Source organism: Vibrio sp. Y20_XG_PY13, from assembly GCF_024181925.1.
Classification (GTDB): domain Bacteria; phylum Pseudomonadota; class Gammaproteobacteria; order Enterobacterales; family Vibrionaceae; genus Vibrio; species Vibrio parahaemolyticus.
On sequence record NZ_JAMZAL010000015.1, the window covers coordinates 1 to 57671 of the forward strand.

Below are 57671 nucleotides of genomic sequence, written 5' to 3' on the forward strand. Positions count from 1 at the left end.
ATCGTAGAGCTGGGGCTAAAGTAAATTGGTCTCAATTAGACTCTGAATACATTAGCGCAAACCAACTCCGTTTTTTTGGATTTTCACTTGCAAAACGGGGCGTACCATACATTCTGTCCAGCTTCGAGCTGGCTACCTCTGGCTAGCTCAACTTTATTATCACGATGAGACGATGCTTTTATCGATATCAGACTGAAAAGCTTCTAACAATATCTTGATCTCCACGAGCGCTGCGGTAGATGTTAACTCCTTCCTTGCTATCTGTTCTTCTAACAACTCGATCTGACGTTTAGCAAGCTCAACACTTGTCTTCAGAGAAACAGCGTTGTAAACCTCTGTATAACCGTGTATATCTGCAAAAGCGAGGTCAATGTAAGTATCTAGAGAACGGAGCATTGTATGACCTGTCCACTGTTGAAGCTGCATTTTAAATGTTTGCGTATGAAGTAAATGCTTTCGGAAATCATCTTTATCATTCACTTCTTTAGTGGCAAGAATAAGCTCTTTAAGCTTATCTGTTATGAATGCATGTCTCCACAAGTGGGGATGCAATTCTCCCTCGATACCAAGCTCTTTTTTCCATAAGATCATGTATGTTGTCCATGAATCGGCGGATAAGCGATGACCTGTCTTTAAGCTAATAAAGAGATAGTCATGCTGAACTTTCTTCTTCCTCATTACCTTCTTTCGAACTTTGATGTAATCCGCAATCACTGATAATAAAAGGTGCGGTACAGGAATCTTTCGAGTGGTGTTATCGTCCTTTCGCTTCAGAGTGGTAAGAGTGAGCATACCTGTGCGTCTAGCTTCCTCGTAATCGGTCATTTTAATCAAATGAAGCTCAGACACACGACAGCCTAGTTGCTCCATTGCGGTGTATAACGCCATGTCCCTTCTGCGCTTATCTTTGTTTTTCTGAGTTTTTATAAACTCCCACACACGCAAGGCATCATCTTCCGAAACAGGGTGGCGTTTCTTGATCTCATCTTTAGTTGGTACGGCAGTGTGCGTAATTTTAGTGCCTTCAATGAACCCTTTGTGTCCTTCCTGCTTGCGCTTATAAGGTTTTTCAAGTATCTGAATTGAGTTAGCTTTATCCTTACCAATAAAAGAACTCAAATCATGAAAATCTTGGATAAACTGCAAAAAATCAAGACAGGTATGAGCAATCTTTATAACCGAATTATTACGGCGTTTTAGCTCACCGAGCGGTGTTTTCTCTGCTTGTAACGATTGAATAAAAAGGGTGAATGTTGCGTCTGTAAGCTGGCTAAATCGGCTCAATCGTGGCTGTTTTTCAATAAAGTGAACCAAGTGAATAATATCGTGTGCATATCCACGAATCGTGTCACTTTTTAAGTTTCTCACCATCAAACTATGGATGTAGGCATTGGCTTCATAGCAAGGCACATGGTTACTGTAGGTTACGAAAGGAATATCCAGTGGCTTACGAAAGACAAGCTTGCCATCAAACCCAAGATGACTCCATTGCTCAAAGTCTTTAAGCTTACGAACCGCCATCATACCTCTCCATGCAGACTGTAATTCATCTGCGCTTCAATCTTCCGATTGTGCTCTCGGTAAAGCTCCTGTCGCTCTTCTACTGTGCCCTCATGCTGCGCTATCCGCTTTAGTCTAGAGCGCAGCTCAGAGACCATAACGGTCAGTAAAGAATTGCTGCGCTGTGCTGCATCCAGCTCCGATTCAAGCTTAGAAACTTTGTGCTTTAGACCCACTACAGTTTGTTTGTTGCCTTTGGAAGCCTTCTCATTATGATGTGCAGCCTCTACCGCCAGTTTTGCATTAATACGAAGCTCATCTAAGGATAAGAAGCCTCTTTCCAGAAGTGCTTCTGAGATGCTTTTGACCGTGTTTAATGAGCATGATGTGATATTACGCTCTTGATTCTGATATTTAGCGATGCCAGATTGGGATTTGAGAGCCATCATCAGCTCCACATCATCTTTAAACTCAGCGGGAGATGTGATTATCTCTCTCAACAGCTTTTCTGTTTCAAGTACCTTGGTTTGGTTTTTCTCTAAAACTTTCATTAGCCGAATCCTTAATCAATGTCTTTGATTTTTAAAATAAGATTAAAGGTTTGAGTGGCATTGCCATCACTATCATCTATGATAAAAAACTCTGGTTCCAGTGTGATTTGCCCCTCTTCCAGAAGGTGAATAACCTCTGTTTCAATGTCCTGCTCTTTTTGAATTTGGCTAATATGAGGAACGGTTAGGTAAGACTCATCATCGTAATCTTCTACCGCTTCGCTCACTGACTCTATCGTAATCGGCGTTGAGCTATCACCTGTCAGTCGCTCTGCAATGATTTTGCGAACCTCTTCTATTCCGTCGAGCTTGGCAAGTTCAGAGGTGGAATCAACCACACCATGAACAATCACACTGGCTTTAGCCCCATTTAGTACCGCCCCAGTTTCCGATTCAGAGATATAGTGATACAGATGTTCCATGTCTGAATGTCCGAGCATCCAGCGCAGAGCATCCATGCCATCAAATCCTTTAGACCAGAAGAATGCCATTGCAAAGAAGCGGCGCAATTGATGCTGACGAACATAATTACGGCGATACTCACCGTTGTCGTACTCAACCAAGTCCGTTTCGACGTAATCACACAAAGCATCGAGGTGTGTATTGTAGGTATCGCTACTTACCTGACTTAACTGGCAATCTTTTGAGTTTAAATTATTAAATAGAGACAACTTTCCTTTGGCTAAATTTAACTCATTAGCTTTGATGTTAAATTGCTCCAGTTGCCAAATGAACCTTGCGATAGATAAGGGAATTGGTCTTTCTATTGTTGCGTTTACCCCTTTTGAGCCAGTTTTTTTTACCTTAAATATCAGGTTGTACTCTGCTTTTGCACCTTCTTTTGAAAAGGGATTTACATTAGGTGATAGATTACCATGTGACTTCAACTTGATTAATTCATCTTGTCTTCGAGCCATGATGGCACCCACCAAGACCTGTATTGCACCTTGCAGTACAGAGAACAAATCAAACAAGCTCTCATTAGCTCGAATCCGCTCAAAGCGATTTTCAACGTTTTCAGCAAAGCCTTGAACCTGTTTAATCCCTTTTCTCAAATATTCATCGCTCAGGCAATTGATGGCTTCCGTTTGAAACCAGTAACCTCGTTCCGTCCCAGACATCTCTCGATGCAACTCTTCATTCCAAGCTAGAGCGCATTGTTGCGGGCGGAGTGTGTTGGATTTTTTTGCAGCAGATTTGCTTCTTGCTTTAGACAACAGCGTTAACGTTTCGTCTAGTAAAGTAGTAGAGCCTTCCTCTGTAGGTAGATGCTCTTTGGCAAACTCATAGCACTGACGAATTAAATTAAACACAAAGGTAGGCGGCAAGGTGCGGGTACGTCCTACTCTTTTTAAGCTAACTAACTGGCTAATGTGACCTGCACTGACACGCTCGGACAAGATTGAAGGACTTGCCGCATCTTTACGCTCAAGGTTGGTATGAATCAATCGAATGGCTTCAATGTATGTCGAGATAGTCCGTTGATTCGTGCCTGTTGAGGTATCTCTATTCTCAACTGCACGATACTCTGAGTATTGGTTTGGCGCTTTGAGGTGTAGTTCTGCGTAGTTGGGGAGATTAATGTCGTGATAAAGCATCTTACCATCAAACAACAGTTTACCTAGCACAGCACTGCTGCCAGCGTATTTTATGCCTTCTCTAGCGTGATAATAACCTCGCTCAAAAAGCCAAGCGCACGCCTTCTCCCTCTCTGCTAAGGATAAGACACTTTCATCTTGCGCAATGTTTTGGGTAACGTAGGGAAACTTCTCTTTAAACGTTTGTGCATCTGCATCTGAAACACTCTGGGAAGCGTTATCAAGTAATACCTTGGTGCGCTTATCAATCTCATACACACCTTGAAAATTTCCGGGCTCAGCGTATTTCGTCAAGATGTTCAACCAGAAGTCATCATTCACATTCAGAAGGTGATATTTTGCCAGCTTCAACTCTTTCGAGTGCAGCAAGACGGCATTGATGAGAGCGATAACTTTGTTAACTTTATTATAAGCGGTTATTGGACTAATAATCTTCCCACCGTTTTCCAGCGGATTATCTGCCGCTGTGATCCAGTATTTAAAGCTGTTTAACAACTTTTGGTGTTTTTTATCCGTGAGTTTCTTACCATCATCTAAGCACACTGTATCCCAATGTATCGTTTTTGGGTGTTTGCCAAATGTCAGTACCCACTTGTTTTCAGAAAAGCTGGATTCTAACCATTCGGGCTGTCTGTCATCGTAACCGTAGATGCCAGTATGGATATTCGTGATGATATCTAATGCTCGATAGTCATCATTTGCTACTGAGAAATTGATAATATCTTCAAGAGTTTCGGCACTTAGACCATTCAAAAGCGAATGGTCTAGCACGATGCTTTCAATGAGGTTAGCAATTGAGGTATTGTCGATAGCAACACTTAACATAGCAGCGCTCCTTTAATAGTGTCAGCATTCAGTTTGTTATTGGTTGCAATATCAAGCATTCCCATCAAATCATCATCAGCACTATGCTTGCCTGAACTCAGGGTATCTAAAACAAACACTGCTGATTGATACCAGTGAGCCACAATATCTAAAAAAGATTCCTCATCATCACTACTCTCAACGACAAGGCGTATCGCCATCAAAAGCTGCAAAAGAGAGGTGGAAATAGTGTAGGTCAACTGGTCGAACGCTAAGGATTCAGATTTTTCATTATCAGTTGTGGTCTTTTGAACAAAACCGTGGTCGAAACGCTCTGGAATATTACTGATACCGTGATTGTTTAAGAGTTCCTCAATGTCCTCTGTACTCATATTCACAGCATCAAGTCGATGCACTGAATCTTTCATGGCTTCAAGTAAAATAGCGTTCTGAAACTGACGTACCCAACGTGCATTAAAGAAGTCCATGAGTGGTTTAGGAAGGTAAGAGGTCAGTAGGTTTGCATCCTTCTTTTCATGACCAAGCGCCTCGGCAACGGCATCCATTGAACGTGTTTCCAAGTAAATTTGAAAGCCTCTGTGTCGTCTGATTGAGCGTAATGAATGGATGTCAGAAATAGCTTGGGCATCTTTCAGGGTGACATCGCTGCTCTTATCAAAGAGTGTTTTATCCTGAAGCCAATCATAAAAATCATTTGCCGAAAAAAGAGTAGTATTGAGGTTGATTGGGCGCATCGCACTGGTAGTGGTTGCAGTCAAAATCATCTTTCGCCAACTCACATTCCCTTTTTGCCTCAGGTGTTCACGGCTCATGCGTGTATGCTGTATCAAGAACTCAACAACAGATTTGGAAAACTCATTAAGCACTACTTCTTGTTGCGCATTGGTAGACCCTTTGCGTGATTTGTAACTGACCGCAATGTGTTGATTACCAACTTTCTTATAGCCTACCATATTGCCATTAACATCAAATAAGTCCCACCTTGCTAACCAAGACGGTGTTATCAGAGGATGCTCCATCACAAGAAGCGTCAAAAGAACGTTCAGTGTTGAAGTGTTTGGTAAGTTTAACTCTGCGTTGAGTTGGCTAGCATTACCGTGAAACCCCAAAAATGATAGATAGTTGGTGTCTTTCGCAGCGATGCCATGTGCATAAAAGGTTGCTACGGTATTGTCTAACTTATCTGCACCGACAAAGTTTTTATATTGAGGATTATGGCTATTACTACTCAGTGGCTTGACGGAACCATTGTTCTGAAAAGCTTTATTTCTATCCTCTCGCTCTAAAAGCTCACCGAATTTCAAGAGACACACATGCTTGATATGCGCCATATCTCTTTCTACACGTTGCTGAATAATTGAAACAGCCTCTTCATCTTTAATTTTAAGTGGGATGTTAGCAAACCATCTAAGGTTTTCTGGCTGCGTAGCATTGCCGCCAATTGAAAAGGTAGGCGCTGCATCTTTTGGGTCTTTCCAGACTGGAACGATGAATGGTTTGTGAGGCTCAGCAAAAATACCCGTGTTGATAAAACACTCGGTATAATAGTTAATGGTATCTCGCCATTGAGCATGAAAATACTTTGGACAGTTCTGAGCTGCTTGGGAGCGCACAAATAGCACTTTAAACAGCTTGTGGAAAAATAGCTGCACATGATTACGACTGAGAAGGGTTTCTATTGATAGTCCGTCTCTTTCGTTATAAACAATGGAGAAACCCACAAATAGTTTTTTGAGGGTCGTCAATACGTTACCAAGAGTTGATGATTTTTGTGTAAAAGCATAGTTTTTTAGAGCGAAATGAACCTTGTTAGCAAATACTTCGCCAAAATTCACATAAAGCGTATCAAGATAAGCCTCATGTTCTTTACCTTCTTTTGATAGCACCGGCCAACCATTTAAGTAGTCAGCTTTGGCTTTATCTAACTTAAGCTTTCGGAACTGAGCTAGACAGCTCGAAACGTCTGTTGAGATTTTAGTGGACGAAAGCTTTACGTCATTGAGGTCAAGTTGCTTATCTTGCGCAATGTAGAGGAAAAGGACTTTGAGTAGATTACCGAAGGTATATCGGTGCTTGATAGTGATATCATCATTGCTATAAACAAATCCAATGAGCGACTGGAAGTGCGCATTAAGTGAACTTGAGTCATTCAGTATATCCAATACACTGTAGTTACCTTGTCCAACCAAGTAGCTGTAAGCTGCATAAACATTCAATACTGGCTGTATTTTTTTGGGGGGGATTGAGGATTCAGCAGCAAGAGTTAGGTAGTTAGAGTATTCGACTGACAATGCAGATTTTAATAATGAAAGCTCATTTAGTGTTTTTACATTCACAACCACATTCCATAGATTGACAACTCATAATAACATTAGTTGTCATAGTGATTAGTATCAATGTAAATTTAAGATATTAATTAGAATTTTAGTTATTAATATTCATCAATTTATTTAGATTTTGATAAGTTTTAATTATTGGGATTACTCGCATTTCATCAAGGAACAATAACCCATTGTGAGCCAAAGAGATCTCTCCCGGTCTTGGCACCGAGCCACCACCAACTAATGCCGCCATCGAACTGGAATGGTGCGGCGCACGAAACGGACGCGACTTCCAGTTGTGCTCATTAATCTCACTTTGCGTCAGTGATGCGACTGAAGCCGTTTCCATCGCTTCTTCGTCGCTCATCTCCGGCAGTAAGTCGCATAAACGCGACGCCAGCATGGTTTTTCCTGTACCAGGAGGACCAAGGAAAAGTAGGTTGTGGTTTCCAGCCGCCGCAATTTCTAGAGCACGCTTTCCTTGTTGCTGCCCAATGATGTCTTGTAGATCTCGACCATGTTTTTCAACCGTTTTTCGCTTCGGAGTTTGATAAAGATTGAGACGATGCTGACCACATAACTCTGCACACACCTCAAGTAAGGATTGCGCTGACTTATGTTGCTCTTTGCCCACCAGCGCCGCTTGATCGCCATTGACATGAGGCACCACCAAATGACGTCCTACTTTGCTTGCAGCCAACGCGGCAGGAAGCACACCTTTGACAGGTCTTAATCCTCCAGACAGGGCTAATTCGCCAACAAATTCGTAGTTTTTGAGCCTATCTGTCGCGATTTGCTCTGAAGCCGCCAAAATACCCAATGCGATAGGCAAATCAAAACGTCCGCCTTCTTTAGGTAAATCCGCCGGGGCCAAATTGACCGTAATGCGCTTGGCTGGAAACTGGAAATTTGAGTTGATGATCGCACTGCGTACACGATCTTTGGATTCCTTTACCGTAGTCTCCGGCAACCCAACGAGAGTAAAGCCGGGCATGCCATTACTGATATGCACTTCCACACTAACTGACGGCGCTTGCACCCCGACACTTGCCCGACTATGAATGATTGCCAGCCCCATAAACTCCCCAATCTATTGAACACTATATAAACAAATGTTTTATCTATGTGGTTATGTTATATACCGCGTCCAAATTGAGAGTTAATGTGAAAAAAGAATGACTTTTTGCTTGTCATGCAGCGGATTTGTGTGATACCACTAATGACGCAAACATTTTCGTAGAACATTACACAATACTATTTAACGAAAAAAGAACGACAGACAGATGAACCTATTCGCTCACATCAACACACTGCTAGCCCTGATTATCGTGGTCATTATTGGCACCGCGCGGGGGCTTGTGGGCGAAAGGTAACCACAAATTACAAAAAACCCCCGCGCTGAAAAGTCCGGGGGTTTTTTTACAACTACAAGTTGTCATCTGTCTAACCCTCGGACAGTTTAACGGGAAGAATGGGAGCGCACATGAAGTGCAACACACATGGCAATCGCTACGAGCCACAACGTAGCAAAGGAGGTTTACGATGACTGGTGCACAACTTGTCGTAGCCGCTTTAAGACAGCAAGGCATCAAGACGGTGTTTGGTTATCCCGGTGGAGCCATCATGCCAATCTATGATGCCTTGTATGACGGAGGTGTCGAGCACATCTTATGCCGTCATGAACAAGGGGCCGCTATGGCCGCCATCGGTATGGCTCGATCCACTCAAGATGTTGCCGTGTGCATGGCAACTTCCGGCCCTGGGGCCACCAACCTTGTTACCGGCCTAGCCGATGCTTTCCTTGATTCCGTTCCTTTGGTAGCCATCACAGGTCAGGTTGCCAGCTCTCATATCGGTACCGATGCGTTCCAAGAAATGGATGTGATTGGTATGTCTCTCGCCTGTACTAAGCACAGTTATCTCGTTACTGACATTGAAGATCTTGCGCCAACGCTAGCTGAAGCGTTTGAAGTGGCCAAAACGGGTCGTCCGGGCCCGGTCATTGTCGATATTGCGAAAGATGTTCAGCTTGCTCAAGCCCCAACAGAATTACTGCCACCTTACGTTGCACCTGAAATCGAAGACGTCAGCGCTGAAGACATCAAACGCGCGCAAGACGTACTGGCGGCGTCCACTCGCCCGGTATTGTATGTCGGCGGCGGTGTGCAGCTAGCGAAAGCAACAGATGCAGTGAGAGAGTTCTTACGTCTGAACCCGATGCCAGCGGTAAGCACTCTGAAAGGCTTAGGTACGATTGAACGACATGACCCTCACTACTTAGGCATGTTGGGTATGCACGGCACCAAAGCGGCCAACCTTGTGGTTCAAGAAGCGGATCTATTGATTGTCGTAGGTGCGCGTTTTGATGACCGTGTGACGGGCAAACTCGATACCTTTGCGCCGCACGCCAAAGTCATCCATATCGACATCGATGCGGCAGAAATCCATAAGCTTCGCCACGCAAACGCACCACTGCGAGGCGACATCAATACCATTCTTCCTCAATTGGAGTTGACTCAAGATATCTCATCGTGGGTTCACCATAGTGAAAGTCTGCGTAGCGGCTTTAAGTGGCGTTACGACCACCCTGGCGATCTTATCTACGCACCGCTGCTGCTTAAGCAGTTATCTGACATGATGCCAGACAGCGCCATCGTCTCGACTGACGTAGGCCAGCACCAAATGTGGGCAGCTCAGCACATTCAGCCACGCGATCCGCAAAACTTCATTACTTCCGCAGGCTTAGGCACCATGGGTTTTGGTTTGCCAGCAGCAATGGGCGCATCAGTCGCGCGTCCGGATGATCAGTCTATCCTTATTACAGGTGACGGTTCATTCATGATGAACGTACAGGAGCTAGGCACGCTAAAACGTCGCCAAATTCCAGTGAAGATTGTTCTCCTAAACAACCAACGTCTTGGCATGGTTCGCCAATGGCAATCACTGTTTTTCGACGGTCGCCACAGTGAAACCATTCTTGATGACAACCCAGATTTCGTGATGTTGGCAAAAGCCTTCGACATTCCGGGCAAAACCATCACCAAGAAAGAAGAAGTCGAACCAGCACTTAAAGAGATGCTAGCGAGCGAAACTTCTTACATGCTTCACGTTTTAATTGATGAAGAAGAAAACGTGTGGCCACTTGTACCACCTGGTGCATCAAACAGTGATATGTTGGAAAACACGTAGGAGACATCACATGGACAGATATTTACTCGACATCAAAGCCGACGACAAACCGGTACTGTTAGAGCGCGTTCTACGTGTGATTCGTCACCGAGGCTTTGTGATCAAACAGGTGGCCGCTACTCAAAACCACGAAAGTAAAGTAGCCAGCGTCGAGATCATCGTCGACAGCGATCGACCAATCTCGTTTTTGATCAATCAAATTGAGAAGTTGTGGGACGTTCGTAAAGTTGAGGTGCTGAAAATCCGCAACGATGAACTGCCAAATCACAACTTACAACAACACGTAAGTGCATAAGGAAGGCAACAAATGGCAACGAAAACTGCAAATTTCATTTGGTTTAATGGTGAGATGGTTCCATGGGCAGAGGCGAACGTGCATGTTCTCACTCACGCCATGCATTACGGAACCTCAGTATTTGAAGGGGTACGCTGCTACAACACACCAAAAGGCCCAATTGTCTTCCGTCACCGTGAACATGCACAGCGTTTAAAAGATTCCGCCAAAATTTACCGCTTCCCTATTCCATACTCTGTTGAAGAAATCATGGAAGCAACGCGTGAAACTCTGCGTCAAAACAAACTCGACAGCGCATACATTCGTCCATTGGGATTTGTGGGCAATGTCGGTTTAGGTGTGTGTCCTCCAGTAGGCACCGAAATGGAGCTGATCATCGCGGCGTTCCCATGGGGCTCGTACCTTGGTGAAGAAGCACTAGAAAAAGGCGTGGATGCGATGATTTCAAGCTGGAATCGCGCGGCACCTAACACCATCCCTACCGCTGCAAAAGCGGGTGGTAACTACCTTTCTTCACTACTCGTTGGTGGTGAAGCACGTCGTCATGGTTACGACGAAGGTATCGCACTGAGTGTTGACGGTTACTTGTCAGAAGGCGCGGGCGAGAACATCTTTGTCATCAAAGATCGCGTGATCACCACACCACCAGCAACCAGCGCTATCCTACCGGGCATCACTCGTGACTCGATCATGACCATTGCTCGCGGTAAAGGTTACGAAGTCCGTGAAGCTAACATTGCCCGCGAAGCGCTATACCTTGCGGATGAAGTATTCATGACCGGTACCGCAGCAGAAGTTGTGCCTGTGGCAACCATCGACAAAATTGAAGTGGGCAGCGGTAAACGCGGTCCGATTACCAAAGAATTGCAAGAAGCCTACTTTGGCCTATTTAACGGCACCACGGAGGATAAGTGGGGCTGGTTAGACTATGTGTACCCAGAGCAGCAGTAAGAAGGATTTAAGAAATGCCAAAATATAGATCAGCAACCACCACACATGGTCGTAACATGGCGGGAGCTCGTGCGCTCTGGCGTGCAACCGGTGTAAAAGACGAAGATTTCGGTAAGCCAATCATCGCCGTGGTGAACTCATTCACTCAGTTCGTACCAGGCCACGTACACCTTAAAGATTTGGGCCAACTTGTTGCTCAAGAGATTGAAGCGGCAGGCGGCATCGCAAAAGAATTCAATACCATCGCCGTCGATGATGGCATTGCAATGGGTCACGGCGGCATGCTTTACTCGCTGCCATCACGTGAATTGATTGCCGACTCAGTCGAATACATGGTTAATGCGCACTGTGCGGATGCCATGGTGTGTATCTCTAACTGTGACAAAATCACTCCAGGGATGCTGATGGCGTCAATGCGTCTCAACATTCCAGTTATCTTCGTATCTGGCGGCCCAATGGAAGCGGGCAAAACCAAGCTTTCAGATCAGATCATCAAGCTAGACCTTGTCGATGCCATGATCCAAGGTGCCGATCCAAAAGTGTCTGACGAACAAAGCGAACAGATCGAACGCAGTGCATGCCCAACGTGTGGATCGTGTTCAGGCATGTTCACCGCAAACTCAATGAACTGTCTGACAGAAGCTCTGGGTCTGTCTCAGCCAGGCAACGGCTCGCTGTTGGCAACGCATGCCGATCGTAAAGAGCTGTTTATCAATGCAGGTAAACGCATCGTTGAACTCACCAAACGCTACTACGAGCAAGATGACGAAACGGCTCTACCACGCAATATCGCGACCAAAGCCGCATTTGAAAACGCGATGGCACTCGACATCGCAATGGGCGGTTCGACCAATACGGTGTTACACCTTTTAGCTGCAGCGCAAGAAGGTGAAGTCGATTTTGATATGACGGACATCGACCGCATGTCTCGCCAAGTACCACACCTTTGTAAAGTGGCTCCTTCAACGCAGAAATACCACATGGAAGATGTACACCGTGCGGGTGGTGTTGTCGGTATCCTTGGTGAACTGAACCGTGCAGGTCTGCTGCACAATCAGTCTAAGACAGTCCTAGGACTGACTTGGGAAGAACAGCTAGCCAAATACGACATCATGCTGACCGATTCAGAAGAAGTGAAATCATTCTACCGTGCTGGCCCTGCGGGTATCCGCACCACACAAGCGTTCTCGCAAGATTGTCGCTGGGATACCCTCGATAATGACCGTGCGGAAGGCTGTATCCGCACCAAAGAAAACGCGTTTAGCCAAGATGGTGGCCTTGCCGTTCTGAAAGGCAACATCGCGCTGGATGGTTGTATCGTGAAGACTGCTGGTGTAGACGAAAGCATCCTGAAATTTACTGGCCCTGCGGTAGTGTTTGAAAGCCAGGAAGATGCGGTAGACGGCATCCTTGGCGGCAAAGTGAAAGCGGGCGATGTAGTTGTGATTCGCTACGAAGGTCCAAAAGGTGGCCCGGGCATGCAAGAAATGCTCTACCCAACCACTTATCTAAAATCGATGGGCTTAGGTAAAGAGTGTGCGTTATTAACTGACGGCCGCTTCTCTGGTGGTACCTCTGGTCTGTCTATCGGCCATGCTTCTCCAGAAGCGGCCAATGGCGGTGCGATCGGCTTGGTTCAAGACGGCGATTTGATTGCGATTGATATTCCAAATCGCAGCATCTCTCTTGAGATCTCTGAACAGGAACTTGCAGAGCGCCGCGTAAAACAAGACGAACTGGGTTGGAAACCAGCAAATCGTCAACGTGAAGTGTCTTTCGCCCTAAAAGCGTACGCCAGCATGGCAACCAGTGCTGACAAAGGTGCAGTACGAGATAAATCGAAGCTAGAGGGCTAGCCATGATGGAATCTCAACCCGAAAAAAAAGTGAATCAATCTGGCGCTGACTATCTGCGCCAAATCCTTCGCGCACCTGTTTATGAAGTCGCAACAGTAACGCCGCTGCAAGAAATGCCTCGTTTATCTGCACGTATCGGGAATAACGTGCAGCTCAAGCGTGAAGACCGCCAACCCGTACACTCGTTCAAACTGCGCGGTGCCTACAACATGGTGGCAAGCCTAACTGAAGCACAGAAAGCCGCAGGCGTGATTGCAGCATCAGCTGGTAACCACGCTCAAGGCATGGCACTGTCTGGCACCAAGCTAGGTATCAAAACCACGATTGTTATGCCAAAGACAACGCCAGACATCAAAGTCGATGCGGTACGCAGTTTCGGTGGCAATGTGGTGCTGCACGGCAGCAACTTTGATGAAGCAAAAGCCGAAGCCGAACGCTTGTCAGAACAACACGGTTATACGTTCGTGCCTCCTTTCGACCACCCATTGGTGATCGCAGGCCAAGGCACCATCGGCATGGAAATGCTGCAGCAAAATGGTCATCTCGACTACATCTTCGTGCCGGTTGGAGGCGGTGGCTTGGCGGCTGGTGTAGCGGTTCTGGTCAAGCAACTGATGCCAGAAATCAAAGTCATCGCCGTCGAACCTGAAGACTCGTCTTGTCTGAAAGCGGCGCTTGATGCTGGTGAGCCAGTGGTACTCGACCAAGTCAGCATGTTTGCTGATGGTGTCGCGGTAAAACGCATCGGTGAAGAAACGTTCCGCTTGTGTCAGAAATACATTGATGGTCATGTGGCGGTTTCAAGCGATGAAATCTGCGCTGCCGTAAAAGACATTTTTGAGGATACTCGCGCGATTGCTGAACCATCCGGGGCGCTTGCGCTTGCTGGCTTGAAGAAGTTTGTTGAGCAAAACCAACTGGAAAACAAAAACCTTGCCACGGTGCTGTCTGGCGCAAATACCAACTTCCATGGTTTACGTTATGTTTCAGAGCGTTGTGAATTAGGTGAGAAGCGTGAAGGTCTATTGGCCGTGACGATTCCAGAACGCCAAGGCGCTTTCTTTGAATTCTGTAATCTGATTGGCGGCCGCGCTGTCACCGAGTTTAACTACCGTTACAACGATGATGAACTGGCGAATATCTTTGTTGGTGTACGCCTGCAAGGTGGTCAGGAAGAGCTGGATAACATCATTCGCGATCTACGCGAAGGTGGCTACCCAGTCGTTGATTTGTCCGACGATGAAATGGCCAAACTGCACATTCGTTACATGATCGGTGGCAAGCCCTCTAAACAGCTGAAAGAGCGTCTCTATAGCTTTGAATTTCCTGAGTATCCAGGCGCACTATTGAAGTTCTTAAGCACGCTTGGCACCCATTGGAACATCAGCCTATTCAACTACCGTAACCACGGTGCCGACTACGGACGCGTTCTATGTGGTTTCGAGTTAGATGAAAGCGATTTAGCCCAATTTTCAACGCATTTACGAGAACTTGGCTACCAATGTAAGGATGAAACCGATAATCCATCCTACAAGTTTTTCTTGTCTTAATTCGCCTTATCAACACCTCGCTGCAGCGAGGTGTTTTGTTTCCAATTTACGGTTTCATGGACCAAGTGATGAGCTAATACTGAGATCGGATGATTCTTTTGACTAACACTGCAACCAATCTTGATGCAACTGATTCGGTGATCCTAAATAATCCACCATCCATTGGATCAACTTATGATCGTCATCTTTATGCCATACCAAACAGCATCGGCTCAATGGCTTGTCATCTTGCAGCAGTTTCTCCACCAGCACACCTTCATGAATAAGTGGCATCGCAATATGACGCGGCATATACCCGACTCCAACGCCATTTTTTAAACATTCAATCGCACTGTACCAATTGGGCAATAATAAACGACGCTGCTTGGCATAGTGACCTGTGTGTCGTTTTGGCAGTACGTTCGATGTGTCATCCAGACAAATCGCGGGGAACTGGCTAACAAACTCTTCGGTGAGAACCTGCTGACGTACACAAGGATGAGCAGGCGACATGACAAACGCCCAATCCAACACACCCATGTCTTTCACTTCGAAGTCCCCACCGACCGGGACCGCTGACGTGGCTCCGACGACGATGTCTGCACGACCTTGAGCGATCGCCTCCCAAGAGCCGTTAAAGACTTCCATGTTGATTTGCAGTTCCGCAAATTCAAACTCTCGATAAAAATCTTCCACTAGCGGCTTGAGCTTTTCGAGCTTCACTACGTTATCCAGCGTCAGTTTCAGCGTTGTTTTCCAGCCGTGCGCAGCGCGACGAGTTTGTGCTTTCACCTCTTCCATCTGACGCAGTAACGAGCGAGCTTCAGCCATGAATAGCTCACCCGCTGGTGTTAATTCAACTTTTCTTGGTAAGCGGCGAAATAGCACGACGTCCAAATCCTGCTCTACCTGTCGCACGCCATAGCTGATCGCCGAAGGAACTTTGTGAAGCACTTCAGCAGCGGCCGTGAAACTGCCTAACCGAGCAACCGTATCGAGCATTTCCAATGATGCTTTGGAGAACATGATTTCTGACCTTTCAAAAAATTTGATTGATAACCAACAATTTTAGCGTTTTATTTTCTCAAAATCGAAAAATAGAATAATAAGGTAAATAAATCAGGGTTGGCGCCAACTGATATTGATTAAAAAATGATTAAATAATTTGATTGGTTGAATCATGAAAATATCAAAACTACAGCTCGTTTATCTTGCAGCTTTATCTATGCTTGGCTTTGTTGCCACTGACATGTACTTACCTGCGTTCAAAGCGATGGAAATCGACTTTGCTACAGGTCCCGAACAAATCGCACTTTCTCTGACCGTATTTCTTGTAGGTATGGCTTTTGGTCAGTTGATGTGGGGATTGGCATCGGATAAATTTGGTCACCGCAATACGCTGGCCGCAGGTCTGGTACTCTTTACCATTGCCTCATTCGGCTTAGCATTCTGCGATGAAGTTTGGCAGCTACTGACACTGCGCTTTGTGCAAGCAATCGGCGTGTGTGCTCCTGCGGTTATCTGGCAAGCGATGGTGATCAAGCGTTACTCCAGCAGTAGCCAGCAAATTTTTGCCACCATCATGCCGTTGGTGGCACTATCACCAGCACTTGCACCTCAACTGGGTGTGGTTTTAGCGGATAGCTTTGGTTGGCACAGTATTTTCATCGCGTTAACACTTGTTGGCGTGGTGCTCGTTGCAGCAACCATGGCACAAAAAAACGAACAAGCCGAAATCAAACAAACCAGCATGTCTGCGGATATTAAAGCGTTACTAGGTTCAAAAACTTACCTAGGTAACGTGTTTATGTTTGCAACCGCGTCGGCAGCGTTCTTTGCTTACCTTACTGGTATGCCAGAAATCATGGCGCAACTAGGCTATGAAGCCAAAGACATTGGTCTGAGCTTCATCCCTCAAACCATTGCGTTTATGGCTGGTGGCTATTTAGGTAAAGTCGGCGTACGTAAGTTTGGTGATGAGAAAGTATTACGCCAGTTAATCGGCCTGTTCAGCGTTGCTGCATTGTTGATTTTCGTCGCTTCACAGTGGGAGCTCACGTCAATCTGGCCAATTCTTGCGCCATTCTGTTTGATTGCCGTTGCAAATGGTGCGTTGTACCCAATCGTCGTAAACCGTGCCCTAGCTAGTGCACACCAAAGCCCAGCGACAGCAGCAGGCCTACAGAATAGTCTGCAAATCTGTGTGAGCAGCTTATCGAGCGCATTAGTTGCCGCGATGGCAAGCCAAGCTCAAATGGTTACGGGCGTGGCAATCGTCATTTGTATGGGTGGCTTGTGGATGGGTTACATTCTGTCGAATCGTGAACTCTCTAAGCATTTCACTACACCTGACAACGCTCGCGTCGTCAGCGAAGATGAACTTTAAGTCTGTACTTCAGTCCACCCGATCATAATAAGAGCCGCGTAAAGCGGCTCTTTTCATTTATAAACTTTTCAGTCCCCACTTCTGAGCAGTCTGCTTAAAGAAGCCTTGTGTTTTTTTTAACTCCACCCAGTGATTGATGTAGTTAATCCAGACTTGGTCGTCTTGAGGTAACAACATGGCGATTGGAGTCGGTCTGCGAGGTGCTTTAACAGGCACAATCGCCAACTGTTTGAACTTGTTCACCAGCGTCGCCGCTTCCACATTGGAAGTCACAGACACATCCGCTCTGCGAGCCAACAGCTCTTGGAAGTCTCGCGCGGGGGCTTCAATCACGATATGCTGCGCCGATGGGAAGAACTCTTTCACCATTTTTTCTTGTACCGTACCTAACGTCGCAGCCACTTTCACATCGGGTTTATTAAAATCCTCCCAATCAGAGAATTTGGCGAGGTCTTTTTTCTGCACCACTGGCACAAACGCCAAGTAGAAATAGGGTTGGCTATAACCAGCCACCTTCGCACGCGACATGTTTAAAGACGCACTGCCAGTGATGTCGTACTTGTTGGCCGTAATGCCATTAACCAGCGTTTTCCAATCGGTGGCAACGTACTCCACTTTGACACCCAAATCTTTAGCAAGCTCGGTTGTGACATCAATATCAAAACCACGATAACTGTTCGTGGCTGGATCTTTCATTGTCATTGGATTCCAGTCCCCAGTCGTCCCTACTCTCAACACGCCTTTATCCAGAATTTCTTGAAGACGGCTCTGAGCATGAACAACTTGAGTGACCATAAGCAGACATATTCCTAGCGCAAACAAAATCTTTTTCATTTTTATTCCCTTAAAAATAATGACCTTATACGGTTTAATTATTAACCTTTATTACAACCCCATTGATAACATAGCAGTAACAATGGAAGTTTTTTAGTTAATTCAGGGAGTAAATGTGACCTTTCGAACTCTATGGCTGATTTCGCTGCTGTTGTTAACGGGTTGCTCAGATTACCAATGGGGCTGGTATGTACTCGACCCGTCAACGGAACAAGGGATAACCAACCTAAAGTTTTTAGTCGCGGGGTTTAATGACACCATTCAAGTATCACTCTTGAGTATGTGTTTTGCCATGACACTTGGGCTGCTGATTGCGTTGCCTGCACTTTCTCGCTCACCAACGCTCAAATGGATGAATCGCATCTACGTTGAGGTGATCCGCTCAATCCCAGTATTGGTGTTGCTCTTATGGGTTTACTACGGCATGCCAGTGCTGCTCGATGTCTCTCTCAATCATTTTTGGGCGGGGGTAATTGCACTGACCATTGCTGAAAGTGCGTTTATGGCAGAAGTATTTCGCGGTGGGATTCAAGCGATCAACCGAGGTCAGCATGAAGCGGCAGAATCACTTGGTTTGAATTATTGGCAGAAGATGCGCTTGGTGATTCTTCCGCAAGCATTTCGACAAATTTTACCGCCGTTAGGGAATCAGTTTGTCTACATTCTCAAAATGAGCTCTCTGGTGAGCGTAATCGGTTTAAGTGACTTAACGAGACGTGCCAACGAGTTAGTGGTTAATGAGTACTTACCGTTAGAAATTTATACCTTCTTGGTTCTGGAGTACTTGTTACTCATTCTATTCGTTTCTCAAGCAGTACGTTGGTTGGAAAAGCGTATCGCGATTCCCAGTTACTGATACTTGCACTAAAAACGACAAAGCCGCTCTCACTGGAGCGGCTTTGAGAATTTAGCTTTTAAGCTCAGGTAAAGCTTACTTTTGCTTAACTGGACGTTGCCAACCAGTGATCTTACGCTCTTTAACGCGAGTGATCACTAACTCACCCTCTTCCACGTCTTTAGTCAATGTGGTACCAGCACCGATAGTGGCACCATCAGCAATAGTGACAGGTGCCACCAGCTGGCTATCAGAGCCAACAAACACGTCGTTACCAATGATGGTCTTGAACTTATTTGCGCCATCGTAGTTACACGTAATCGTGCCCGCACCAATATTAGTGCGTTGACCGATTTCCGCATCACCAAGGTAAGTCAGGTGGTTTGCTTTAGAGCCTTCACCAATGCGCGCGTTTTTCACTTCCACGAAGTTACCGACGTGCGCGTCGTTACGTAGCTCAGCACCAGGACGCAGGCGAGTGAATGGACCGACGGTACACTCTTCACCAACGGTTGCGCCTTCAATCACACTGTAAGGACGAACGATAGTATTATCGTCGATTTCACAATCTTTCAGAACACAACCAGTGCCGATAATGACGTTATCACCCAGCGATACGTTACCTTCAATGATCACGTTTGCATCAATTTCACAATCCATACCGCACTGAAGCTCACCGCGTAAGTCAAAACGCGCAGGGTCACGTAGCATCACACCTTGTTCAAGTAGTTTTTGTGCTTGCATAGATTGGAACGCGCGCTCTAGACGAGCAAGTTGAGCGCGATCATTAACACCTTCTACTTCAATGGCATTCACTGGGTGAACCGCTTCAACGGCACGCCCTTCGTCGTGCGCAGCAGCAATAACGTCTGTTAGGTAGTACTCACCTTGAGCATTGTTGTTGTTTAAGCCTGACAACCAACGCTTCAGATCACCACCAGTCGCAACCATTACGCCAGTGTTGATCTCTTTAATTTGCTTTTGTTCTTCGCTTGCGTCTTTTTGCTCAACGATAGCAACCACTGGACCATTTTTACGAATGATACGGCCGTAACCAGTCGGGTTATCGAGCATTACAGTAAGTAACGCGATGCCACCTGTTGGTTGTGCATCAAGTAGGTTTTCAATGGTTTCAGGAGAAATCAGTGGAACATCACCATAAAGAACTAGGATCTTTTCATCGTCTTCGAAACGTGGAGAAGCCTGATCCACCGCGTGGCCAGTACCAAGCTGATCCGCTTGAAGTACCCAGTTGACAGTCTCATCTGCAAGTGTGGTTTGCATTTGATCACCACCGTGACCAAAGACTAGGTGAATGTTTTGTGCGCCAAGGCCAGTACAAGTATCGATAACATGTTTAACCATTGGCTTCCCTGCCAAAGTGTGTAGCACTTTAGGCATATTTGAGTGCATACGAGTACCTTTACCCGCTGCAAGAATCACAGCACTGAACTTCATTGAGAACCTATAGACGTTTTCTGTTAATTGGCCGTTATTTTAAACAGCTCTTTTTGAATAGTTAATGGAATTAAGTAAATTTCCAACTAAAAATAATCAAAAAGGCGACCTTAAAGGTCGCCTTTTGTCATGCAACGTTGCTAATTGAGCTTAGCGACGCTTTTTGGTCAGCTCGATAACTCGAAGCTGAGCAATGGCTTTAGCCAGTTCGCTGGCCGCTTGTGCGAAGTCCATGTCACCATGCTGATTCTGGATTTTCTCCTCAGCGCGGCGCTTGGCTTCTTCTGCTTTCGCTGCGTCTAGATCTTCACCACGAATCGCTGTATCAGCCAATACTGTAGCAGTACCAGGCTGAACTTCGACCATACCACCAGAGACATAAATGAACTCTTCGTGGCCGTGCTGTTTCACAATACGCACCATACCAGGCTTAATAGCGGACAGCAGCGGAGTGTGGCCGTGGAAAATACCCAGCTCACCTTCGCTACCGGTCACCTGAAACGTTTCTACGCGACCAGAGAAAATACGTTTCTCAGCGCTCACTACGTCTAGGTGAAAGGTTATTGGTGCCATATCGCCTCCTAGTTAGCCTTATAGCTTCTTCGCATTCTCGATAGCATCGTCAATCGTACCGCAGTACATGAACGCTTGCTCTGGAATGTCATCGTACTCACCAGCTAGTAGACCTTTGAAGCCACGTAGAGTCTCTTTAAGAGGTACGTAAACACCAGGGTCGCCTGTAAATACTTCTGCTACGTGGTAAGGCTGAGTTAGGAAACGCTCAATCTTACGTGCACGAGATACAACTTGCTTATCTGATTCAGATAGCTCGTCCATACCTAGAATCGCAATGATGTCTTTCAGCTCTTTGTAGCGCTGAAGTGTCTGCTGAACGCCACGAGCGATGTCGTAGTGATCTTGACCAACAACTAGTGGGTCTAGCTGACGAGACGTAGAATCTAGTGGGTCGATCGCTGGGTATAGACCCATTGCTGCGATGTTACGGTTAAGTACAACCGTTGCATCCAAGTGCGCGAACGTTGTTGCTGGAGACGGGTCAGTCAAGTCATCCGCAGGTACGTATACCGCCTGTACAGACGTGATAGAACCTTGCTTAGTTGACGTGATACGCTCCTGTAGTACACCCATCTCTTCTGCAAGAGTTGGCTGGTAACCTACCGCTGAAGGCATACGACCTAGAAGTGCTGATACCTCAGTACCTGCAAGCGTGTAACGGTAGATGTTATCAACGAACAGTAGTACGTCACGACCTTCGTCACGGAAACGCTCTGCCATTGTTAGACCAGTCAGAGCAACACGTAGACGGTTGCCCGGTGGCTCGTTCATCTGACCGTAAACCATCGCTACTTTAGATTCTTCAGGATTCTCAACGTTTACAACGCCCGCTTCCTGCATCTCGAAGTAGAAATCGTTACCTTCACGAGTACGTTCACCAACACCAGCAAATACTGATAGACCTGAGTGTTGAAGTGCGATGTTGTTGATAAGTTCCATCATGTTAACGGTCTTACCTACACCAGCACCACCGAATAGACCGATTTTACCACCCTTAGCGAATGGACAAACCAAGTCGATTACTTTAACACCAGTTTCTAGAAGTGCTGTTTCGTTTGATTGCTCTTCGTAGCTTGGTGCTTCACGGTGGATAGAGTAAACCTCTTCTGCACCGATCTCACCACGCTCATCAATCGCGTCACCTAGGACGTTCATGATACGACCTAGAGTTTTAGTACCTACTGGTACTGAAATTGGAGCGCCAGTGTTAACCACTTCAACTCCACGACGTAAACCATCAGAGCTACCCATTACGATACAACGAACTACGCCACCGCCTAGCTGTTGTTGAACTTCAAGAACTAGACGCTCTTTTGAGTCCGTTACGTTTAGAGCGTCATATACACTAGGTACTTCGCTCTGTGGGAACTCTACGTCGACTACCGCACCGATGATCTGTACGATCTTACCTGTAGCCATCGTTAATCCTCTAAACTATTTCGTTTTACCTAAGCTTAAACCGCAGATGCACCACCAACGATTTCCGACAGTTCTTGTGTGATCGCTGCCTGACGGGCTTTGTTGTACACAAGTTCTAGATCTTCAATCAAGTTGGTTGCGTTATCCGTTGCAGCCTTCATCGCAATCATTCGAGCCGCTTGCTCACAAGCAAGGTTCTCAACCACACCTTGGTATACCTGAGACTCTACGTAACGCACTAATAGCGTATCCAGTAGAGGCTTTGGCTCAGGCTCATAGATGTAGTCCCATGAGTGCTCACGCTGCATCTCTTTGCTGTCCGATTTAGGCAAAGGTAGCAATTGATCGATCGTTGGTTGCTGAACCATAGTGTTCACAAACTTGTTGAACACTACGTATAGACGGTCCAGTTCACCTTCATCGTATTTCTTAAGCATTACGCCAACAGAACCGATTAGGTCTTCTAGGCTAGGGCTGTCGCCAAGGCCAGAAACCTGTGCCGCAACTTTTGCGCCACCATGTTTAAAGAAAGCTGTTGCTTTCGAGCCAATCACTGCCAGCTCAATTTCAGCGCCTTTCTCTTTCCATGTTTGGATGTCTGTAACGGCTTTTTTGAACACGTTGATGTTCAAACCACCACACAGACCACGGTCTGTCGAAACGATGATGTAACCAACACGTTTCGCTTCACGCTCTTCTAGGTACGGATGACGGTACTCTAAATTTGCGTTTGCCACGTGACCGATCACTTTACGCATTGTTTCAGCGTATGGACGAGAAGCTTCCATTGCATCTTGAGAGCGACGCATTTTTGAAGCAGCTACCATTTCCATCGCTTTCGTAATTTTCTGCGTGCTTTTAACACTACCGATTTTATTACGTATCTCTTTTGCGCCGGCCATCGTTACTCTCCGTTAGTTGGTGGCAGAAACTGCCACCGACCTAATTACCAAGTTTGGGTTGCTTTGAAGTCGTCAGTCAGTTTCTTCAACTGAGCTTCGATTTCATCGTTGTAAGCACCAGACTTGTCGATCTCAGCTGCTAATTCAGCGTATTGACCGCGAGCGTACGATAGTAGAGCCGCCTCGAAATCTAGAACTTTGTTCAGTTCTACATCATCAAGGTAACCGCGCTCTGCCGCGAAGATAACTAGTGCTTGGTCAAATACAGACATTGGAGCGTACTGCTTCTGCTTCATTAGTTCTGTAACTTTTTGACCATGGTCTAGCTGTTTCTTCGTTGCTTCATCAAGGTCAGAAGAGAACTGAGCAAATGCTGCTAGTTCGCGGTATGCAGCTAGTGCTGTACGAATACCACCTGATAGTTTCTTGATGATTTTTGTCTGAGCTGAACCACCTACACGAGATACTGAGATACCTGGGTCAACCGCTGGACGTACACCTGCGTTGAATAGCTCAGTTTGTAGGAAGATCTGACCATCGGTAATCGAGATTACGTTAGTCGGTACGAATGCTGAAACGTCACCTGCTTGAGTTTCGATGATAGGAAGAGCAGTCAAAGAACCAGTCTTACCTTTCACTTCACCGTTAGTGAAACGCTCTACGTACTCTTCGTTTACACGAGCTGCACGCTCTAGTAGACGTGAGTGTAAGTAGAATACGTCACCTGGGAATGCCTCACGGCCTGGTGGACGTTTTAGTAGTAGAGAGATCTGACGGTAAGCTACCGCTTGTTTAGATAGATCATCGTAAACAATCAGTGCGTCTTCGCCGCGATCGCGGAAGTATTCGCCCATCGCACAACCTGCATATGGCGCTAGGTATTGTAGCGCTGCAGATTCAGAAGCAGATGCAACAACAACGATAGTGTTTGCTAGCGCGCCGTGCTCTTCTAGTTTGCGAACTACGTTAGCGATAGTCGATGCTTTCTGACCGATTGCTACGTAGATTGAGAAAATACCAGAGTTTTTCTGGTTGATGATCGCATCGATCGCCATTGCTGTTTTACCAGTCTGACGGTCACCGATTACAAGCTCACGCTGACCACGACCGATTGGGATCATTGAGTCAACTGATTTGTAGCCAGTTTGTACAGGTTGGTCTACCGATTTACGGTCGATTACACCTGGTGCGATCACTTCTACAGGTGAAGTCAATTTCGCTTCGATTGGACCTTTACCATCGATAGGCTCACCCAGCGTGTTTACTACGCGGCCTAGTAGTTCTGGACCAACTGGCACTTCAAGAATGCGGCCAGTACCTGTAACTTTCATGCCTTCCTTAAGGTCAGCATATGGGCCCATTACTACCGCACCAACCGAGTCACGCTCAAGGTTAAGTGCCAGTGCATAACGGCCACCCGGTAATTCAATCATTTCACCTTGCATCACGTCCGCTAGGCCGTGGATGCGGATGATACCATCGCTTACCGATACGATAGTACCCTCGTTGCGAGCTTCACTAACAACTTCGAAAGATTCGATACGCTGTTTGATCAGATCGCTAATTTCCGTGGAATTAAGTTGCATGCTCCAATCCCCATTAAGACTGCAATGCATCGCTCAGGCGGTTCAAACGACCACGCGCTGAGTCATCGATGACTAGGTCTCCGGCTCGAATAATAACCCCACCAAGTAGGGTCTCATCTACACTGCAATTCAGCTTCACTTTGCGTTCAAGACGCGCTTCAAGTTTGCTGCCAATATTTGCAAGTTGTTCATCAGAAAGCTCTGATGCTGAAATGACTTCAACATCGATTTCTTTCTCATGCTCTTTCTTCAGAATGAAGAATTGCTCACAAACATCAGGAAGGGCCGCTAAACGACCATTCTCAGCCATAACCTTAAGAAGGTTTTGACCGTGCGCATCAACTTGTTCGCCACAAACTGCAACAAAGATTTCTGCCATTTTTTCAGCAGAGAATGAACTGGTTAGAAGCTCATTCATTTGTTCGTTTTTGGCAACTTCAGCAGCAAAAGACAGCATTTGACCCCATTGGTCTAGCTGGCCCTTATCTACCGCAAAGTCGAAGGCTGCTTTAGCATAGGGGCGTGCGATTGTAGTCAAATCAGACATATGCGCCCCCAGACTTAAAGTTTTGCAGTAATGTTGTCGAGAATATCTTTTTGCGCATCTTTATCGATTGTACGCTCAAGGATTTTCTCAGCACCAGCTACAGCCAGAGTAGCAACTTGTTTGCGCAGCTCATCGCGTGCACGATTACGTTCAGCTTCAAGTTCTGCTTCCGCTTGCGCTAGGATTTTCTGGCGTTCTGCCTGAGCTTCCTCGCGAGCTTCATCAATAATTTGAGACTTACGCTTGTTCGCTTGTTCGATGATCTCAGTTGCTGTGCGCTTCGCTTCTTTCAACTGATCAGAAGCGTTGGCTTGTGCTAGATCCAAGTCTTTAGCAGCACGTTCAGCTGCTTGAAGACCATCAGCAATTTTTTTCTGACGTTCTTCAATCGCTTGCATCAATGGTGGCCATACATACTTCATGCAGAACCACACAAATAGTGCGAACGAGATTGCTTGACCTAGCAGAGTTGCGTTTATGTTCACAACAGCTACCCCTCTATTTGGACTTAGTGTTAATCAGTGACAAGCTAAAGCTTGTCCCGAGTTAAAGGTGATTAACCTAGTTGACCAACGAATGGGTTTGCAAATGTGAATAGTAGCGCGATTACGATACCGATCATTGGAACCGCATCAAGTAGACCTGCGATGATGAACATCTTAACTTGTAGCATAGGAGCCATTTCTGGTTGACGTGCTGCACCTTCTAGGAATTTACCACCTAGTAGTGCGAAACCAATCGCTGTACCAAGAGAAGCAAGACCGACGATAATACCTACGGCGATTGCAGAAAAGCTCAGTAAAGTTTCCATTACTATCTCCAATTTATAGTTGTTGGCTTAGTGCCCAAATAAAAAGCTTAAAAAATTAATGATCAGAGTCTTCGTGTGCCATTGACAGGTAAACAATTGTCAACATCATAAATACGAAGGCTTGAATCGTAATAACCAAGATATGGAAGATTGCCCACGGTAGTGAACCCATCCATTGTAAGTACCATGGTAGCATTGCCGCACAAAGAATGAATACAACCTCACCCGCAAACATGTTACCGAATAGACGCATACCAAGTGAAAGAGGTTTCGCAAGTAGCGATACCACTTCGATCAGTAGGTTAAACGGAATCATCAGTGGGTGATTGAATGGATGTAGTGCAAGTTCTTTTGCGAATCCACCTAGACCTTTCACTTTGATGCTGTAGTAGATCATCAATGCGAAAACGCCTAGAGCCATAGCCATGGTGATATTCACATCAGCAGAAGGTACGACCTTAAGGTAAGGAATACCTAGCCAATGCTCTGCTGGGTATGGTAAGAAGTCGATCGGGACTAAGTCCATCACGTTCATCAAAAATACCCAACAAAAGATAGTCAGTGCTAAAGGCGCGATCAGTGGGTTGCGTCCATGGAACGTGTCTTTGACGTTATCGGCGACAAATTCAACGATCATTTCTACAGCACACTGAAGCTTACCCGGTACACCCGCTGTTGTTCTCTTTGCTACTTTGTAAAAAATTCCGAGGAAGATTAAACCAGTAAACCAAGAAAAAAACAGGCTATCGATATGTACGTTCCAGAAACTTGTCTCCGACCCTACTAAGCCTAACTTATACAGCGATAGGTTAGAAAGGTGGTGGGCAATGTATCCGGACGATGTTAGCGCTTCACCTGGCGCAGCCATAACTCATCCTATTTTTTGTTGTTAATGAATAGCACTGGTGCACAGATATTAATACCTAGTACCAGCAAATAGGTTAGTTTGAGGGGAACGAGTTCCACCTGCATATACATGTAGGCAACGTAGAACAGTGCAACCGTGATGAGAATTTTCAGTACTTCGCCCGTGTAGAAGGACGCAGCGATGCGCTTGGCAGCGCGAGCCCCACTAAACATAAAAGCACATAGCGCGAATACTGCATTGGCGACAACAAAGATGCCACCACCAATCAACGCTGAAATTCCCCATTCAGGATTTACGGCTACCGCCATTCCTGCTGCCACAAAAATAACCGCGCCAGACTGGATCATTAACAATTGCCTTGCGAGCTCTCGTCCTGGTCTAGCTAACGCAGCTACCATGTATTCGTACCTCTAGTAATATCCACTTCGCACTAATTCTCTATGTGCAGGGAAATTGGCGAAAATTATACGTTCAGTCGGAGTTAATGCAATTATATTGCATCAAAAACTTACAGTTTTGTTTACAAAACGACAACTTTCGCACAAAATTCGATTAATTAGATTAATTGACCTAAATCAATTATCTCATCTAGGCCTCTAGCTTGGCAATTAGTTGATCTAATTTGTGAGGCTCATCAATACTTATCGTCAACTTCGCTTTTCCGTTTGCAGAACGGCTTAAGGAAACCTTCGCATCAAGTAGTTGACTCAATTTATGCGACATTTGCTCGGCTTCGGTATCTTCTTGTTGAGCTTTTTGCTCATTTTGTGGGGCTAAGCACTTTTTTACTAACTGTTCGGTTTGTCGAACCGTCATTTGCTTTTTTGCCACCATTTGAGCCACTTCGACTTGCTGTTCACCTTCCAGTGCCAGCAGCGCACGAGCATGACCCATTTCAAGTTGTTTCTCCGCCACCAAGCGTTTGACGTCGGCATCCAATTGGTTGAGACGCAACAAGTTACTCACGGTAGTTCTTGACTTACCAATCACATCCGCCACTTGTTGATGCGTTAGCGAGAACTCATCTTGCAGGCGCTCCAATGCTTGCGCCTCTTCAATCACATTCAAGTCTTCACGCTGAATGTTTTCGATCAAAGCCATAGCAATAGCTGCGCGGTCTTCAACTTTCTTAACCAAGCAAGGCACGCGTTTCAAGCCTGCTTGTTTAGCGGCACGCCAGCGACGTTCGCCAGCGATGATCTCAAACTGTCCGCCAACAACCTGACGAACCACGATCGGCTGGATAATGCCTTGCGATTGAATAGAAGCCGCTAATTCTTCAAGCGCTTCAGGTGCCATATCTTTACGCGGTTGGTAGATCCCCGGCTGCAATTGGCCAATGGCTAATTCAGTGAGTTCACCGTCTGCTGACAAGGCTTGGCTTTGCGATGCAATTTGCTGTTTTTCACGAGCAAACGAACTGGTCGACAACAACGCATCCAGTCCTTTTCCTAGACCACGCTTAGACATGGATTGAATTCCTTAGGTTAGAGTTAAACTGGGATTTCTTCGCGGCGGAGCATTTCGCCCGCTAGAGCAAGATACGCTTTGGCGCCGGCTGAGTACTTGTCGTAGTACATAGCTGGTTTACCGTGACTTGGGGCTTCTGCCAAACGCACATTACGCGGGATGACAGTACGGTAGACTTTATTGCCAAAGTGCTTTTTAAGTTGGTCGGATACTTCATTAGACAGGCGGTTGCGCGGGTCGTACATCGTACGCAGTAAACCTTCAATCTTGAGGTTTTCGTTTACCACAGCCGCTAACTTGCTGATCGTATCCATAAGAGCAGTTAAACCTTCTAACGCAAAGTATTCACATTGCATCGGCACCAGCACAGAGTCGGCTGCAGCCATAGCATTGATTGTAAGAAGGTTTAGAGAAGGAGGACAATCAATAAAGATGAAATCATAGTTATCGCGAACTGTCGACAGTGCGTTTTTCAAACGAACTTCTCGCGCGAACACTTCCATCAATTTGATCTCAGCTGCCGTTACGTCTCCGTTGGCAGCAATTAGATCGTACTTCCCTGTCGTTTGAGTACAGACCACTTGATCAAATGGGGTTTCCTCCACCAAAAGATCGTATGCGGTGGCGTCAACCATGTATTTGTCGACACCACTGGCCATCGTAGCATTGCCTTGAGGGTCGAGATCGATCACCAAAACCTTGCGCTTTGTTGCCGCCATCGAAGCCGCTAAGTTAATGCACGTTGTTGTTTTGCCGACCCCACCTTTCTGGTTGGCGATTGCTACAATTTTACCCACGACTACCTCGCTAATTTTCCTTGCGCGATAAGATTACTAGATGACGATCGCCTTCCAACTCAGGAACAGCTAAAGATATGATCTCGGTCACACTACACCATTCAGGAAGCAGATCCATTTCATCTTTAGGGTGCTGTCCTTTCAACGCAAGAAAGACGCCGTTTTGTTCTTTCGGCAAATGGTGGCACCATTCCACCATGTCCGTCATTGAAGCAAAAGCTCGACTCAAAACGCCATCAAATTTTTCTTCCGGTTGGAATTCTTCGACGCGACTTTGAATTGGTGTCACGTTTTTCAAACCTAACGTGTGGACAACTTGCTTGATAAAACGGATGCGCTTACCGAGGCTATCGAGCAGAAAGAACGTTTTCTCCGGATGCATGATCGCCAAAGGAATACCTGGCAATCCTGGGCCAGTGCCCACATCGATAAAACGTTCACCTTGCAGATGCGTGCCGACCACGATGCTATCAAGGATATGTTTCACTAACATCTCTAGAGGATCGCGAACCGAAGTTAGGTTGTACGCTTTGTTCCATTTATCGAGCAGCTCGACGTAACCGACTAACTGCTCTCGTTGTTTTTCTGAAACGTCTAAATCGGTCTGTGCAATCAGTGAATCAAGCTTGGTTCGTAGTGCACTCATTACTCTTCCTCGCCTTTTTTCAGCAAGCCGTGCTTCTTCAGATGCACAAGAAGAATTGAAATCGCAGCAGGTGTAATGCCGGAAATACGCGAAGCAATGCCAATACTTTCCGGTTTGGCTTCGCTCAGTTTCGCAACCACTTCGTTCGACAAACCTTTTACGTCTTTGTAATCCAAATCCGCAGGCAGTTTTGTGTGTTCGTGGCGAAGTGATTTTTCGATCTCTTCTTGCTGACGCTTGATGTAACCGTCGTATTTCACCTGAATTTCTACTTGTTCTGCCGCTTGTTGATCTTCAAGAGCAGGAGCAAAGGCATCAAGTTGAGTCAATTGTGAGTATGAGATCTCTGGACGACGCAAAAGATCCTCACCACTTGCTTCACGCGCCATTGGCGTTTTCAGCAGTTGGTTCAGTTCATCAATGCCCGCCGAGTTTGGGTTTACCCAAGTAGACTTCAGACGCTGACGCTCGGTTTCCATGTTCTCGATTTTTTCGTTGAAACGCGCCCAACGCACATCATCAATCAAGCCAAGTTCACGAGCTTTTTCTGTCAAACGAAGGTCGGCGTTGTCTTCTCGAAGCAATAGGCGGTATTCCGCGCGAGAAGTGAACATGCGGTACGGTTCTTTGGTACCCATGGTCGACAAATCATCAATCAGAACGCCCATGTATGCTTGGTCACGGCGCGGGCTCCAGCCTTCTTTGCCTTGGCTGTACAAGCTTGCGTTCAAGCCCGCCATTAAGCCTTGTGCCGCAGCTTCTTCGTAGCCTGTTGTACCGTTGATTTGGCCAGCAAAGAATAGACCACTGATGAATTTAGTCTCGTAAGTTTGCTTCAAATCACGTGGATCGAAGAAATCGTACTCAATCGCGTAACCAGGACGAACAATGTGTGCGTTCTCGAAGCCTTTCATTGAACGAACGATTTGAACTTGAACATCAAACGGCAAGCTGGTGGAGATACCATTCGGGTATAACTCGTGCGTGGTAAGACCTTCAGGTTCAATGAAAATTTGGTGGCTGTTCTTATCCGCAAAGCGCATCACTTTGTCTTCGATAGACGGACAGTAACGCGGGCCAATGCCTTCGATCACACCTGCGTACATTGGGCTACGATCTAAGTTATTGCGGATCACTTCATGAGTTTGTTCATTGGTATGCGTAATGAAACAAGGAATTTGACGCGGATGGTGTTCGCGCTTACCCATGAATGAGAAAACTGGTGTTGGGTTGTCACCGTGTTGCGCTTCTAGCACTGAGAAATCAACAGTGCGAGCATCAATACGTGGTGGTGTCCCCGTTTTTAGACGATCCACTCGGAATGGCAACTCACGTAAGCGATCCGCCAATGCGATCGATGGTGGATCCCCAGCGCGACCGCCTGAAGAACTTTCCATACCAATGTGGATCTTACCACCCAGGAAGGTACCTACGGTCAGCACAACCGCTTTGGCATGGAACTTAAGGCCCATTTGAGTCACAACGCCAACAACGCGATCTTGTTCAACAATCAGATCATCAACCGATTGCTGGAACAGGGTTAGGTTTGGCGCGTTTTCTAATGTGTTGCGTACGTACGCTTTGTACAGAGCGCGATCGGCTTGAGCTCGAGTAGCTCGTACTGCAGGACCTTTCGAAGCATTTAGTGTACGAAATTGAATACCTGCATGGTCGATAGCTTCTGCCATCAAACCGCCCATAGCATCCACTTCTTTTACTAAGTGGCCTTTACCGATACCACCAATCGCCGGATTACAAGACATCTGGCCTAATGTATCGATGTTATGGGTAAGGAGAAGAGTTTTTTGTCCTGTGCGTGCAGATGCGAGCGCGGCTTCCGTTCCTGCGTGTCCGCCACCGACAACAATGACGTCAAAGTTTTCGTGATAAAGCATGAACTGACCTCAGGTATTCAAAGGATTTAATGGACAGATAAAGGAGCAGTATTTTACCTGCTTTATGCCAGAGAGAAAATCGTTTTCTCGTTTTTCCGTTTTAGGCTTCAAGATAAATATATATAAGATCTATATATATGATCTTTTATTGGATCTATTATTAGGATCGACTACTTCTGTGGATAAGTGAAAAATGATCAACAAGATCATGGATCTTCTTTGGATCATATCTTGTGATCATGGTTGGATCTGATCGAGGATTACCTGGGATCAAAAATGGGGTTTATACACAGGGGCTAAAATAGATCAAAGTTGTTATTTGGATAACTAAAGGAAAACCACTGGATCTTACCTGACTTATCCACAGATGGTTTGGGTGTTTTTTGTTCAGTTGAAAAGATTTTTTCTACGGAAGGTTATTCACAGAGGGAAAATCAGAGCCGCATCGCGACTCTGTAGGAGATGAATCTGGGGTTAAAAGCGCTCGATATTTTCTTTTAACCATGCTTCTGCAGCATCTTCTGGGACGTCATGAGCCAGTACATCAATCAACAAGCAATCTGCAATCGGCGTTGCGCCAATATCTTCTAACAAGTTGTAAGCGTGCTTACCGGCAGCGCAGAACGTATCGTAGCTCGAATCACCAATCGCAATGACTGCAAACTTTACGTCGGCCATCTTAGGTGGCGTATTTTGCAATGCTGCGATGAAAGGTTGAATATTGTCTGGATATTCCCCCGCACCGTGGGTGGAGGTGATCACAAGCCAAGTCCCTTGGTTATCGATCTCGTCTAATGACGGTTGGTTGTGGATCGTGGTTTCAAATCCTTGTTCAACGAGCAGATCGCTCAGGTGATCACCGACGTATTCCGCACCACCAAGAGTGCTACCTGTAATAATGTGGATCATACTTCTTCCTTTTGAATGCAATGGACACGATGTGAGTCGCGAATGGATGTGTCCATATAAAAAGAAACGCGGCACTAAAACAAGGTTTTGTGCCGCGTATTGGATTATTTACCGATACAGAATGAAGAGAAGATGCGCCCGAGTAGGTCGTCAGAGCTGAACTCCCCGGTTATCTCATTCAGATGCTGCTGAGTGATGCGTAGCTCTTCGGCAAGGATTTCACCTGCCATATAGCCTTCAAGCTGCTTTTGGCCGATTTGCAGATGTTGAGCTGCACGTTCTAGTGCATCCAAGTGACGACGGCGCGCCATAAAGCCACCCTCAGTATTACCTGAGAAACCCATGCACTCTTTTAGGTGGTTACGCAGCGCATCGACACCCGCCCCGGTTTTTGCTGAAAGGCGAATCAGAGTAGGATCGTTCACATGACAGATCCCCATATCTTCACCTGTTTGATCCGCTTTGTTGCGGATCACCGTCATGCCAATGCTTTCTGGCAGGCGATCGACAAAATCGGGCCAAATTTCTTTTGGATCGGTGGCATCGGTCGTTGTGCCATCCACCATAAACAATACGCGGTCGGCTTGCGCGATTTCATCCCAAGCGCGTTCGATACCGATTTTTTCGACTTCATCAGAAGCGTCACGCAAGCCAGCAGTATCGATGATGTGCAAAGGCATACCGTCAATATGGATGTGCTCACGCAGCACGTCACGCGTGGTACCTGCGATGTCTGTTACGATTGCGGACTCTTTGCCCGACAGCGCGTTCAGTAGGCTTGATTTACCTGCATTGGGACGACCAGCAATTACGACTTTCATGCCTTCGCGCATGATCGCGCCTTGGTTCGCTTCTTTGCGTACCGCATCGAGGTTATCGATGATAGCTTGCAGATCTCCTGCAACTTTACCATCGGCAAGAAAATCGATTTCTTCTTCAGGGAAGTCGATGGCCGCTTCCACATAGATGCGAAGATGAATCAGTGATTCCACCAGCGTTTGAATACGCTGCGAGAACTGGCCTTGTAGCGATTGTAGCGCCGATTTCGCTGCTTCTTCAGAGCTAGCATCAATCAGGTCGGCAATCGCTTCTGCCTGAGTCAAGTCCATCTTGTCGTTCAAGAACGCACGTTCCGAGAACTCACCAGGACGGGCTGCTCGTACGCCAGCTATGCCCAGAATACGTTTAATCAGCATATCCATGACCACAGGGCCACCGTGACCTTGCAGTTCTAATACGTCTTCGCCCGTGAACGAATGTGGGTTAGGGAAGTACAGGGCAATGCCTTGGTCTAGCACGGTGCCATCTTCCGCTTGAAATGGCAGATACTCTGCGTAGCGAGGCTTTAGCGTCTTACCTGTGACTTCTAGCGCCACTTGATTGGCCTTAGGGCCAGAAACACGAATAATGCCGACACCACCACGACCGGGTGCGGTAGCTTGAGCGACAATCGTATCTGTAGTCATAATCTTGCCTTTTGAGCTGGGCTCGGTGGAGCCATCACTATTAATTAGCTGAATTGTAATCAGCCAAAAACAAAAAGGCGACCTTTTGGCCGCCTTTCTTATTCTTTTGTTAAAGGTTACTTAGTGTGTAAGCCTTTTTTCTCCAGCGCTTTGTAAATCAAGGTTTGCTGGATCAGAGTAACGATGTTCGACACCAACCAGTACAGAACTAGGCCTGATGGGAAGAACAAGAAGAAGAAGGTAAACATAACCGGCATGAAGGTCATGATCTTCTGCTGCATTGGATCCGTTACGGTTGTTGGGCTCATCTTCTGGATTAGGAACATTGAAGCACCCATCAGTAGTGGCAGGATGTAGTAAGGGTCCTGCGCTGAAAGGTCATGAATCCAACCGAAGAATGGAGAGTGACGAAGCTCAACCGATTCCATTAGCGCCCAGTATAGTGCGATGAAGATAGGCATCTGTAGAACAAGAGGAAGACAGCCACCCAGTGGGTTTACTTTCTCTTTCTTGTACAGTTCCATCATCTCTTGGCTCATGCGTTGACGGTCGTCGCCAATACGCTCACGCATAGCTTGCAGCTTAGGCTGTAGCATGCGCATTTTCGCCATAGACGTGTATTGCGCTTTCGTTAGTGGGTACATTGCACCACGAACGATGAAGGTCAAACAGATGATTGCCACACCCCAGTTACCCACGAAGCTTTGGATGAAAGCAAGCAGTGAGTGAAGTGGTTTAGCGATGAACCATAGCCAGCCGTAGTCCACAACTAGGTCTAGGTTTGGTGCCACTGCTGCCATTTCTTGTTGTAGCTTAGGACCAACCCAAAGTGTTGCTTCAAACTTAGCTTGGTCACCCGTCGCGATCGTTTTGTTCGGCATACGTACGCCGATATCACCTAGGTTGCCAATTACGCGAGTGTAAAGGTTAGTACCTGGTTCGTTACGAGGGATCCAAGCAGCTGCGAAGTAGTGTTGGATCATTGCTGCCCAACCTTGGCCATCTGCTAGGTTGATAGACAGGTTGCGATCCTGCATATCTTCAAAGCTGTATTTTTTGTAACGAGTATCTTCAGTTGAGTAAGCACCGCCACGGTAGGTTGGCATTGTGATGCTACCACCAGCGTCCATTAGATTTTGACGTAGGTGTGCGTACATACCGAAGGTTGCGTTGTTACCAGAGTTGTTCGCTACATCGTATTCAACGTTCAGCGCGTAGCTGCCGCGTTTTAATACGTAAGTTTTTGTGTATTCGATGCCGTTTGCAGTAAATGTCATCGGAACGCGTAGTTCGTCTTGACCGTCAGCTAGAGTGAAGCTGTCTGCGCTCACATTGTAGTGAGGACGGTTAGAGCTGCTTAGATCGATACCTTGAGGACCAACAAGACCGCTTTGTGCGATGAATTGATGACCTTGTGTGTCTTTTAGCAGAACGAATGGGTCTGATGAATCAAGTTCAGCAGAGTATTGGTTTAGGTCGGCATGTACCACATCGCCACCAACGGTGTCGATCGACAGAGTTAAAACATCAGTCGTTACTGTGATAGTTTTTGCAGAAGCTTGCTGTTGACCAGGAACTGGGTCCAGCTCATCAGCAAAAGATGGTGCAGGTAGAGTGCTGCTTGATTGAGCCTGTTCAACCGCTTGAGGTGCTGGATTCTTTGCGACTTGCCATTGTTGAAATAGCAAGAAAGAAACCAGTGCCAGAGCGATGAGCAGGATATTACGTTGAGAATCCATCGTTAGTTATCTCTGTCTTGTTTTTGGACTGGTGGAACGGGGTCATACCCCCCTTCATTCAAAGGGTGGCATTTTAATAGACGTTTGCCTGATAACCAACATCCTTTTACAAAACCGTGAGCTCTCAAAGCTTCTAGCGCGTAAGTGGAACAAGTTGGTGTGAACCGGCAACGAGGACCAATCAGAGGGCTGATAAACCAGCGATAAAGATAAACGAGCCCAATGGCTATCCACGTGAAGGGCGAGACAGGCGTTGCCATAGCTTATCAAACAACTTAAAAATTTCCTCATTGCTTAAATCTTGCGCGCTTTTCTTCGCGATCACAACAAAATCTTTGTTTGGAAGTTGATGTTGAGAGTTACGAAAGCTTTCACGAGCCAAACGCTTAAAGCGGTTACGACCGACAGCAGTTTTGATTTGCTTTTTCGGAACAGCTAAACCTAATCGTGGATGAGAAAGTTTGTTATTACGAGCAATGATGGTGAAATGAGGCGAGCCAGCTCGGTGAGCTTGCTGGAAGACGTTTTGATAATGCTCGGGAGTTAACAAGCGTAACTCCCGATTAAACGCGTACGTGTTCAAAATAAACTAGCGATTATTTTGATAGGCGCGCACGGCCTTTTGCACGACGTGCGTTGATAACTTTACGACCGTTCTTAGTTGCCATGCGAGCACGGAAGCCGTGAGTACGCTTGCGCTTTAGAACTGTAGGTTGAAAAGTGCGTTTCATGATAATTACCTTTACTGATCAGTAGTTTTAGGTTCTTGTTAAACCCGGCGTGGGCATCTGTTTTCTTTATAAAGAAGCTCTTTATATAGAGAAGAACAACCGACGCCTCTCAACAAAGAGGCGGAATTGTAATCACACTCACATAATGTGTCAATGACTCAATGAGTACGAAATTCCGGCCGGGCGATTATACGTAGTGTGAGTAAAATCTCAAGGATCAATCGATCCTGTTGCTTGATCGTTACTCTATTCCTACTTGGTTAAGGAATTTTTTCAAACGAGGATCTTGTGGATTATCGAAAATATCCTGTGGAGAACCTTGTTCGACGATGTTGCCTTCCGCCATAAAGATCACCCGATCGGCGACTTCTTTAGCAAATTGCATCTCGTGTGTTACCACCAGCATGGTTTGATGCTGATTGGCTAACTTCTTCATTAATGAGAGAACTTCACCGACCCATTCCGGATCCAGTGCGGAAGTTGGCTCATCAAAAAGTAACAGTTCTGGCTGTAACGCCATAGCGCGGCCGATGCCGACACGCTGCTGCTGGCCACCAGATAGAGCTGCCGGGTAGCTGTCACCTTTCTCGCCAAGGCCAATATCATCCAGAATCTGCTGTGCACGAGTCAGAGCTTCCTGTTTCTTCCAGCCACGCACGGTAATCAAACCTTCGGCAATATTCTGGCGAGCCGTCATGTGCGCAAAAAGGGCATAGTTTTGGAAAACAAACCCAGTACGGCGACGCAGCGCCAAGACTTCGGCTTTGGTGTGCTTTTGTGTATCGACAGAGATGTCGTCGATAGTGATACGACCTTCGTCGGCCTGCTCAAGGAAGTTAACGGTGCGCAACAGGGTCGACTTACCCGTACCGCTAGAGCCGATAATCACGATGATCTCACCCTGTTTGATATCGAGATCAATGCCTTTCAGGACTTCAGTATCGCCAAAGCGCTTGTGGATATTTTCTAATTTGATCATCGTACGTACGCCTTATTCAGTTTCGCTTCAGCCCAAATTTGTACTCGAGTCAGAATCACCACCACGCCCCAGTAAATCAGAGCAACGGCTAGGAATGCTTCAAAGAAACGAAAGCTTGAAGAGGCTTCCATTTGCGCTTTAGCCATGATTTCTGCCACGCCAAGCGTAAAGGCTAGGGAAGTCGACTTAATCATATCAATGAAGTAGTTCATCAATGAGGGCAGTGCTACTCGTGTTGCTTGTGGCAGAATCACGCGACGCATCGCTTGTGGCGTTGTCATGCCGACCGATAGGCTCGCTTCCATTTGGCTACGATCAATACCGATGATTGCAGCACGAATACTCTCGGCCATATAAGCGGCAAAGTGCAACGTTAAACCAATTACTGCGGCAGAAAATGCATCGATACCCACCATCACAGGGAAGATTTGTGGCAAGCCGTAATAAAGCAGGAAAAGTTGTACTAACAGTGGGGTACCACGGAAGAAGCTGATGTACAGTTGACTCAATTGGTCGAGAACTGGCAGCTTAAATACGCGAATGTTCGCCAAAATGACGGCTAAAATCAGTGAAAAGACCAAGCCCCATGTGGCCATTTCCATGGTTGTGCCAAGATATTTGAGCAATATCGGCAGCAGTTCCAACATGTAATTAAAATCAAATCCCATTACGGCTTACCTAAAGGCTAGAGAAAAGAAAAGGTGGAAAACAATGTTCCACCTTCACATGAGTTTATTTTAGGTCGAGAGTTGCGATTGTTCGCATTCTCGAAAGCAAAGTAGCATTACTTCGTGATGTCAGCACCAAACCACTTCACTGAAATCTTTTCTACTGTACCATCTGCACGCATCTCTGCTAGTGCTTTATTCACTTCCGCTTGTAGCTTCTGACCTTTTTCATTGTTGACGAAAGGCCATGCGTTTTGAATGGTTTCAAACGGTTCACCAGCCAGTTCTAGTGGCAGACCTGTTTTCTTGATCAGTTCTAGCGCGGACAAACGATCCATCACGAAAGCGTCTGCACGGCCAAGCGCAACATCATGCTCGATACCAGTGTCGTAAGTTTTGATGTTGATTTTGCCATCTTTGTCGTATTGGCGTAGTAGCTGCTCAAAGTTAGAACCTAGATTAACCGCAACGGTTTTGCCTGCTAGATCGTCTACACCTTTGATGCTGTCGTTGCCTTTACGTACCGTGATTTGCGCGCCGTCGATCACATAAGGGTCTGCAAACAGGTATTTCGCTTTGCGCTCATCTGTCATGGTGATTTGGTTTGAGATTGTATCGATGCGGCCAGTTTCTAAAAGACCAAATAAACCTGAGAAGTTCGACGTCACGTATTCGATCTTGTAGTCGTTACGCTTACCGATCTCATCCCACATATCCACCTCAAAGCCTTGTAGCTTGTCTTGCTTCACGAAAGTGAATGGGAAGTAACGGCCAGACATGCCCACCTTGACTTCAGTTGCGGCAGTGTCGACTGCCGCTTGAACTGTCGCGGCAGATAGTGCGATGGCTGCAACGGCAACCTTAACCCAGTTTTTCATAATACATCTCCATATTTTTATAGTTAGAAATACTACTGTTAGTTAGCTCAATTAAATAAATAACCAAGAGCAATAACCTAGACCAGAGAGTAATAAGTTCTCATTTGGTTTAGATAATAGACAATTTGGCAAGGAGGCGATGGAAAAACGATCGAATTAAAGCGAAAGGATCGAAAAAAGAGGCGCTGGAAAGAAAATAATACACAGAGTTATCACCAATCTGTCGATCTCGCTAAATTTGCCCAAATGTGGATCAATGTGTGGGCAAATTTGGGGCAAGGTGTGTTGATCTCACCAAGTTTGGCGAAATAATTGTGAATAACTTAGATCTTATTCACTTGATCGTCGATCAATTGCTGGCGATCTTGGTTATCAACAGGTAAAATTGCCAGTCTTTTCCGATAATTCAATTACTCAGTGGGGGCACCGTGTCATCTTCGCTTTGGCTGCAATGTTTGCAGCAGCTTCAAGAAGAGCTACCAGCTACAGAATTCAGTATGTGGGTTCGTCCGTTACAAGCGGAGCTCAATGACAATACTCTCACTCTATTCGCGCCAAACCGCTTTGTGTTGGATTGGGTGCGTGATAAGTATCTGAACAGCATTACTCGTTTACTGCAGGAATACTGTGGTAACGACATCCCGAATTTACGCTTTGAAGTGGGCAGTCGCCCAGTTTCTGCGCCTAAGCCAGCACCGACACGTACGCCGGCGGATGTGGCTGCGGAATCTTCAGCGCCTGCGCAGTTGCAAGCACGTAAACCTGTGCACAAAACATGGGATGACGACCCTCAAGCGATTGCAGCGATCAATCACCGCTCAAACATGAACCCAAAACATAAGTTCGACAACTTCGTAGAAGGTAAATCGAACCAACTGGGTTTGGCTGCGGCGCGTCAGGTATCGGATAACCCAGGAGCTGCCTACAACCCACTGTTCCTTTACGGTGGTACTGGTCTAGGTAAAACTCACTTGCTTCACGCTGTGGGTAACGCGATTGTGGATAACAACCCGAACGCGAAAGTGGTGTACATGCACTCTGAGCGTTTCGTGCAAGACATGGTAAAAGCACTGCAAAACAATGCGATTGAAGAATTCAAGCGCTACTACCGCAGTGTGGATGCACTCCTTATCGATGACATCCAATTCTTTGCCAACAAAGAGCGCTCACAAGAAGAATTCTTCCATACCTTCAACGCATTGTTGGAAGGTAACCAACAGATCATCCTAACTTCTGACCGTTATCCAAAAGAGATCAGCGGGGTAGAGGATCGTCTGAAATCGCGCTTTGGTTGGGGTCTAACGGTTGCGATCGAGCCGCCTGAACTAGAGACGCGTGTGGCGATTTTGATGAAGAAAGCTGAAGACCATCAAATTCATTTGGCTGACGAAGTCGCGTTCTTTATTGCAAAACGTCTGCGTTCCAACGTTCGTGAGTTGGAAGGCGCGTTGAACCGAGTCATTGCCAACGCGAACTTTACTGGCCGCCCAATCACCATCGACTTCGTTCGCGAAGCGCTGCGCGATCTGCTGGCGCTGCAAGAGAAGTTGGTGACCATTGACAACATTCAAAAGACGGTTGCTGAGTACTACAAAATCAAAGTGGCGGATCTGCTGTCTAAACGTCGTTCTCGCTCCGTTGCACGTCCTCGTCAATTGGCGATGGCACTGGCTAAAGAGCTAACTAACCACAGCTTGCCAGAAATCGGTGATGCGTTTGGTGGCCGAGACCATACGACCGTTTTGCATGCATGTCGCAAGATTGAGCAGCTGCGTGAAGAGAGCCACGATATTAAGGAAGATTACTCGAACTTGATTCGCACCCTGTCTTCTTAATCGGTTAGAATAACGGTATTCTAAGCAAATCAATTTTTGAGCTGACAGCGTAAAGAGCCAAGCATGAAATTTACTATTGAACGTAGTCATTTAATCAAACCGCTACAACAGGTTTCGGGCGCTTTGGGTGGCCGACCAACCCTGCCTATTTTGGGCAACCTACTGATTAAAGTAGAAGAGAACGTGCTATCAATGACCGCGACTGACTTAGAAGTGGAATTGGTGAGCAAAGTGACTCTAGAAGGGGATTTCGAAGCGGGTAGCATTACCGTTCCTTCGCGTAAGTTTCTCGATATTTGCCGTGGCTTGCCAGACGATGCGATCATCACTTTCGTGTTAGAAGGCGATCGCGTGCAAGTTCGTTCTGGTCGCAGCCGTTTCTCACTGGCAACGCTACCAGCGAATGATTTCCCGAACATTGAAGATTGGCAAAGTGAAGTTGAAGTATCACTGAGCCAAGCGGACCTGCGTACGCTTATCGACAAAACTCAGTTCTCGATGGCAAACCAAGACGTACGTTACTACCTCAACGGTATGCTGTTTGAAATCGATGGCACGACACTGCGTAGTGTGGCGACCGACGGTCACCGTATGGCAGTATCGCAAACTCAACTAGGTGCTGACTTCGCCCAAAAGCAAATCATCGTGCCACGCAAAGGTGTGCAGGAATTGGTTAAGCTGATGGATGCGCCAGAGCAACCTGTCGTTTTGCAAATTGGCAGCTCAAACGTGCGTGCAGAAGTGAACAACTTTATCTTCACGTCTAAACTGGTTGATGGCCGTTTCCCTGACTATCGCCGCGTATTACCGCAACATACCAACAAAACACTGATCGCAAGTTGTGATGAATTGCGCCAAGCGTTCTCGCGTGCTGCGATTCTTTCTAACGAAAAGTTCCGTGGTGTGCGTGTTAACTTAGCGGGCAGCGAAATGCGCATTACGGCAAACAACCCAGAGCAGGAAGAAGCCGAAGAGATGCTGGATGTGACCTTTGAAGGTGACCCAATCGAAATCGGCTTCAACGTTAGCTACGTGTTGGATGTGCTGAACACGCTACGTTGCGAGAAGGTACAAGTGTCGATGTCGGATGCCAATGCCAGTGCATTGATTGAAAATGCCGACGATGACAGTGCCATGTACGTGGTGATGCCAATTCGTCTATAAGCCAACTGAATGCCTCTTTCTCGTCTCATCATTCAGCAGTTTCGCAACATTAAAGCCTGTGATATTCAGTTATCAGCAGGCTTTAACTTTCTTATTGGACCGAACGGTAGTGGCAAAACCAGTGTCCTAGAAGCGATTTATTTACTCGGGCATGGTCGCTCATTCAAAAGCTCTCTCACTGGTCGTGTGATTCAAAATGAGTGTGATGAACTGTTTGTTCATGGTCGTTTTTTGAACTCGGATCAATTTGAGCTACCTATCGGCATTAATAAGCAGCGCGATGGCTCGACAGAGGTTAAAATAGGCGGTCAATCTGGGCAAAAATTGGCGCAATTGGCGCAAGTGTTACCGCTGCAGTTGATACATCCAGAAGGGTTTGATTTACTGACGGATGGTCCAAAACATCGCCGTGCATTCATCGATTGGGGCGTGTTTCATACCGAGCCAGCATTTTATGATGCATGGGGTCGTTTTAAGCGTCTCAACAAACAGAGAAACGCGTTGTTGAAGACCGCGAGTAGCTATCGTGAGCTCAGTTATTGGGATCAAGAGATGGCGCGTTTGGCGGAAAACATCAGCCAGTGGCGGTCACTGTACATTGAACAGATGAAAACCGTCGCAGAAACGATCTGTCAGACATTTTTGCCAGAATTTGAGATCCAATTGAAGTATTATCGTGGTTGGGATAAAGACACTCCATACCAAGAAATACTAGAAAAGAATTTCGAGCGTGATCAGTCTTTGGGGTACACCTTTAGTGGCCCAAACAAAGCTGATTTGCGCATTAAAGTGAATGGAACGCCCGTTGAGGATGTTCTGTCACGCGGTCAGTTAAAGCTGATGGTGTGTGCGTTGCGTGTGGCGCAAGGGCAACATCTTACAGCGATGACCGATAAACAATGCATTTACCTAATTGACGACTTTGCGTCGGAATTAGATAGCCAACGTCGCAAGCGTCTTGCAGATTGCTTGAAAGAGACAGGCGCACAAGTATTTGTAAGCTCTATCACTGAAAACCAAATCGCCGACATGCTCGACGATAATGGCAAATTGTTTCATGTGGAACATGGCAGGATAGAGTCAAACTAGAAGAGAGAAACTCATGTCTGAAAATTACGATTCATCGAGTATTAAGGTACTGAAGGGTCTGGATGCGGTACGTAAGCGTCCAGGTATGTACATCGGGGACACGGACGACGGCACCGGCCTTCACCACATGGTTTTCGAGGTGGTGGATAACTCAATTGATGAAGCGTTGGCAGGTCACTGTAAAGACATCGTTGTGACAATTCATGAGGACAACTCGGTTTCCGTTAGCGATGATGGTCGTGGCATTCCAACAGAAATGCACCCAGAAGAAAAAGTATCAGCAGCAGAAGTTATCATGACCGTACTGCACGCTGGTGGTAAGTTCGATGATAACTCGTACAAAGTATCAGGCGGTCTTCACGGCGTGGGTGTTTCGGTAGTAAACGCACTGTCAGAAAAAGTGGTACTAACCATCCATCGTGGCGGTCATATCCACACGCAAACTTACCGTCATGGTGAGCCTGAAGCGCCTCTAGCGGTTGTGGGTGATACGGATAAAACCGGTACACAAATTCGTTTCTGGCCAAGTGCAGAAACTTTCTCTAACACTGAATTCCATTACGACATCCTAGCAAAACGTCTGCGTGAGCTATCGTTCTTGAACTCAGGCGTTTCTATCAAGCTTATTGATGAGCGCGAAGCGGACAAGCAAGACCACTTCATGTATGAAGGTGGTATTCAAGCGTTCGTTCAGCACTTAAACACCAACAAAACACCAATCATCGAGAAAATCTTCCACTTCGACTTAGAACGTGAAGACGGCATCTCGGTAGAAGTGGCAATGCAGTGGAACGATGGTTTCCAAGAGAACATCTTCTGTTTCACCAACAACATTCCACAGCGCGATGGTGGTACTCACCTTGCTGGTTTCCGTGCGGCACTAACACGTACGCTAAACAGCTTTATGGATAAAGAAGGCTTCTCGAAGAAAGCGAAAACAGCAACGTCAGGCGACGATGCGCGTGAAGGTTTGACAGCCGTTGTTTCGGTAAAAGTGCCTGATCCAAAATTCTCGAGCCAAACTAAAGATAAACTGGTTTCTTCTGAAGTAAAATCAGCGGTTGAATCGGCGATGGGTGAGAAGCTATCTGAGTTCTTGGTCGAAAACCCAAGCGAAGCGAAGATGGTTTGTTCGAAAATCATCGATGCAGCACGTGCACGTGAAGCCGCACGTAAAGCGCGTGAAATGACTCGTCGTAAAGGTGCGCTAGACTTAGCAGGCCTACCAGGCAAACTTGCAGACTGTCAGGAAAAAGATCCGGCACTCTCTGAACTATACATTGTGGAGGGTGACTCTGCGGGTGGTTCAGCTAAGCAGGGTCGTAACCGTAAGAATCAGGCAATCCTACCGCTGAAAGGTAAGATCCTGAACGTAGAAAAAGCACGTTTCGACAAGATGTTGTCTTCGCAAGAAGTTGCAACGCTTATTACAGCACTTGGCTGTGGTATCGGTCGTGACGAGTACAACCCGGACAAACTGCGTTACCACAACATCATCATCATGACCGATGCTGACGTCGATGGTTCGCACATCCGTACGCTACTGTTGACTTTCTTCTACCGTCAAATGCCAGAGCTTATCGAGCGTGGTTACGTGTATATCGCTCAGCCACCACTATACAAAGTGAAGAAGGGTAAACAAGAGCAGTACATCAAAGATGAAGAAGCGATGAACCAGTACCAAGTATCATTGGCATTGGACAACGCATCACTGCACGTAAACGCAGAAGCTCCAGCTCTAGCTGGCGAAGCGCTAGAAAAACTGGTTCAACAATACAATGCAGGTATCAAGCTTGCTGATCGTATGAGCCGTCGTTACCCTCGCGCCTTAGTGCATGAGCTTATCTACACATCTCGTCTAACGGCTGAGCAGTGTCATGATGCAGCAGCAGTAGAAGCTTGGACAAAACAACTTGTTGAGCAACTAAACGCGAAAGAAGTGGGTGCAAGCCAATACAGCTACGAAGTGGAGCTGCACGCAGAGCTTGGTTTGAGCCTGCCGAAGATCATCGTTCGTACACACGGTGTGACTCACGAGCACGCGCTAAGTGTTGATTTCCTAAACTCAAAAGAATACGGCAAGCTGGCAGACCTTTCTGAAGTCCTAGACGGTCTTCTAGAAGAGGGCGCGTACATCAAACGTGGTGAACGTACTCTGCCAGTATCAAGCTTTGCTGAAGCACTTGAGTGGTTGGTTAAAGAATCGATGCGTGGTCTAAGCCGTCAGCGTTACAAAGGTCTAGGTGAGATGAACCCAGATCAGCTTTGGGAAACCACAATGGACCCAGAGACGCGTCGCATGATGCAAGTAACGATTGAAGATGCGGTAGGCGCAGACCAATTGTTCACAACGCTAATGGGTGACCAAGTTGAACCTCGTCGTCACTTCATCGAAGAGAACGCACTGAAGGTTGCAAACCTAGACGTGTAGCGACAAGCATTTTTAGATAGAAAAAAGCAGCGAGCCATCGCTGCTTTTTTGTTTCTTGGTGGTATGAAAATCACCACTTTATGCCAAGACTTTGGCTTTTCTGCTACTAACTACCAGAGGCTTGAGTAGCGGCACCATTTTGTTTCTCTTTTCTGTTTTTCTTGCCATTTTGTTCGCTTGAGTGCTTTTGCTTTCTTTTTCCTGCTCGCTATAGTGCTGTAGAGCTTTCCAATCATACGAGGTTAGAAAACATGGTGACGATTTTCCTGAACTAAGCCGGAGGTGACGCACTTCCGGTTCAATGCACTGCAATTATCTGTAAGACAAGGCATTAAGAAGGAAAATATCATGTTTGAACGCTGGTTCACTGCGTACTGCTTGGCGCTGCGAACTTGGTGGTTAACCAGTCGCTTTTTAACCTATCAATCACCACTAAGATTACTGTCGCTGTTTGAAGCCTACGAACAGCAAACCCAGTGTCGCAACTTAGCCAGAATTGCGATTGGCGACACCGTTCGCTTAGTGGATCTTGACCGCTCCTATCAATATCGCATGACGTTAGTTGATTCACGTAAGAGCCAACCTCTTGCGGGGATGCTAGCTGTTGATTCGTACTTAGGTTCCCGATTGTTGGGGCGCTCTCAGGATGAGGTCTTAGAACTCGAGATATTCAACCAGCGCCGCTGCTTTGTGATTACCGAAATCATTCATCAATCACAGCCACCGCATCTGGTGTGTAGCTGTATGTTATGTCAGTAAAATAGAGGTGAAGTCATGAGTAAAAAAGACAAGAAGCAACCCCAGTTAAGCTTGAAAGAAAAACGTAAGTTGAAGCAAGAGAAAGCGGCCGAGCAAGGAATGGTGAAAGCGCGTAAACCATCTCGCAAATAAAAATTGCGGCTTATAAGCCCGCCGTAAGAGGTGGGCTTTGTATTGTTGTCGCGTAGGAAAAGCGAGCTTAATTTGAGGTCTTTGATAGGCGAGTTGAAATTTTTTTCATTTTGTCCCTTGAAAGCGATTTTTGATGACCTTATATCTAGTTGTGAAGAGGATGACTGGCTTGCTAGAGACTAGAAGACCAGCCCTCTGGAATCGCTAAAACGAGATCGCTCAAAAGAGGATATGGTGTTTTAGCACACAACTTAAACCTTTAGATTCAATATCATGTCTCCGAGCCAAACCAAGGCCAGTGGAATGATAAGAATCTCTTAGTTCGGCGTCGGTTTTTGCATAAACACGCCAGTAGGATGAAGTTCATCCGAACTAAGACTATTGCTTAATTAAGAGGATAGATTTATGCGTAACGTAGATTTCTCACCACTATACCGTAATGCAATTGGCTTTGATCGTCTGCTAAACCTGATGGAAGCGAATACAGCGAAAAATACTTCTGGCGGTTACCCTCCGTACAACATCGAGCAAAAAGATGAGCACAACTACCGTATTACTATGGCAGTTGCTGGTTTCTCTGAAGACCAACTCGATCTAACTCAAAATGAAAACATGTTGATCGTGAAGGGCGAGCGTAAAGCAGAAGAAGGCAAAAACTACGTGTACCAAGGCATTGCAGAGCGCGATTTTGAACGTAAGTTCCAACTAGCGGACTATGTAAAAGTGACTGGCGCTTCAATGGAAAATGGCCTATTACACATTGACTTGGTTCGTGAAATTCCAGAAGCAATGCAACCACGCAAAATTGCTATCGGTGGCAACAACCTGCTAGAAAGCAACTAATCAGCAAGTTATTTGCCCTATAGAGTGAGAAAGAGCGCCAGTTGGCGCTCTTTTTAATTTGTGTCTTTGATGCGGGAGTTTGCTTTACTGACCTTGTTGGTAAGCCTTTTCGACTTCTTCCGCGATAATCGCGATACCTTTCTGCATCATCTCATCGTCTTGAACGTAGTTCATGCGCAAGCACTGATGAGCATGGTCCCACTCGTCTTTCTGACCAATAAAGAAGTACTCACCCGGAACAATCAATACGCCACGCGCTTTCAAGCGTTGGTACAACTCCATTGTCGTAATTGGCAACTCATCAAACCACAACCACAAGAAGATCGCTCCTTCAGGTTTGTGGATACGGAATCGCTTGTCTGTAATCGCCTGTTGTAGCAGTTCTACCGCGCGTTGTGATTTCTGCTTGTAGAACGGCTTAATCACCTCTGAACTCAGTTTGAGTAGATCGCCTTTAGCGATGATGTGGTTTGCCAATGCTGGGCCAACACTGCCTGGCGCTAAGCTGATGATGCCATTCATATTGGTGAGTGCTTGGGTGATTTCTTCACTTGCAATCACAATCCCACATCGCACACCCGGCAAGCCAAGTTTTGATAAGCTCATGCACAGGATGGTGTTTTCATTCCAGAACGGTTCGACATCTTCAAAAATGATGTTCGGGAACGGCAAGCCGTACGCATTGTCGATAATCAGTGGGACGTTGTTCTCGCGCGCCAACTTGTCCAGTTTACGCACTTCTTCGTCAGTCAGTACGTTACCTGTTGGGTTGGTTGGGCGAGATGCACAAATTGCTGCGACGGAGTCATCGACGGTGAGCTTTTCAAAATCAACGTGATATTTGAATAGGCCGTTGTCGAGTAGCTCTATTTCTGGATGGTACGAAACAAAAATGTCTTCATCGATACCTGCATCACCGTAGCCAATGTATTCCGGTGCGATAGGCAACAGGACTTTTTTGTGCGAACCATCTGGCTGCTGACCAGCAAACAAATTAAATAGGTAGAAGAACCCGCTTTGGCTGCCATTCGTCAGGCTAATATTCTTCTCACTGATGTCCCAGCCGTATGTTTCACGAAACAGCTGAGCGAGCGCTTTGACGAACACGTCTTTACCCTGAGGGCCATCATAATTAGTGAGCGCGGCGACGAGTTCGCCACTGGCGAGCATTTCTTCACTGGCTTGGTGAAAGTAATCGAGCATGGCAGGAATGGCGGCCGGGTTACCCCCACCGAGCATGATGGCACCTGGCGTGCGTAGGCCATCATTCAAATCGTCCATTAGCTGCGTAATACCTGAATACTGATTAAATTTTTCACCAAACTTTGAGAACTGCATGCTTACATATACCTAATTCATTGTGATTGCTTTATGTGTCTTGATTGCTGACGAAACATCAGCTTATAGAGTAATACTTGACCTTACCCTAATGTTATTACGACGCAAAGTGTGAATTTACTCGAAGAAGAAAAAAGTTTGTCATCAGACCAGATGGAGAGGATTTGGAATTAAAAAAGGGAAGCGAAATGCTTCCCTTGCTGGTGGAGTGAGTCGGTTATTCGCCAGTGTAAACAATCAGTACTTTGTCGTCTTGGTATTGGCGTTCGAATGCGTAGTAGCCTTCTTGATTACGAGTGATGTGCTTACCTTGAGCAACCGCTGGGTGGCGTTGACGGAATTCGCCCAATTTCTGCCAATGTTGTAGTAAGTCTTCACGCTCGCCATGAATCTTGTCCCATGGCATGTCGGAACGTGTACCTTGGGTCGGATCGGATCCAGTCACGCCAAAGTCACGGGCAATCTCATCGCCATAGTAGATTTGTACTGCACCCGGTGCCAGCATTAACGCATTGGCGGCGCGAGCTTGGTCATCAAAGCTGCGGCTGCGTGCCGACCAAAACAGTTGAGTATCGTGCGAAGACAGGTAACTCAACACGTTGAACTCAGGATCGGAGTTAATACGTTCTGCATAGCGGCGGTAATCATTATCAAGTTGAGCGAAACACTTTAGCGCTTTTGGAGCCACGTCAGATTGGAACTCGAAGTTGATGATCGAATCGAAGCCGTTATCGAAATACGGGCTCTTCACCACGCTGTGTGCCCACACTTCGCCGGTCATCCAAAATGGAAGATCGTCTAGTGCTTTGTCGGGGTGTTTTTGTTTCCATTCGGCGAGGGCTTGAGTGGTACTTGCTTTGAGCTCTGCCCAGGCTTCCATCTCAACGTGTTTGGCGGTATCGACGCGGAAGCCATCAATGCCGTAATCACGTACCCAATCCGATAGCCATGTGATCAGATGTTCTCGTGGGGTTTTCAACTCATCTTGCGCATTGGTGTTTTTATTGCGGAAGAAGTTTGGTAGTCCGGTTTTCTGCGTCGATTCGGTTTTGAGATCCGGTAGGTAGTTCAAAGACATGGTGATGTCGTTGTATCCCGGCGCATCGTAATCGCCAATGTCGGTGCGAATCCAATCTTTGCCCCACCATTTTTCCCACGCTTCACTATCACCGTATTTGATGTAGTCGTTGAAGCTGTGCCAGCTTTGTCCTGATTTTGGCTGCCAGTCGGTCCATTTTTCACCAAGTACTTGTTTGGCTTCTTGGTCATCAAGGTAAAGCTGACCAAATCCAAATTCTTGCATGTCAGCTAATGTGGCGTAGCCGGTGTGGTTCATGACCACATCCCAGACTACTCGGATGCCTTTCTTGTGGGCGGTATCGATGAAGGTTCTCAGCTCATCTTCGGTACCCATGTTGGCATCAAGCTTGGTCCAATCTTGGTGGTAGTAGCCGTGGTAGCCGTAGTGTTTAAAGTCGCCTTTATCGCCGCCGCCAACCCAGCCGTGGATTTGTTCCAGTGGTGAGGTTATCCAGATTGCATTCACACCAAGTGATTCGATGTAATCGAGTTTTTTCGTTAGACCCGCTAAGTCACCACCGTGGAAGGTACCAATCTCATATTTGCCGTCTTTGCTGCGACCGTAGCTGTTGTCATTGTCTGGGTTACCATTGTAGAAGCGGTCGGTCATGACGAAGTACACCGTCGCGTTATCCCAGTTGAACGGTTTATCGGCTTGCGTTTCAACCTCTTCTAACAGCAATAGACCTTGGCTCATCGGGCCTGGTTGCATGGTTACGCTGCCATTGGCGACGGTGGTTTCTTGCCCGGTTAAGGCGTCACGAACAACAGTGCCATCAGTAAAGGTTTGGGCTACGTTGATGGTTTTAGCTGTGTCGGTTGCAACAGGGCAAGAATAGGTGATGTCCTGACTTTGTTTTGGTTTGATTTTAACGGTTAGCTCATTGGTGTCTGGATTGAGCGTGAAGAGGTAGGTATTGGCTTTGAAAATGCGCAGCGGCATAGATGTGTCGGTTGCGCAGTTATCCATTTTTAATGGTGTATTGAATTTGATGCGGCTTTCTTCCGCTAGCGCAAAGCTGTTACCACAGGTTTGTTTGCTGTCGGCAATGGTAAAGGTGTAGTTGCCTTTTTCTAGTTTTTGCTCTGCGACGAGTAAACCGTCTGAGTTTGGTTCGAAGACGGCAGTATCGTCTCCAACGCTTAATACGATGGCATTTTCTGGAATTTGGCTGCAGGCGCTCAGTAGGCCGATAGAGAGTGCGAGAATTGTTTTTTTCATTGTGTCCTTCCCCCGAATAAACAACCCAGTTATAGCAAAACTGTGCCTCTACAATCCGAGCTCTGCACCAACAAGTTCAACGCGTCTCACCCTACAAATTTTTGCCTTGTTCACAAAATGAATAATAAGAACCGGTTATCTCCGTTTGAAGGCAACAAAAAAGGGAAGCTGACGCTTCCCTTTTGCTTATCTCTTAATCACTTCGAAGAGTAATGAATTACTTTTGAAGCAAAGAAATGTCTGCGATCTGTAGGAACAGGTTACGCAGGTTGTTTAGCAGTGTCAGACGGTTCTTCTTAAGCGCTTCGTCGTCTGCCATTACCATTACGTTATCAAAGAACGCATCCACTGGCTCACGTAGGTCAGCTAGTTTGCTTAGGGCTTCTTGGTAGTTACCGGTTGCAAATGCTGGCTCTAGCGCTTCTGTCATTACTTCAACGCTTTCTGCTAGTGCTTTCTCTGCGTCTTCTTGTAGAAGTGCTAGGTCAATTTCTTCTGCTAGTTCGCCGTCGAATTTCGCTAGGATATTACCTACACGTTTGTTCGCTGCTGCTAGAGACTCTGCTGCTTCTAGTTCACGGAAGTGAGAAACCGCTTTAACACGTTGGTCGAAGTCTGCTGGTTTCGTTGGACGACGCGCTAGTACCGCTTGAATGATGTCTACGCTGAAGCCTTCGTCTTGGTACCAAGCACGGAAACGACCAAGCATGAATTCAATCACGTCTTGCTCAACGTTTTCGTTGGTTAGACGCTCACCAAACAGTGACTTCGCTTTCGCTACTAGGTCAACAAGATCTAGGTTGTAGCCGTATTCAACGATGATACGTAGTACACCTAGAGATGCGCGACGTAGTGCGAATGGGTCAGAACCTTTAGGTGCTTGACCAATACCGAAGATACCTACGATAGTGTCTAGCTTGTCTGCCATTGCAACTGCGGTTGAAACGCCGTTTGATGGCAGTTCATCACCTGCGAAACGAGGCATGTATTGCTCGTTCAGCGCGACTGCAACTTCTTCTGCTTCACCGTCGTGACGAGCATAGTGCATACCCATCACACCTTGAGTATCCGTGAATTCGAATACCATTGAGGTCATTAGGTCACATTTTGCTAGTAGACCAGCACGCTTTGATTTCTCAACGTCAGCACCGATTTGCTCAGCAATGTAGCCTGCAAGTTCAGTGATGCGGTCTGTTTTGTCTTTGATCGTACCCAGTTGCTGTTGGAAGATCGCTTGTTCTAGCTCAGGCAGACGGTCGATAAGCGGACGCTTACGGTCTGTGTTGAAGAAGAACTCTGCGTCAGCAAGACGAGGACGAACCACTTTCTCGTTACCTTCAATTACGTAACGAGGCTCTTTTGATTCGATGTTCGATACGAAGATGAAGTTAGGTAGTAGCTTCTTGTTTTCATCGTAAACAGGGAAGTATTTTTGGTCACCTTTCATAGTGTAAACCAACGCTTCAGAAGGCACTTTTAGGAACTCTTCTTCAAACTTCGCTGTTAGAACTACTGGCCATTCAACCAGAGACGTTACTTCTTCGACTAGGTCATCTTCTAGGTCAGCGATACCGCCAACCGCTGCTGCTGCTTTTTGTGCGTCAGCTAGGATGATTGCTTTACGCGCTTCGTAATCTGCCATGACTTTACCGCGCTCTTCTAGGATTGCAGGGTATTGCTCAGCAGAATCGATAGTGAACTCTTTTTCACCCATGAAGCGGTGGCCACGAATAGTGCGGCTTGATGCTACGCCTAGGATCTCGCCTTCGATTAGGTCGCTGCCCATTAGCATGGTTAGCGTCTTAACTGGACGGATAAATTGAGTCGTTTTGTTACCCCAGCGCATTGGTTTTGCGATAGGTAGGTTGGCTAGTGCTTTTGCTGCAAGTTCAACTACGATCTCAGACGTTGGCTGACCTTTCACTTCTTGTTTGAACAGTAGCCATTCGCCTTTGTCGGTTACCATGCGATCAGCTTGGTCAACAGTGATGCCACAACCGCGTGCCCAGCCTTGAGCTGCTTTGGTCGGGTTGCCTTCCGCGTCAAATGCTGCAGAAACCGCAGGACCACGTTTTTCAACAACTTTGTCTGATTGGCTTTCTGCCAATGCTGCGACTTTTAATGCAAGACGACGAGGTGCCGTGAACCATTTTACGCCTTCGTGAGCAAGCTCAGCACCTTTTAGTTCTGCTTCGAAGTTTGCTGCGAATGCTTCAGCTAGAGTACGAAGTTGCGTTGGTGGTAGCTCTTCTGTACCTAGCTCGATTAGAAATTCTTTTGCCATGTTACTCTACCCCTTACGCTTGTTCTTTCTTACACATTGGGAAGCCAAGAGCTTCACGCGATGCGTAGTATGCTTCTGCTACTGCTTTAGTCAGATTGCGGATGCGCAGGATGTAACGTTGACGCTCTGTAACAGAGATTGCTTTGCGTGCGTCTAACAAGTTGAACGCGTGTGCCGCTTTCAAGATGCGCTCGTAAGCAGGCAGAGGTAGCGGTTTTTCTAGCTCGAGTAGTTCTTTCGATTCCTTTTCACACTGGTCGAAGAAGCTGAATAGGAAATCAACGTCTGCGTGTTCGAAGTTGTAAGTTGATTGCTCAACTTCGTTTTGGTGGAAAATGTCACCGTAAGTTACCTTGCTGCCGTCTGGCGCGATGTTCCAAGTTAGGTCGTAAACCGAGTCTACTTCTTGGATGTACATTGCTAGACGTTCGATACCGTAAGTGATCTCACCAGTCACTGGTTTACACTCAAGGCCGCCAACTTGTTGGAAGTAAGTAAACTGAGTTACTTCCATGCCGTTTAGCCAAACTTCCCAGCCTAGACCCCATGCGCCTAGTGTTGGGTTTTCCCAGTTGTCTTCTACGAAACGGATGTCGTGTACAAGTGGGTCAATACCAAGAACTTCAAGGGAGCCAAGGTACAACTCTTGAATATTGTCAGGCGATGGTTTTAGCGCTACTTGGAATTGGTAGTAGTGCTGAAGACGGTTAGGGTTTTCACCGTAACGGCCATCAGTAGGACGACGTGAAGGTTGTACGTAAGCTGTCGACATTGGCTCTGGGCCAAGCGCTCGTAGACAGGTCATTGGGTGAGAGGTACCCGCACCCACTTCCATATCTAGCGGTTGAACAATGGTACAACCATTTTGAGCCCAATAATCCTGCAGCGCGAGGATCATTCCCTGGAAGGTTTTGATATCGTATTTTTGCATAAGTCAGGTTCGCGCGATTCTCTAGTTACTCATTAATTCGTCTCGTATGCCGAGTTTTTCAACTCAAACAAGGGCGATAAAGAGTAATTACGGTTGAATAAAATAACAATCAAGTATAACCAGATATTGAGCATGGGAGTAGAGCTAATCTTGATTAATTCGTGGGCAATTTTCTCCTTTAATGAATTTTTACCGCGTTATCTGCTGTATTTTTCCTAAAAGGGAGTTTTCACCTGCTTTGGCTCTTGTGATGAGCAACAAAGGTGGCTAGAATTGCGCCTGTCTTTGGGGAGTAGCTTACCTGATGAAGTCTCTGTTTCATCCGGTTCGTTCGTCAACATAATTGGTGCAAAATCACCATGGCGTTCGAGACTTGAAGCCTTTCAAGTTTAGCAAGACCTTAGACAAATCATCACGAACCGGGGTGGGGCGTGAGGTTTGTCTATGGTTAAAATAATTATCCCGCCCCAATGAGCATGTCGTGAGCGTTTTAGCTATTTCAATTACTACTGTGGCGTTAGCAGAAATTGGCGATAAGACCCAATTGCTATCCCTATTACTTGCCAGTCGTTACCGCAAACCCATTCCAATTATTGCAGCCATCTTTTTGGCGACCATTGCCAACCACGCTTTAGCTGCATGGTTAGGTGTGGTAGTGGCCGACTATCTATCTCCTGATGTTTTAAAATGGGTGCTGGTGGTCAGTTTTGTTGCCATGGCCGCTTGGGTTCTGATCCCAGACAAACTGGATGACGACGAAGAGATCTCGAATCGTGGACCATTCATTGCCAGCTTTATTGCCTTCTTTGTCGCTGAAATCGGTGATAAAACTCAGATTGCGACTTCCATTCTAGGCGCGCAATACGCGGATGCGCTGAGTTGGGTCATACTTGGCACGACCATTGGTATGCTGTTGGCCAACGTGCCAGTGGTGTTGATTGGTAAGCTTTCAGCAGACAAGATGCCATTGGGTTTGATCCGTAAAGTAACCGCTATTTTATTCGTGTTGTTGGCGATTGGTGCGGCCTTCTTTTAATGGTTTGAAGCAGATAAAGTAGCCTGAAAAGGAAAAACGTTATCTGCGAACAATCGTTAAAATGGTGCGAATTATCAATAACTAGCGAATTAGTGGCGCAGCTCAAACTCTGACTTAAAATCGCTCCGTAGCGTGACGGATGACATATTAGTGTCATACTTGTCATGGTAGTTTAATGGTGTGAATGATAGCGAGAGGGCAAGTTTATGCTTACACGTTACATGGGGATGACCCCAAAGAGTCAGAGTTATTTATTCACCTTTGGTTTGGCGCTGTGCTTGTTAGCGATGGTACTGACTGATATGTGGTTGCCGATTGTGGCAGGGACGTTCATTCTTACTGGCTTGACGGTTGAAGCGTGGATTCGGGTGGCGCACATTATTCCAATGCATGAAGAAATACGTGCGATGCAGAAACAACTTAACAAACTCCAATCTGAAGTTCGCACACTAGAATATGACGAATAAACAAACGGCAGCCCACTGGGCTGCCGTTTTTGATCTCACTGAGATTATTCCAAACCTTTCTTAATCAGGTACTGATAAGGCAGTTGTTCTGTTTGCGCTGCAATCAACTGGTGATCCATAAAGCGGCAGAAACTCGGAATATCTCGAGTTGTCGATGGGTCGTCCGCTTTTACTAGCAAAACCTCACCATCTTGCATGTTGCGAATTGTCTTCCTGACCATCATCACTGGCTCTGGGCAGCGCAGTCCTTCCGCCTCTAACGTCTTTGTTGCCAGTTCAGGATTAAAGCTCATAGTGTGATTCTCGTAACTAACTTAGCGGTGAATTTTACGTTCGTTGAAAAAATATTCAATAACCACTTGGCAAACGGATTTTTTTGTTTTACCTTAAATTAACAATTTGGTAACAACTGGCAAGGAGAGGCGATGTTAACAGCGTTAGACAGACTCACGATTTACTCAGTGCTGTGTTTTATCTCGTTCTGTGCATTGGTACTTAGAACGCCAGCTGAAACCTCATTGATGCCTTTAGCAGGCATGAGTGCAACCATTATTGGGATTTGGATTGAGATGCACAAATGGTCAGGTGCATCAGAGCAAGAGAATTAGCGCCTCTTGCCTCAATCAAACATGAACAATACCGCTCACCTATTTTTACCAACACTTCATTCCGACACTATCCCCATTTTTCTTGGGCTTCCCCGCTGAAAGGCGGGATTTTTTTTGCCTGAAGAGTACAATTTGATAAAACCCTCGCATTGTAAGTGGCAAATCGTGGAACTAGAAGACATCTATCGCCGAGATCTGAATTTATTAGTCGCGTTGCGTGTACTGATTGAAGAAAGCAGCGTCAGTAAGGCGGCAACTCGCCTTAATTTAAGCCAATCGGCGATGAGTCGTGTGTTAGGGCGATTACGCGATCTGCTTGGCGATCCGCTGTTTACGCGCCAAGGTCAGCACTTGATCCCAACCCCAAAAGCGCTAGAAATTGATCGCTCTTTAGGTGAACCGTTGGAATCGCTGCGCCAATTATTGTCGCCCGTCGAGTTCGATCCTCAGCAGTGCGATCAGACGTTCACCATCGCGACCACGGACTACGCTATGCAAACTATCCTGCCGTTTGCTTTACCGCGCATTTATCAAGAAGCGCCGAATGTGTCGTTTAACTTTTTGCCTTTGCAGCATGACCGTTTATCCGATCAGTTGACTTATGAAGGGGCCGATCTTGCCATTTGTCGCCCAACTGGCCCCGTAGAGCCGCTGCGTAGCGAGATTCTTGGTCGCGTTGGCGTGTTGTGTTTACTGTCCAAACAGCATCCTTTGGCGAATCAAGAGATGAGTTTGGACGACTATTTGAGCCACCCTCACGCGATGATTGCCATCAGTGACGGAGTGAAAGCGTTGATTGAGCAAGCTTTGATCGACAAGCCGCAACGCAAAATGGTGCTGCGTGCGTACCATTTAGAAGCTGCGCTGGCGATTGTGGATACACTACCTATCATCATTACCGTTCCGGCAGATTTGGCGTATCTGGTTGCTGAGCGCTATGACCTAGTCGTAAAACCGTTGCCATTCCAATTTACGCCTTTTGATTATTCGATGATTTGGCATGCGCGCTGTGAGCATTCTCCTGCTCAAGAATGGCTGCGCTCCGTTGTGCGTGAAGAGTGCAGCAGGCTGATTGCGAAGCGAATCGAAGACATGGGATTGAACTGATAATAAAAGAGCCAGCAACGCTGGCTCTTTTTACGTGAAGTGCTGATTTGTAGCTTGATAACGATAGCTTTATAGCTACAGCTTGATGACTACGCGACCGGTTACCTGGCCGTTGGTAATATCTTCGGCGTATTTGGGCGCTTCAGCGAGCTCTACTTCAGTACACGCTTGCTCGAAGTAGCTGTCTGGTAGTAGCTCAACCAGTTTTTCCCACGCTGCGATGCGTTTTTCGGTTGGACACATCACGGAATCCACACCTTGCAGACGCACATTACGTAGGATGAACGGCATTACTGTGGTTGGCAGGTCAAAACCGCCAGCAAGACCACA

53 protein-coding genes (1 of these 53 running past the window's edge) are annotated in these 57671 nt (G+C 46.5%); 17 read left to right on the forward strand and 36 right to left on the reverse strand.

What is annotated here, in order from left to right; genetic code table 11:
* Positions 1–159: 159 nt before the first annotated feature.
* The 5 genes from NL646_RS21435 to NL646_RS21455 all read right to left on the reverse strand — a co-directional run bounded on the left by NL646_RS21435 (position 160) and on the right by NL646_RS21455 (position 7873).
* Positions 160–1521 carry a site-specific integrase gene (locus tag NL646_RS21435; RefSeq protein ID WP_253664682.1) on the reverse strand — a complete coding sequence of 454 codons (1362 nt, stop codon included), beginning with the start codon at positions 1519–1521 and terminating at the stop codon, positions 160–162.
* Positions 1521–2051, reverse strand: a complete 531-nt coding sequence (locus NL646_RS21440) for a hypothetical protein (protein ID WP_253664668.1) — start codon at positions 2049–2051, stop codon at positions 1521–1523. The genes NL646_RS21435 and NL646_RS21440 overlap by 1 nt, the downstream gene beginning before the upstream one ends.
* 11 nt (positions 2052–2062) lie before the next feature.
* Positions 2063–4474, reverse strand: coding sequence for an integrase (locus NL646_RS21445; protein WP_253664669.1), 2412 nt, complete (start codon positions 4472–4474; stop codon positions 2063–2065).
* Positions 4468–6810, reverse strand: coding sequence for a hypothetical protein (locus NL646_RS21450; protein ID WP_253664670.1), 2343 nt, complete (start codon positions 6808–6810; stop codon positions 4468–4470). The genes NL646_RS21445 and NL646_RS21450 overlap by 7 nt, the downstream gene beginning before the upstream one ends.
* Positions 6811–6898: 88 nt before the next feature.
* Complete coding sequence (locus NL646_RS21455) at positions 6899–7873, reverse strand: YifB family Mg chelatase-like AAA ATPase (protein ID WP_301339346.1); 975 nt, start codon at positions 7871–7873, stop codon at positions 6899–6901.
* 464 nt (positions 7874–8337) lie between these two features.
* Between NL646_RS21455 and ilvG the strand changes: the two genes are divergently transcribed.
* The 5 genes from ilvG to ilvA are packed head-to-tail and all read left to right on the forward strand — an operon-like array spanning position 8338 to position 14636.
* A complete protein-coding gene (ilvG, locus tag NL646_RS21460) occupies positions 8338–9984 on the forward strand; it encodes an acetolactate synthase 2 catalytic subunit (protein WP_005461385.1) in 1647 nt (548 codons plus the stop codon).
* A 10-nt stretch (positions 9985–9994) separates the two neighbouring features.
* Entirely contained in the window at positions 9995–10279 is a 285-nt protein-coding gene (gene ilvM, locus NL646_RS21465; protein WP_005378958.1) for an acetolactate synthase 2 small subunit, read from the forward strand.
* 12 nt (positions 10280–10291) lie between these two features.
* Entirely contained in the window at positions 10292–11230 is a 939-nt protein-coding gene (ilvE, locus tag NL646_RS21470) for a branched-chain-amino-acid transaminase (protein ID WP_253664671.1), read from the forward strand.
* 14 nt (positions 11231–11244) lie between these two features.
* Positions 11245–13086, forward strand: a complete 1842-nt coding sequence (gene ilvD / locus NL646_RS21475) for a dihydroxy-acid dehydratase (protein WP_005497444.1) — start codon at positions 11245–11247, stop codon at positions 13084–13086.
* Positions 13087–13088: 2 nt separating this feature from the next.
* On the forward strand, positions 13089–14636 hold the full coding sequence (ilvA, locus tag NL646_RS21480) for a threonine ammonia-lyase, biosynthetic (protein ID WP_253664672.1): 1548 nt from the start codon (positions 13089–13091) through the stop codon (positions 14634–14636).
* Between the two features lie 102 nt (positions 14637–14738).
* Here ilvA and punR read toward each other — a convergent pair whose 3' ends face one another.
* Complete coding sequence (gene punR, locus NL646_RS21485) at positions 14739–15641, reverse strand: DNA-binding transcriptional activator PunR (protein ID WP_140303003.1); 903 nt, start codon at positions 15639–15641, stop codon at positions 14739–14741.
* A gap of 154 nt (positions 15642–15795) precedes the next feature.
* Here punR and punC point away from each other — a divergent pair, with 154 nt between their 5' ends.
* Positions 15796–17001, forward strand: a complete 1206-nt coding sequence (gene punC / locus NL646_RS21490) for a purine nucleoside transporter PunC (protein ID WP_025499525.1) — start codon at positions 15796–15798, stop codon at positions 16999–17001.
* Between the two features lie 57 nt (positions 17002–17058).
* Here punC and NL646_RS21495 read toward each other — a convergent pair whose 3' ends face one another.
* Positions 17059–17835 carry a transporter substrate-binding domain-containing protein gene (locus tag NL646_RS21495; protein WP_253664673.1) on the reverse strand — a complete coding sequence of 259 codons (777 nt, stop codon included), beginning with the start codon at positions 17833–17835 and terminating at the stop codon, positions 17059–17061.
* 115 nt (positions 17836–17950) lie between these two features.
* Between NL646_RS21495 and NL646_RS21500 the strand changes: the two genes are divergently transcribed.
* Positions 17951–18691, forward strand: a complete 741-nt coding sequence (locus NL646_RS21500; protein WP_069515135.1) for an amino acid ABC transporter permease — start codon at positions 17951–17953, stop codon at positions 18689–18691.
* Between the two features lie 75 nt (positions 18692–18766).
* On the opposite strand, the gene glmU is transcribed toward NL646_RS21500, so the two are convergent.
* From glmU to NL646_RS21615, 23 genes are all read right to left on the reverse strand, one after another.
* Entirely contained in the window at positions 18767–20128 is a 1362-nt protein-coding gene (glmU, locus tag NL646_RS21505; protein ID WP_005497454.1) for a bifunctional UDP-N-acetylglucosamine diphosphorylase/glucosamine-1-phosphate N-acetyltransferase GlmU, read from the reverse strand.
* Positions 20129–20278: 150 nt separating this feature from the next.
* Positions 20279–20701 (reverse strand): F0F1 ATP synthase subunit epsilon, encoded by a 423-nt coding sequence (locus NL646_RS21510; protein WP_005456027.1) that lies wholly within the window; start codon positions 20699–20701, stop codon positions 20279–20281.
* Between the two features lie 18 nt (positions 20702–20719).
* Complete coding sequence (atpD, locus tag NL646_RS21515) at positions 20720–22123, reverse strand: F0F1 ATP synthase subunit beta (protein WP_005481178.1); 1404 nt, start codon at positions 22121–22123, stop codon at positions 20720–20722.
* Between the two features lie 35 nt (positions 22124–22158).
* A complete protein-coding gene (gene atpG, locus NL646_RS21520; protein WP_005457304.1) occupies positions 22159–23025 on the reverse strand; it encodes a F0F1 ATP synthase subunit gamma in 867 nt (288 codons plus the stop codon).
* 44 nt (positions 23026–23069) lie between these two features.
* Positions 23070–24611: a F0F1 ATP synthase subunit alpha gene (gene atpA, locus NL646_RS21525; protein ID WP_005457301.1), complete on the reverse strand. Its 1542-nt coding sequence runs from the start codon at positions 24609–24611 to the stop codon at positions 23070–23072.
* A gap of 13 nt (positions 24612–24624) precedes the next feature.
* Positions 24625–25158 (reverse strand): F0F1 ATP synthase subunit delta, encoded by a 534-nt coding sequence (gene atpH / locus NL646_RS21530; RefSeq protein WP_005481164.1) that lies wholly within the window; start codon positions 25156–25158, stop codon positions 24625–24627.
* 14 nt (positions 25159–25172) lie between these two features.
* Positions 25173–25643 (reverse strand): F0F1 ATP synthase subunit B, encoded by a 471-nt coding sequence (atpF, locus tag NL646_RS21535; RefSeq protein WP_005458451.1) that lies wholly within the window; start codon positions 25641–25643, stop codon positions 25173–25175.
* A 71-nt stretch (positions 25644–25714) separates the two neighbouring features.
* Positions 25715–25969 (reverse strand): F0F1 ATP synthase subunit C, encoded by a 255-nt coding sequence (gene atpE / locus NL646_RS21540; RefSeq protein ID WP_002540812.1) that lies wholly within the window; start codon positions 25967–25969, stop codon positions 25715–25717.
* 55 nt (positions 25970–26024) lie between these two features.
* Positions 26025–26837: a F0F1 ATP synthase subunit A gene (gene atpB / locus NL646_RS21545; RefSeq protein ID WP_005458499.1), complete on the reverse strand. Its 813-nt coding sequence runs from the start codon at positions 26835–26837 to the stop codon at positions 26025–26027.
* Positions 26838–26845: 8 nt separating this feature from the next.
* Positions 26846–27235 carry a F0F1 ATP synthase subunit I gene (locus tag NL646_RS21550; RefSeq protein ID WP_005458481.1) on the reverse strand — a complete coding sequence of 130 codons (390 nt, stop codon included), beginning with the start codon at positions 27233–27235 and terminating at the stop codon, positions 26846–26848.
* A gap of 190 nt (positions 27236–27425) precedes the next feature.
* Positions 27426–28307 (reverse strand): ParB/RepB/Spo0J family partition protein, encoded by an 882-nt coding sequence (locus NL646_RS21555; protein ID WP_005458443.1) that lies wholly within the window; start codon positions 28305–28307, stop codon positions 27426–27428.
* Positions 28308–28330: 23 nt separating this feature from the next.
* Positions 28331–29104: a ParA family protein gene (locus NL646_RS21560; RefSeq protein ID WP_005458453.1), complete on the reverse strand. Its 774-nt coding sequence runs from the start codon at positions 29102–29104 to the stop codon at positions 28331–28333.
* A gap of 10 nt (positions 29105–29114) precedes the next feature.
* Positions 29115–29750 (reverse strand): 16S rRNA (guanine(527)-N(7))-methyltransferase RsmG, encoded by a 636-nt coding sequence (gene rsmG, locus NL646_RS21565; RefSeq protein WP_021449045.1) that lies wholly within the window; start codon positions 29748–29750, stop codon positions 29115–29117.
* Positions 29750–31645 carry a tRNA uridine-5-carboxymethylaminomethyl(34) synthesis enzyme MnmG gene (gene mnmG / locus NL646_RS21570; RefSeq protein ID WP_253664674.1) on the reverse strand — a complete coding sequence of 632 codons (1896 nt, stop codon included), beginning with the start codon at positions 31643–31645 and terminating at the stop codon, positions 29750–29752. The genes rsmG and mnmG overlap by 1 nt, the downstream gene beginning before the upstream one ends.
* A gap of 474 nt (positions 31646–32119) precedes the next feature.
* Entirely contained in the window at positions 32120–32554 is a 435-nt protein-coding gene (mioC, locus tag NL646_RS21575; RefSeq protein ID WP_005458506.1) for an FMN-binding protein MioC, read from the reverse strand.
* A gap of 104 nt (positions 32555–32658) precedes the next feature.
* Positions 32659–34020 (reverse strand): tRNA uridine-5-carboxymethylaminomethyl(34) synthesis GTPase MnmE, encoded by a 1362-nt coding sequence (gene mnmE / locus NL646_RS21580; protein ID WP_253664675.1) that lies wholly within the window; start codon positions 34018–34020, stop codon positions 32659–32661.
* A gap of 116 nt (positions 34021–34136) precedes the next feature.
* On the reverse strand, positions 34137–35759 hold the full coding sequence (gene yidC, locus NL646_RS21585; protein ID WP_005497514.1) for a membrane protein insertase YidC: 1623 nt from the start codon (positions 35757–35759) through the stop codon (positions 34137–34139).
* A 2-nt stretch (positions 35760–35761) separates the two neighbouring features.
* Entirely contained in the window at positions 35762–36019 is a 258-nt protein-coding gene (gene yidD, locus NL646_RS21590) for a membrane protein insertion efficiency factor YidD (RefSeq protein WP_005378822.1), read from the reverse strand.
* Positions 35986–36309 (reverse strand): ribonuclease P protein component, encoded by a 324-nt coding sequence (rnpA, locus tag NL646_RS21595; protein WP_015296021.1) that lies wholly within the window; start codon positions 36307–36309, stop codon positions 35986–35988. Before rnpA ends, yidD begins: the two co-directional genes overlap by 34 nt.
* Before the next feature lie 46 nt (positions 36310–36355).
* Complete coding sequence (rpmH, locus tag NL646_RS21600; protein ID WP_005378825.1) at positions 36356–36490, reverse strand: 50S ribosomal protein L34; 135 nt, start codon at positions 36488–36490, stop codon at positions 36356–36358.
* Positions 36491–36731: 241 nt separating this feature from the next.
* Positions 36732–37469, reverse strand: coding sequence for an amino acid ABC transporter ATP-binding protein (locus NL646_RS21605; RefSeq protein WP_005481188.1), 738 nt, complete (start codon positions 37467–37469; stop codon positions 36732–36734).
* Positions 37466–38137, reverse strand: coding sequence for an amino acid ABC transporter permease (locus tag NL646_RS21610; RefSeq protein ID WP_005497519.1), 672 nt, complete (start codon positions 38135–38137; stop codon positions 37466–37468). Before NL646_RS21610 ends, NL646_RS21605 begins: the two co-directional genes overlap by 4 nt.
* A 116-nt stretch (positions 38138–38253) precedes the next feature.
* Positions 38254–39015: an amino acid ABC transporter substrate-binding protein gene (locus tag NL646_RS21615; protein WP_020904417.1), complete on the reverse strand. Its 762-nt coding sequence runs from the start codon at positions 39013–39015 to the stop codon at positions 38254–38256.
* Between the two features lie 428 nt (positions 39016–39443).
* Here NL646_RS21615 and dnaA point away from each other — a divergent pair, with 428 nt between their 5' ends.
* The 6 genes from dnaA (at position 39444) to NL646_RS21645 (ending at position 47268) form a co-directional block, all read left to right on the forward strand.
* Entirely contained in the window at positions 39444–40850 is a 1407-nt protein-coding gene (dnaA, locus tag NL646_RS21620) for a chromosomal replication initiator protein DnaA (RefSeq protein WP_005488867.1), read from the forward strand.
* 63 nt (positions 40851–40913) lie between these two features.
* Positions 40914–42014, forward strand: a complete 1101-nt coding sequence (dnaN, locus tag NL646_RS21625) for a DNA polymerase III subunit beta (RefSeq protein WP_005486165.1) — start codon at positions 40914–40916, stop codon at positions 42012–42014.
* A 9-nt stretch (positions 42015–42023) separates the two neighbouring features.
* A complete protein-coding gene (gene recF / locus NL646_RS21630; RefSeq protein ID WP_253664676.1) occupies positions 42024–43103 on the forward strand; it encodes a DNA replication/repair protein RecF in 1080 nt (359 codons plus the stop codon).
* Between the two features lie 13 nt (positions 43104–43116).
* Entirely contained in the window at positions 43117–45534 is a 2418-nt protein-coding gene (gene gyrB / locus NL646_RS21635) for a DNA topoisomerase (ATP-hydrolyzing) subunit B (protein ID WP_005458663.1), read from the forward strand.
* A gap of 348 nt (positions 45535–45882) precedes the next feature.
* Positions 45883–46293 carry a GreA/GreB family elongation factor gene (locus NL646_RS21640; RefSeq protein WP_015296025.1) on the forward strand — a complete coding sequence of 137 codons (411 nt, stop codon included), beginning with the start codon at positions 45883–45885 and terminating at the stop codon, positions 46291–46293.
* A 537-nt stretch (positions 46294–46830) separates the two neighbouring features.
* Positions 46831–47268, forward strand: coding sequence for an Hsp20 family protein (locus NL646_RS21645; RefSeq protein ID WP_005458680.1), 438 nt, complete (start codon positions 46831–46833; stop codon positions 47266–47268).
* An 84-nt stretch (positions 47269–47352) separates the two neighbouring features.
* Here NL646_RS21645 and NL646_RS21650 read toward each other — a convergent pair whose 3' ends face one another.
* The 4 genes from NL646_RS21650 to glyQ all read right to left on the reverse strand — a co-directional run bounded on the left by NL646_RS21650 (position 47353) and on the right by glyQ (position 54123).
* On the reverse strand, positions 47353–48606 hold the full coding sequence (locus tag NL646_RS21650) for a valine--pyruvate transaminase (protein ID WP_029803695.1): 1254 nt from the start codon (positions 48604–48606) through the stop codon (positions 47353–47355).
* A 217-nt stretch (positions 48607–48823) separates the two neighbouring features.
* Positions 48824–50908: an alpha-amylase gene (locus NL646_RS21655; protein WP_253664677.1), complete on the reverse strand. Its 2085-nt coding sequence runs from the start codon at positions 50906–50908 to the stop codon at positions 48824–48826.
* A 217-nt stretch (positions 50909–51125) separates the two neighbouring features.
* The gene (gene glyS / locus NL646_RS21660; RefSeq protein ID WP_253664678.1) at positions 51126–53192 is read right to left on the reverse strand and encodes a glycine--tRNA ligase subunit beta; all 2067 of its coding nucleotides are present in this window, start codon (positions 53190–53192) and stop codon (positions 51126–51128) included.
* Between the two features lie 13 nt (positions 53193–53205).
* Positions 53206–54123, reverse strand: coding sequence for a glycine--tRNA ligase subunit alpha (gene glyQ, locus NL646_RS21665; protein ID WP_005458688.1), 918 nt, complete (start codon positions 54121–54123; stop codon positions 53206–53208).
* 481 nt (positions 54124–54604) lie between these two features.
* On the opposite strand from glyQ, the gene NL646_RS21670 reads away from it, so the two are divergent.
* Together NL646_RS21670 and NL646_RS21675 are read left to right on the forward strand one after the other, a co-directional pair.
* Complete coding sequence (locus tag NL646_RS21670) at positions 54605–55159, forward strand: TMEM165/GDT1 family protein (RefSeq protein WP_005458690.1); 555 nt, start codon at positions 54605–54607, stop codon at positions 55157–55159.
* A 206-nt stretch (positions 55160–55365) separates the two neighbouring features.
* Positions 55366–55626, forward strand: coding sequence for a hypothetical protein (locus NL646_RS21675; protein ID WP_005497541.1), 261 nt, complete (start codon positions 55366–55368; stop codon positions 55624–55626).
* A gap of 44 nt (positions 55627–55670) precedes the next feature.
* Here the strand turns inward: NL646_RS21675 and tusA are convergent, their stop codons facing one another.
* A complete protein-coding gene (gene tusA / locus NL646_RS21680; protein ID WP_005426051.1) occupies positions 55671–55919 on the reverse strand; it encodes a sulfurtransferase TusA in 249 nt (82 codons plus the stop codon).
* Between the two features lie 132 nt (positions 55920–56051).
* Here tusA and NL646_RS21685 point away from each other — a divergent pair, with 132 nt between their 5' ends.
* Both NL646_RS21685 and NL646_RS21690 read left to right on the forward strand, forming a co-directional pair.
* On the forward strand, positions 56052–56234 hold the full coding sequence (locus NL646_RS21685; RefSeq protein ID WP_005458692.1) for a hypothetical protein: 183 nt from the start codon (positions 56052–56054) through the stop codon (positions 56232–56234).
* 165 nt (positions 56235–56399) lie between these two features.
* Positions 56400–57341: a LysR family transcriptional regulator gene (locus NL646_RS21690; RefSeq protein WP_025611500.1), complete on the forward strand. Its 942-nt coding sequence runs from the start codon at positions 56400–56402 to the stop codon at positions 57339–57341.
* A gap of 75 nt (positions 57342–57416) precedes the next feature.
* On the opposite strand, the gene NL646_RS21695 is transcribed toward NL646_RS21690, so the two are convergent.
* On the reverse strand, positions 57417–57671 hold the 3' end of the coding sequence (locus NL646_RS21695; protein WP_253664679.1) for an MDR family oxidoreductase. It continues 726 nt past the right edge of the window; the window shows 255 of its 981 coding nt (coding positions 727–981); its start codon lies off the right edge, out of view — the gene reads right to left on this strand; the stop codon is at positions 57417–57419.

Excerpts from the sequence above, each read along its gene's own strand:
- ilvG (WP_005461385.1), top strand. The coding sequence starts at position 8,338 with ATGACTGGTGCACAACTTGTCGTAGCCGCTTTAAGACAGCAAGGCATC.
- NL646_RS21610 (WP_005497519.1), bottom strand. The coding sequence starts at position 38,137 with ATGGGATTTGATTTTAATTACATGTTGGAACTGCTGCCGATATTGCTC.
- atpA (WP_005457301.1), bottom strand. The coding sequence starts at position 24,611 with ATGCAACTTAATTCCACGGAAATTAGCGATCTGATCAAACAGCGTATC.
- dnaN (WP_005486165.1), top strand. The coding sequence starts at position 40,914 with ATGAAATTTACTATTGAACGTAGTCATTTAATCAAACCGCTACAACAG.
- recF (WP_253664676.1), top strand. The coding sequence starts at position 42,024 with ATGCCTCTTTCTCGTCTCATCATTCAGCAGTTTCGCAACATTAAAGCC.
- NL646_RS21445 (WP_253664669.1), bottom strand. The coding sequence starts at position 4,474 with ATGTTAAGTGTTGCTATCGACAATACCTCAATTGCTAACCTCATTGAA.
- NL646_RS21655 (WP_253664677.1), bottom strand. The coding sequence starts at position 50,908 with ATGAAAAAAACAATTCTCGCACTCTCTATCGGCCTACTGAGCGCCTGC.
- punR (WP_140303003.1), bottom strand. The coding sequence starts at position 15,641 with ATGTTCTCCAAAGCATCATTGGAAATGCTCGATACGGTTGCTCGGTTA.
- NL646_RS21510 (WP_005456027.1), bottom strand. The coding sequence starts at position 20,701 with ATGGCACCAATAACCTTTCACCTAGACGTAGTGAGCGCTGAGAAACGT.
- rpmH (WP_005378825.1), bottom strand. The coding sequence starts at position 36,490 with ATGAAACGCACTTTTCAACCTACAGTTCTAAAGCGCAAGCGTACTCAC.
- NL646_RS21650 (WP_029803695.1), bottom strand. The coding sequence starts at position 48,606 with ATGCAGTTCTCAAAGTTTGGTGAAAAATTTAATCAGTATTCAGGTATT.
- mioC (WP_005458506.1), bottom strand. The coding sequence starts at position 32,554 with ATGATCCACATTATTACAGGTAGCACTCTTGGTGGTGCGGAATACGTC.
- ilvM (WP_005378958.1), top strand. The coding sequence starts at position 9,995 with ATGGACAGATATTTACTCGACATCAAAGCCGACGACAAACCGGTACTG.
- atpE (WP_002540812.1), bottom strand. The coding sequence starts at position 25,969 with ATGGAAACTTTACTGAGCTTTTCTGCAATCGCCGTAGGTATTATCGTC.
- atpD (WP_005481178.1), bottom strand. The coding sequence starts at position 22,123 with ATGGCTACAGGTAAGATCGTACAGATCATCGGTGCGGTAGTCGACGTA.
- mnmE (WP_253664675.1), bottom strand. The coding sequence starts at position 34,020 with ATGACTACAGATACGATTGTCGCTCAAGCTACCGCACCCGGTCGTGGT.
- punC (WP_025499525.1), top strand. The coding sequence starts at position 15,796 with ATGAAAATATCAAAACTACAGCTCGTTTATCTTGCAGCTTTATCTATG.
- yidC (WP_005497514.1), bottom strand. The coding sequence starts at position 35,759 with ATGGATTCTCAACGTAATATCCTGCTCATCGCTCTGGCACTGGTTTCT.
- NL646_RS21440 (WP_253664668.1), bottom strand. The coding sequence starts at position 2,051 with ATGAAAGTTTTAGAGAAAAACCAAACCAAGGTACTTGAAACAGAAAAG.
- NL646_RS21550 (WP_005458481.1), bottom strand. The coding sequence starts at position 27,235 with ATGGTAGCTGCGTTAGCTAGACCAGGACGAGAGCTCGCAAGGCAATTG.
- NL646_RS21495 (WP_253664673.1), bottom strand. The coding sequence starts at position 17,835 with ATGAAAAAGATTTTGTTTGCGCTAGGAATATGTCTGCTTATGGTCACT.
- atpB (WP_005458499.1), bottom strand. The coding sequence starts at position 26,837 with ATGGCTGCGCCAGGTGAAGCGCTAACATCGTCCGGATACATTGCCCAC.
- rsmG (WP_021449045.1), bottom strand. The coding sequence starts at position 29,750 with ATGAGTGCACTACGAACCAAGCTTGATTCACTGATTGCACAGACCGAT.
- glmU (WP_005497454.1), bottom strand. The coding sequence starts at position 20,128 with ATGAAGTTCAGTGCTGTGATTCTTGCAGCGGGTAAAGGTACTCGTATG.
- NL646_RS21605 (WP_005481188.1), bottom strand. The coding sequence starts at position 37,469 with ATGATCAAATTAGAAAATATCCACAAGCGCTTTGGCGATACTGAAGTC.
- ilvD (WP_005497444.1), top strand. The coding sequence starts at position 11,245 with ATGCCAAAATATAGATCAGCAACCACCACACATGGTCGTAACATGGCG.
- glyQ (WP_005458688.1), bottom strand. The coding sequence starts at position 54,123 with ATGCAAAAATACGATATCAAAACCTTCCAGGGAATGATCCTCGCGCTG.
- NL646_RS21685 (WP_005458692.1), top strand. The coding sequence starts at position 56,052 with ATGTTAACAGCGTTAGACAGACTCACGATTTACTCAGTGCTGTGTTTT.
- ilvA (WP_253664672.1), top strand. The coding sequence starts at position 13,089 with ATGATGGAATCTCAACCCGAAAAAAAAGTGAATCAATCTGGCGCTGAC.
- yidD (WP_005378822.1), bottom strand. The coding sequence starts at position 36,019 with ATGGCAACGCCTGTCTCGCCCTTCACGTGGATAGCCATTGGGCTCGTT.
- NL646_RS21455 (WP_301339346.1), bottom strand. The coding sequence starts at position 7,873 with ATGGGGCTGGCAATCATTCATAGTCGGGCAAGTGTCGGGGTGCAAGCG.
- gyrB (WP_005458663.1), top strand. The coding sequence starts at position 43,117 with ATGTCTGAAAATTACGATTCATCGAGTATTAAGGTACTGAAGGGTCTG.
- atpG (WP_005457304.1), bottom strand. The coding sequence starts at position 23,025 with ATGGCCGGCGCAAAAGAGATACGTAATAAAATCGGTAGTGTTAAAAGC.
- NL646_RS21435 (WP_253664682.1), bottom strand. The coding sequence starts at position 1,521 with ATGGCGGTTCGTAAGCTTAAAGACTTTGAGCAATGGAGTCATCTTGGG.
- NL646_RS21675 (WP_005497541.1), top strand. The coding sequence starts at position 55,366 with ATGCTTACACGTTACATGGGGATGACCCCAAAGAGTCAGAGTTATTTA.
- NL646_RS21615 (WP_020904417.1), bottom strand. The coding sequence starts at position 39,015 with ATGAAAAACTGGGTTAAGGTTGCCGTTGCAGCCATCGCACTATCTGCC.
- tusA (WP_005426051.1), bottom strand. The coding sequence starts at position 55,919 with ATGAGCTTTAATCCTGAACTGGCAACAAAGACGTTAGAGGCGGAAGGA.
- NL646_RS21555 (WP_005458443.1), bottom strand. The coding sequence starts at position 28,307 with ATGTCTAAGCGTGGTCTAGGAAAAGGACTGGATGCGTTGTTGTCGACC.
- NL646_RS21645 (WP_005458680.1), top strand. The coding sequence starts at position 46,831 with ATGCGTAACGTAGATTTCTCACCACTATACCGTAATGCAATTGGCTTT.
- atpH (WP_005481164.1), bottom strand. The coding sequence starts at position 25,158 with ATGTCTGATTTGACTACAATCGCACGCCCCTATGCTAAAGCAGCCTTC.
- mnmG (WP_253664674.1), bottom strand. The coding sequence starts at position 31,645 with ATGCTTTATCACGAAAACTTTGACGTCATTGTTGTCGGTGGCGGACAC.
- NL646_RS21640 (WP_015296025.1), top strand. The coding sequence starts at position 45,883 with ATGTTTGAACGCTGGTTCACTGCGTACTGCTTGGCGCTGCGAACTTGG.
- ilvE (WP_253664671.1), top strand. The coding sequence starts at position 10,292 with ATGGCAACGAAAACTGCAAATTTCATTTGGTTTAATGGTGAGATGGTT.
- glyS (WP_253664678.1), bottom strand. The coding sequence starts at position 53,192 with ATGGCAAAAGAATTTCTAATCGAGCTAGGTACAGAAGAGCTACCACCA.